54 protein-coding genes and 1 pseudogene (1 of these 55 running past the window's edge) are annotated in these 55,715 nt (G+C 66.3%); 15 read left to right on the plus strand and 40 right to left on the minus strand.

Annotated features, from left to right (window positions below; translation table 11 throughout):
• Both ACZ9BC_RS07725 and ACZ9BC_RS07730 read right to left on the minus strand, forming a co-directional pair.
• Positions 1 to 1,916, minus strand: a 1,916-nt coding sequence (locus ACZ9BC_RS07725; protein WP_476245417.1) for a S1 family peptidase, incomplete at its 3' end; no start/stop codon positions are given.
• On the minus strand, positions 1,913 to 2,632 hold the full coding sequence (locus tag ACZ9BC_RS07730) for a tyrosine-protein phosphatase (protein ID WP_476245418.1): 720 nt from the start codon (positions 2,630 to 2,632) through the stop codon (positions 1,913 to 1,915). The genes ACZ9BC_RS07725 and ACZ9BC_RS07730, both read right to left, overlap by 4 nt.
• Positions 2,633 to 2,792: 160 nt before the next feature.
• Here ACZ9BC_RS07730 and ACZ9BC_RS07735 point away from each other — a divergent pair, with 160 nt between their 5' ends.
• On the plus strand, positions 2,793 to 3,620 hold the full coding sequence (locus ACZ9BC_RS07735) for an SGNH/GDSL hydrolase family protein (RefSeq protein ID WP_476245419.1): 828 nt from the start codon (positions 2,793 to 2,795) through the stop codon (positions 3,618 to 3,620).
• Between the two features lie 25 nt (positions 3,621 to 3,645).
• On the opposite strand, the gene ACZ9BC_RS07740 is transcribed toward ACZ9BC_RS07735, so the two are convergent.
• Complete coding sequence (locus ACZ9BC_RS07740; RefSeq protein ID WP_476245420.1) at positions 3,646 to 4,254, minus strand: GNAT family N-acetyltransferase; 609 nt, start codon at positions 4,252 to 4,254, stop codon at positions 3,646 to 3,648.
• 75 nt (positions 4,255 to 4,329) lie between these two features.
• On the opposite strand from ACZ9BC_RS07740, the gene ACZ9BC_RS07745 reads away from it, so the two are divergent.
• The gene (locus ACZ9BC_RS07745; RefSeq protein WP_476245421.1) at positions 4,330 to 4,563 is read left to right on the plus strand and encodes a DUF6480 family protein; all 234 of its coding nucleotides are present in this window, start codon (positions 4,330 to 4,332) and stop codon (positions 4,561 to 4,563) included.
• Positions 4,564 to 4,570: 7 nt separating this feature from the next.
• On the opposite strand, the gene ACZ9BC_RS07750 is transcribed toward ACZ9BC_RS07745, so the two are convergent.
• The 6 genes from ACZ9BC_RS07750 to ACZ9BC_RS07775 all read right to left on the minus strand — a co-directional run bounded on the left by ACZ9BC_RS07750 (position 4,571) and on the right by ACZ9BC_RS07775 (position 10,284).
• Positions 4,571 to 6,055 carry an HNH endonuclease signature motif containing protein gene (locus ACZ9BC_RS07750; RefSeq protein WP_476245422.1) on the minus strand — a complete coding sequence of 495 codons (1,485 nt, stop codon included), beginning with the start codon at positions 6,053 to 6,055 and terminating at the stop codon, positions 4,571 to 4,573.
• Positions 6,056 to 6,120: 65 nt separating this feature from the next.
• Positions 6,121 to 6,993, minus strand: a complete 873-nt coding sequence (locus ACZ9BC_RS07755; protein WP_476245423.1) for a 3-hydroxyacyl-CoA dehydrogenase family protein — start codon at positions 6,991 to 6,993, stop codon at positions 6,121 to 6,123.
• Positions 6,993 to 7,781, minus strand: coding sequence for an enoyl-CoA hydratase/isomerase family protein (locus ACZ9BC_RS07760; protein ID WP_476245424.1), 789 nt, complete (start codon positions 7,779 to 7,781; stop codon positions 6,993 to 6,995). The genes ACZ9BC_RS07755 and ACZ9BC_RS07760 overlap by 1 nt, the downstream gene beginning before the upstream one ends.
• Positions 7,781 to 9,007, minus strand: a complete 1,227-nt coding sequence (locus ACZ9BC_RS07765; RefSeq protein ID WP_476245425.1) for a thiolase family protein — start codon at positions 9,005 to 9,007, stop codon at positions 7,781 to 7,783. The genes ACZ9BC_RS07760 and ACZ9BC_RS07765 overlap by 1 nt, the downstream gene beginning before the upstream one ends.
• 132 nt (positions 9,008 to 9,139) lie before the next feature.
• Positions 9,140 to 9,781, minus strand: coding sequence for a pentapeptide repeat-containing protein (locus ACZ9BC_RS07770; RefSeq protein ID WP_476245426.1), 642 nt, complete (start codon positions 9,779 to 9,781; stop codon positions 9,140 to 9,142).
• A 44-nt stretch (positions 9,782 to 9,825) separates the two neighbouring features.
• Positions 9,826 to 10,284 carry an SRPBCC family protein gene (locus tag ACZ9BC_RS07775; RefSeq protein ID WP_476245427.1) on the minus strand — a complete coding sequence of 153 codons (459 nt, stop codon included), beginning with the start codon at positions 10,282 to 10,284 and terminating at the stop codon, positions 9,826 to 9,828.
• Positions 10,285 to 10,442: 158 nt separating this feature from the next.
• Between ACZ9BC_RS07775 and ACZ9BC_RS07780 the strand changes: the two genes are divergently transcribed.
• A complete protein-coding gene (locus tag ACZ9BC_RS07780; protein ID WP_079597484.1) occupies positions 10,443 to 10,619 on the plus strand; it encodes a CsbD family protein in 177 nt (58 codons plus the stop codon).
• Positions 10,620 to 10,715: 96 nt separating this feature from the next.
• On the opposite strand, the gene ACZ9BC_RS07785 is transcribed toward ACZ9BC_RS07780, so the two are convergent.
• From ACZ9BC_RS07785 to ACZ9BC_RS07820, 8 genes are all read right to left on the minus strand, one after another.
• Entirely contained in the window at positions 10,716 to 11,786 is a 1,071-nt protein-coding gene (locus ACZ9BC_RS07785) for a DNA polymerase IV (protein ID WP_476245428.1), read from the minus strand.
• A gap of 170 nt (positions 11,787 to 11,956) precedes the next feature.
• Positions 11,957 to 13,420 (minus strand): amino acid permease, encoded by a 1,464-nt coding sequence (locus ACZ9BC_RS07790; RefSeq protein ID WP_476245429.1) that lies wholly within the window; start codon positions 13,418 to 13,420, stop codon positions 11,957 to 11,959.
• A 174-nt stretch (positions 13,421 to 13,594) separates the two neighbouring features.
• Positions 13,595 to 13,927 (minus strand): Rieske (2Fe-2S) protein, encoded by a 333-nt coding sequence (locus ACZ9BC_RS07795; protein ID WP_476245968.1) that lies wholly within the window; start codon positions 13,925 to 13,927, stop codon positions 13,595 to 13,597.
• Between the two features lie 8 nt (positions 13,928 to 13,935).
• Positions 13,936 to 16,452, minus strand: a complete 2,517-nt coding sequence (nirB, locus tag ACZ9BC_RS07800) for a nitrite reductase large subunit NirB (protein WP_476245430.1) — start codon at positions 16,450 to 16,452, stop codon at positions 13,936 to 13,938.
• On the minus strand, positions 16,452 to 16,799 hold the full coding sequence (locus ACZ9BC_RS07805; protein ID WP_476245431.1) for a molybdopterin oxidoreductase: 348 nt from the start codon (positions 16,797 to 16,799) through the stop codon (positions 16,452 to 16,454). Before ACZ9BC_RS07805 ends, nirB begins: the two co-directional genes overlap by 1 nt.
• A gap of 121 nt (positions 16,800 to 16,920) precedes the next feature.
• Positions 16,921 to 17,784 (minus strand): metal ABC transporter permease, encoded by an 864-nt coding sequence (locus ACZ9BC_RS07810; protein ID WP_476245432.1) that lies wholly within the window; start codon positions 17,782 to 17,784, stop codon positions 16,921 to 16,923.
• Positions 17,784 to 18,545, minus strand: coding sequence for a metal ABC transporter ATP-binding protein (locus tag ACZ9BC_RS07815; protein WP_476245433.1), 762 nt, complete (start codon positions 18,543 to 18,545; stop codon positions 17,784 to 17,786). The genes ACZ9BC_RS07810 and ACZ9BC_RS07815 overlap by 1 nt, the downstream gene beginning before the upstream one ends.
• Positions 18,542 to 19,516: a metal ABC transporter substrate-binding protein gene (locus ACZ9BC_RS07820; RefSeq protein WP_476245434.1), complete on the minus strand. Its 975-nt coding sequence runs from the start codon at positions 19,514 to 19,516 to the stop codon at positions 18,542 to 18,544. Before ACZ9BC_RS07820 ends, ACZ9BC_RS07815 begins: the two co-directional genes overlap by 4 nt.
• 163 nt (positions 19,517 to 19,679) lie before the next feature.
• Here ACZ9BC_RS07820 and ACZ9BC_RS07825 point away from each other — a divergent pair, with 163 nt between their 5' ends.
• From ACZ9BC_RS07825 to ACZ9BC_RS07845, 5 genes are all read left to right on the plus strand, one after another.
• Entirely contained in the window at positions 19,680 to 20,441 is a 762-nt protein-coding gene (locus ACZ9BC_RS07825; protein WP_476245435.1) for a lysostaphin resistance A-like protein, read from the plus strand.
• Between the two features lie 72 nt (positions 20,442 to 20,513).
• Entirely contained in the window at positions 20,514 to 20,954 is a 441-nt protein-coding gene (locus tag ACZ9BC_RS07830) for a VOC family protein (RefSeq protein WP_476245436.1), read from the plus strand.
• Positions 20,955 to 20,976: 22 nt separating this feature from the next.
• Positions 20,977 to 21,930: a 1,4-dihydroxy-2-naphthoyl-CoA synthase gene (locus ACZ9BC_RS07835; protein WP_476245437.1), complete on the plus strand. Its 954-nt coding sequence runs from the start codon at positions 20,977 to 20,979 to the stop codon at positions 21,928 to 21,930.
• Positions 21,931 to 21,943: 13 nt separating this feature from the next.
• Complete coding sequence (locus tag ACZ9BC_RS07840) at positions 21,944 to 23,125, plus strand: AMP-binding protein (RefSeq protein WP_476245438.1); 1,182 nt, start codon at positions 21,944 to 21,946, stop codon at positions 23,123 to 23,125.
• Positions 23,126 to 23,200: 75 nt separating this feature from the next.
• Positions 23,201 to 24,082, plus strand: coding sequence for a 1,4-dihydroxy-2-naphthoate polyprenyltransferase (locus tag ACZ9BC_RS07845; protein WP_079597494.1), 882 nt, complete (start codon positions 23,201 to 23,203; stop codon positions 24,080 to 24,082).
• Between the two features lie 22 nt (positions 24,083 to 24,104).
• Here ACZ9BC_RS07845 and ACZ9BC_RS07850 read toward each other — a convergent pair whose 3' ends face one another.
• Positions 24,105 to 24,419 carry a DUF4229 domain-containing protein gene (locus ACZ9BC_RS07850; protein ID WP_476245439.1) on the minus strand — a complete coding sequence of 105 codons (315 nt, stop codon included), beginning with the start codon at positions 24,417 to 24,419 and terminating at the stop codon, positions 24,105 to 24,107.
• Positions 24,420 to 24,481: 62 nt separating this feature from the next.
• On the opposite strand from ACZ9BC_RS07850, the gene ACZ9BC_RS07855 reads away from it, so the two are divergent.
• A complete protein-coding gene (locus ACZ9BC_RS07855) occupies positions 24,482 to 24,874 on the plus strand; it encodes a PLD nuclease N-terminal domain-containing protein (RefSeq protein ID WP_476245440.1) in 393 nt (130 codons plus the stop codon).
• A 5-nt stretch (positions 24,875 to 24,879) separates the two neighbouring features.
• Complete coding sequence (locus tag ACZ9BC_RS07860; protein WP_476245441.1) at positions 24,880 to 25,542, plus strand: hypothetical protein; 663 nt, start codon at positions 24,880 to 24,882, stop codon at positions 25,540 to 25,542.
• On the opposite strand, the gene ACZ9BC_RS07865 is transcribed toward ACZ9BC_RS07860, so the two are convergent.
• The 10 genes from ACZ9BC_RS07865 to ACZ9BC_RS07910 all read right to left on the minus strand — a co-directional run bounded on the left by ACZ9BC_RS07865 (position 25,539) and on the right by ACZ9BC_RS07910 (position 39,548).
• On the minus strand, positions 25,539 to 27,032 hold the full coding sequence (locus ACZ9BC_RS07865) for a dynamin family protein (protein ID WP_476245442.1): 1,494 nt from the start codon (positions 27,030 to 27,032) through the stop codon (positions 25,539 to 25,541). The genes ACZ9BC_RS07860 and ACZ9BC_RS07865 overlap by 4 nt on opposite strands.
• A complete protein-coding gene (locus ACZ9BC_RS07870) occupies positions 27,032 to 28,915 on the minus strand; it encodes a dynamin family protein (RefSeq protein ID WP_476245443.1) in 1,884 nt (627 codons plus the stop codon). The genes ACZ9BC_RS07865 and ACZ9BC_RS07870 overlap by 1 nt, the downstream gene beginning before the upstream one ends.
• Positions 28,916 to 29,021: 106 nt before the next feature.
• On the minus strand, positions 29,022 to 30,188 hold the full coding sequence (locus tag ACZ9BC_RS07875) for an IniB N-terminal domain-containing protein (RefSeq protein ID WP_476245444.1): 1,167 nt from the start codon (positions 30,186 to 30,188) through the stop codon (positions 29,022 to 29,024).
• A gap of 165 nt (positions 30,189 to 30,353) precedes the next feature.
• Entirely contained in the window at positions 30,354 to 32,411 is a 2,058-nt protein-coding gene (locus tag ACZ9BC_RS07880) for a LuxR C-terminal-related transcriptional regulator (protein ID WP_476245445.1), read from the minus strand.
• 16 nt (positions 32,412 to 32,427) lie between these two features.
• Positions 32,428 to 34,500, minus strand: a complete 2,073-nt coding sequence (locus ACZ9BC_RS07885) for an Hsp70 family protein (protein WP_476245446.1) — start codon at positions 34,498 to 34,500, stop codon at positions 32,428 to 32,430.
• 152 nt (positions 34,501 to 34,652) lie between these two features.
• A complete protein-coding gene (ccsB, locus tag ACZ9BC_RS07890; RefSeq protein WP_476245447.1) occupies positions 34,653 to 35,732 on the minus strand; it encodes a c-type cytochrome biogenesis protein CcsB in 1,080 nt (359 codons plus the stop codon).
• A complete protein-coding gene (gene resB / locus ACZ9BC_RS07895; protein ID WP_476245448.1) occupies positions 35,732 to 37,453 on the minus strand; it encodes a cytochrome c biogenesis protein ResB in 1,722 nt (573 codons plus the stop codon). The genes ccsB and resB overlap by 1 nt, the downstream gene beginning before the upstream one ends.
• Positions 37,453 to 38,208, minus strand: a complete 756-nt coding sequence (locus ACZ9BC_RS07900; RefSeq protein ID WP_079597504.1) for a cytochrome c biogenesis CcdA family protein — start codon at positions 38,206 to 38,208, stop codon at positions 37,453 to 37,455. The genes resB and ACZ9BC_RS07900 overlap by 1 nt, the downstream gene beginning before the upstream one ends.
• Before the next feature lie 15 nt (positions 38,209 to 38,223).
• Complete coding sequence (locus ACZ9BC_RS07905; RefSeq protein WP_079597606.1) at positions 38,224 to 38,763, minus strand: TlpA family protein disulfide reductase; 540 nt, start codon at positions 38,761 to 38,763, stop codon at positions 38,224 to 38,226.
• A gap of 104 nt (positions 38,764 to 38,867) precedes the next feature.
• Entirely contained in the window at positions 38,868 to 39,548 is a 681-nt protein-coding gene (locus ACZ9BC_RS07910; protein WP_476245449.1) for a histidine phosphatase family protein, read from the minus strand.
• A gap of 203 nt (positions 39,549 to 39,751) precedes the next feature.
• On the opposite strand from ACZ9BC_RS07910, the gene ACZ9BC_RS07915 reads away from it, so the two are divergent.
• From ACZ9BC_RS07915 to ACZ9BC_RS07925, 3 genes are all read left to right on the plus strand, one after another.
• Positions 39,752 to 40,300 (plus strand): YceI family protein, encoded by a 549-nt coding sequence (locus tag ACZ9BC_RS07915; RefSeq protein ID WP_091416957.1) that lies wholly within the window; start codon positions 39,752 to 39,754, stop codon positions 40,298 to 40,300.
• A gap of 191 nt (positions 40,301 to 40,491) precedes the next feature.
• Positions 40,492 to 40,956, plus strand: coding sequence for a hypothetical protein (locus tag ACZ9BC_RS07920; protein WP_476245450.1), 465 nt, complete (start codon positions 40,492 to 40,494; stop codon positions 40,954 to 40,956).
• 109 nt (positions 40,957 to 41,065) lie between these two features.
• Entirely contained in the window at positions 41,066 to 41,920 is an 855-nt protein-coding gene (locus ACZ9BC_RS07925) for a Yip1 family protein (protein ID WP_476245451.1), read from the plus strand.
• A 48-nt stretch (positions 41,921 to 41,968) separates the two neighbouring features.
• On the opposite strand, the gene ACZ9BC_RS07930 is transcribed toward ACZ9BC_RS07925, so the two are convergent.
• Together ACZ9BC_RS07930 and ACZ9BC_RS07935 are read right to left on the minus strand one after the other, a co-directional pair.
• On the minus strand, positions 41,969 to 42,673 hold the full coding sequence (locus ACZ9BC_RS07930; protein ID WP_079597509.1) for a redox-sensing transcriptional repressor Rex: 705 nt from the start codon (positions 42,671 to 42,673) through the stop codon (positions 41,969 to 41,971).
• 141 nt (positions 42,674 to 42,814) lie between these two features.
• Entirely contained in the window at positions 42,815 to 43,069 is a 255-nt protein-coding gene (locus ACZ9BC_RS07935) for a glutaredoxin family protein (RefSeq protein ID WP_079597510.1), read from the minus strand.
• Between the two features lie 76 nt (positions 43,070 to 43,145).
• On the opposite strand from ACZ9BC_RS07935, the gene ACZ9BC_RS07940 reads away from it, so the two are divergent.
• A complete protein-coding gene (locus ACZ9BC_RS07940; protein WP_079597511.1) occupies positions 43,146 to 43,964 on the plus strand; it encodes an HAD family hydrolase in 819 nt (272 codons plus the stop codon).
• A 143-nt stretch (positions 43,965 to 44,107) separates the two neighbouring features.
• On the opposite strand, the gene ACZ9BC_RS07945 is transcribed toward ACZ9BC_RS07940, so the two are convergent.
• From ACZ9BC_RS07945 to ACZ9BC_RS07985, 9 genes and pseudogenes are all read right to left on the minus strand, one after another.
• Positions 44,108 to 44,206: a 30S ribosomal protein bS22 gene (locus tag ACZ9BC_RS07945; protein ID WP_003792170.1), complete on the minus strand. Its 99-nt coding sequence runs from the start codon at positions 44,204 to 44,206 to the stop codon at positions 44,108 to 44,110.
• A gap of 194 nt (positions 44,207 to 44,400) precedes the next feature.
• Entirely contained in the window at positions 44,401 to 44,613 is a 213-nt protein-coding gene (locus tag ACZ9BC_RS07950; RefSeq protein WP_476245452.1) for a helix-turn-helix domain-containing protein, read from the minus strand.
• Between the two features lie 154 nt (positions 44,614 to 44,767).
• Entirely contained in the window at positions 44,768 to 45,892 is a 1,125-nt protein-coding gene (locus ACZ9BC_RS07955; RefSeq protein WP_476245453.1) for a 3-deoxy-7-phosphoheptulonate synthase, read from the minus strand.
• A 268-nt stretch (positions 45,893 to 46,160) separates the two neighbouring features.
• Entirely contained in the window at positions 46,161 to 47,486 is a 1,326-nt protein-coding gene (locus ACZ9BC_RS07960) for a glycoside-pentoside-hexuronide (GPH):cation symporter (protein ID WP_476245454.1), read from the minus strand.
• A gap of 56 nt (positions 47,487 to 47,542) precedes the next feature.
• Positions 47,543 to 48,562 (minus strand): annotated as a pseudogene (locus ACZ9BC_RS07965) (acetylxylan esterase).
• A 174-nt stretch (positions 48,563 to 48,736) separates the two neighbouring features.
• The gene (locus ACZ9BC_RS07970; protein ID WP_476245455.1) at positions 48,737 to 50,212 is read right to left on the minus strand and encodes a rhamnulokinase; all 1,476 of its coding nucleotides are present in this window, start codon (positions 50,210 to 50,212) and stop codon (positions 48,737 to 48,739) included.
• Entirely contained in the window at positions 50,209 to 52,245 is a 2,037-nt protein-coding gene (locus ACZ9BC_RS07975; RefSeq protein WP_476245456.1) for a bifunctional aldolase/short-chain dehydrogenase, read from the minus strand. Before ACZ9BC_RS07975 ends, ACZ9BC_RS07970 begins: the two co-directional genes overlap by 4 nt.
• Before the next feature lie 5 nt (positions 52,246 to 52,250).
• Positions 52,251 to 53,417, minus strand: coding sequence for an L-rhamnose isomerase (gene rhaI, locus ACZ9BC_RS07980; RefSeq protein WP_476245457.1), 1,167 nt, complete (start codon positions 53,415 to 53,417; stop codon positions 52,251 to 52,253).
• 80 nt (positions 53,418 to 53,497) lie between these two features.
• Positions 53,498 to 53,845 (minus strand): L-rhamnose mutarotase, encoded by a 348-nt coding sequence (locus tag ACZ9BC_RS07985; RefSeq protein WP_079597518.1) that lies wholly within the window; start codon positions 53,843 to 53,845, stop codon positions 53,498 to 53,500.
• 148 nt (positions 53,846 to 53,993) lie between these two features.
• Here ACZ9BC_RS07985 and ACZ9BC_RS07990 point away from each other — a divergent pair, with 148 nt between their 5' ends.
• Positions 53,994 to 55,025, plus strand: coding sequence for a LacI family DNA-binding transcriptional regulator (locus ACZ9BC_RS07990; protein WP_476245458.1), 1,032 nt, complete (start codon positions 53,994 to 53,996; stop codon positions 55,023 to 55,025).
• 15 nt (positions 55,026 to 55,040) lie between these two features.
• Here ACZ9BC_RS07990 and ACZ9BC_RS07995 read toward each other — a convergent pair whose 3' ends face one another.
• A protein-coding gene (locus ACZ9BC_RS07995) for an aldo/keto reductase (RefSeq protein ID WP_476245459.1) crosses the window boundary here: on the minus strand, positions 55,041 to 55,715 show its 3' portion. It continues 309 nt past the right edge of the window; the window shows 675 of its 984 coding nt (coding positions 310-984); its start codon lies off the right edge, out of view — the gene reads right to left on this strand; its stop codon occupies positions 55,041 to 55,043.

The raw sequence follows: 55,715 nt of genomic DNA on the forward strand, positions 1-55,715 counted from the left end.
ACGGGAGCCGGGTCAGCCGGAACGGGAGCCGGGTCAGCCGGAACGGGAGCCGGGTCAGCCGGAACGGGAGCCGGGTCAGCCGGAACGGGAGCCGGCTGGGGTTCGGGGCCAGCAGGCGCCGGGTCAGCGGGCGCAGGCGGTCCCGGGTCAACTGGCGCCGGGGGTTCCGGATCCGACGGTTCAGCCGGCGCAAACTCAAAGCTGTTCGTCCCGGAAACGCTGAACCCATTCACAGTTTCCGCAGTAAACCGAAGCACCTCCCTGCCGTCAGGCGCCGGGAAGCTCCAGTTTCCTGCGGTATCAACCGGGGCTTCGAAAGGAGCCTCTCCGTCCAGCGTAATCCGGACTTTCGATCCCGCGGCGACGGCAGAGGCGGGAGCCGCCGAAACCGTCCCGGCGAGGGGCTGCCCCGGCTCGTAGGTGGCGCCAGGCGCAGGCGTGGTGACGGTGGGCTTGTTGAGGAAGAGTTCCAGCGCATAGCCGGGAAGGACGGCCAGGCTGTCCCTGAGGGTTGCGGCGATAGCCATGTTCTGGATGACGTTGCCGTTTTCGTCAGGGGTATCCCCTGCCGCATGTGTCCCCACCGCGTAGTTGCCGCTGATGTAAGGGCCGCCGGAGTCACCACCGCTGGATTGCACAGCGTAGGAGAGGAAGCCGCGGAAGGCACGAAGGTCTGTGGGGTCGGCCGCGTAGCCGGGGCCTGGAACAACAAAGATGCCCACAGCGTCGATCGTCCCGCAGGACCAGAAGGACGACCGCCCGGACCGGCACACCGGCATTCCCGCCACTGGATCCGCGCTGCCGATGATCTTCACGTCGGGACCGGGCTCGGACGGGTTGCCCCAGGTACTGGCCGCCGGCAGCGGGTCAATGTCCGGTCGCAGGGACTCGATCACGGAGATGTCGGTGCCCACGTTCCCGGGGTTATCCGGGTTCAGTGGATTTTCAAGGATGCGGGAATTGCCCGGGCCGCCGTACTGGCTGAACCCAAACCTGCCCAGCAGCCCTACCTGGTTGAACTGGAATTCCAGGGTCGCCGTTTCGGCTGCACCATCCGACGCGCAGTGTCCCGCGGAGAGGACGGCGGGCAGGCCGGCGGGGTCGAAGGCAGAGAAGCCCGTGGAGCAGATCCAGCCGGTGTCGGCAATATAGCCCACTCCCCCGAGAACGTCCGCTTCAGGCGCAAGGGAGGCGCCGCCGTCGAGCTCCACGTTGGCGTACCGTGCGACGAACTCCGCGGGCGACACCTTTCCGGAACCGGTGGCAGGGGCATTGGCGCCGGCGTCCGACGTTGATTCCGGCGTGTTGACGCCGCCGGTCCGGATGACAAATCTGCCGCCGGAGGCCACCACGGACTGCAGGCCCTGGGGGCCCACTTCGCGCAGGTAGGCCTGAAACAGCTGGTCGGCGCTCACGGCGAGCTCTGCACCTTCGGTGGAGCGGGACTCCCGCGAAACGCCAGCACCGGACTGCTCACCCTCCGCTGCCGGCGCAGGTGACGCCGCAGGGGCCGGCGCTTCAAGGACCAGCCCAGGGATCGTGACGGCAAGGGCCGCCACCTTCTCCAGCAGCTCTGGTCCCGACCCCGAAATCACAATCTGCCCGGATTCCAGCCTGATGCCGGCGTATCCCGTCACGCTACGCAACTGGGTTGCCGCGTCGGCGGCTTTGGTGCCCAATTCTCCGGCGGCAGTGAACTCCTCCGGGGTAAGCCCGAGGTCGCGCTGCACCGCCTCCGCAAGCGCGCGCTCCGACAGGCCGGAGCCCGAGGCGTGCGGACTGTCGGTGGTGGCACCGGCAGGCTGGCCGGTTGCGGGTTCGCCCGTTCCCCACGCTGGGGCCACGTACACGGAGGACGCCAAAACCCCGGCGACGGCGCCCAGCGAGAGGAACCGCCTGAGGCTGCCTGCCCTCATCGGGCCACTCCTGCTCCGCACAATGACAGGACGGCCTCCAGCTCAAGGGAAGCCAGGCCGTTCCGCAGGAGGAAGTTCCGCGTATCAAGGGTGCGCACGAAGTCCACCACCGCAAGGCCACGCTGCTCCAGCAGGGGTTCAAGCTCGGCGTCCTCCACGTACCGTTCCCGATCGTGCGGCGGGCCGTGGGTGCGGTAGCGCTCGTTGATGCCGCGGGCCGCCCGGCGGTAGCCCTCCGCGATGTCCTGGTCGGAGTCCCCTGCCAGGTCCTGCACCATTGCGGCGACCATGCCGCTGCGGTCGCGGCCGGCCGCGCAGTGCAGCACTACGTCGCCACGGCTTGCGGCTGCGGCCAAGGCCTGGAAGACGCCGACGAGCTTTTCCGGGAAGATCCGGGCATTGTCGGCGTAGTAGGCGGGGTCGTTGAGGTAGGGGCCGGTTACGGCGGTCAGGCGCGGATCGCTGGGCTCTTCGGTGGGCGCTGCGACCACGGAGATGCCCTGCCAAGCTGCCCGGGAGACGACGGGGTCGGTGTCCCGGCGCCGCGCTTCCACTGCGTTCCGAAGGTCAACGACGGTGCGGATGCCGGCGTCGTACGCCTGTTGCCAGCCCGCTTCCGTCAGCCATTCCCGGCGTCCCATCCGAAAGACACCACCGGCCACGTGCCAAGCGTTGACAGCGCCATCCCAGTCCATGGACCTGCCCGGTTTGCTCATTCGGACAGCTAATCACATCAGTCACAGGAGCCGCACGTCACAAACAGGTACACGTTCGCAAAGATGAGTACGTGGGCCCGGTGACCGGCGCGGAGGGTAAGCGTACTCTGGCTCCTAGATGATGCCTGAGCCCACAGTTGATGTTCAAAGGAGAACCCCAATGGGAAACACAGCAGTACGACGGCGTCGCGCAGGTTTTGCAGCCGGCATCGCCAGCCTGGCCATGGCACTTGGGTTCACTGCAATCCCAGCGGACGCGGCACCCCCGCCCCAGCTGGACTACGTTGCGCTCGGGGACTCTTACGCGTCTGGCCACGGCGCGGTTCCGTACAGAGACCCGAACTGTTTTGTCAGCCAAAAGGGCTATCCTGCCATCGCGGACAAACTCCGGGACGTACAGCTGACAGCCAATGCCGCCTGCTCTGGATGGACCATGGACCTGGTCTTGGCCAATCTTCCCGTCGTTGCTCTGCAGGAAGCGGAAATTGTCACGCTCACCGTAGGGGCGAACGATATAGACTCGACCGGCCTCCTTTTCGCATGCCTTCCAGCTCCGACATCCAAAGAATGCATCGCCGAGCGTACGCGTGTGGAGACCATGCTGACGGACAATAGCTTTGCAACGGAGCTGGCGAATTTGGTGACTACAATCCATGCGATCGCACCTGACGCGAAGATTGTCCTCACGGGATACCCCTTACCCTTGGATCCAAGTCATCCCTTAGCTGCCGAAGTGAATTCCTTGGCTGGTGCACTTAATGCCGTGATTGCCGGCGTCGCTAATTTCACCAATGCCCAGTTCGACGATGTCCAGTACGTGGATGTCACGGGGGCCTTCGCCGGACATGGGGTGGGGTCAGCTGACCCATGGATCAACTTCAACCCGGAAAATCTGCGGGATCCTGCGAACTTCCATCCCACTGGAGAAGGCTACCGGCACGGTTACTTTGCCTCGTTGGTCAGCCAGGATGCATTCGTCCTGACGTAATGCATCACAGCCTTGCCAGACAGCCCTACCCCCGCTTAGCCAGCCGGTACTCCAGCCCGGCGCGAACCATTGGCCATTCGTGCTCGAGGATGGAGAACACGACGGTGTCCCGCAGGAGTCCGTCGCGGGTTCGGGAGTGGTTGCGCAGGACGCCGTCCTGCTTTGCCCCAAGCCGGGCGATCGCCTCCCGCGACTGGTGGTTGAGCCAGTGCGTACGGAACTCGACTGCCGGGCAGCCGATGGTTTCGAACGCGTGCCGCAGCAGCAGAAGCTTGGAATCCGGGTTGGTCCCGGTCCCCTGCACAGACGCCGCGTTCCAGGTGGAGCCGATCTCCACCCGTGGCGTGCCGGCGTCGATGTTCATGTAGGTGGTCATGCCGATGATCCTGCCCGGGCCGCCGGTTGCCGGGTCGATCAGCCTGGTGGTGAACGGCAGCATGGAGCCCTCCTCCTGCAGCGCGAGCCGCCGCCGGATTTCGGCAGCCATTTCTTCCGGGGCCGGAACGGACGTGTACCAGAGCTTCCACAGTTCGCCGTCCTTGGCGGCTTCCACCAGGCCGTCGTGGTGTCCGGCGGCCAGAGGCTCGAGGATTACATGCCGCCCGGTCAGGGTAAGGGGTTCAAGGAAAGTCACTGCACCAGCCTAGGCCCCGCAATCAGGGCCGGTTACGCTGGGGGCAGCACCAAGACGGCGAGCAAGGGAGTTGACGTGTCAGGAACCAACCCGGATCCGGAGGACGACAAGATCACAGGCCTGGAACCGGGCGGCGGAGTACCTCCCGGCGAAACGCCACCGGGTGAAGGTTCGGTGGCAGGCACCCAGGAGCCCAGGCAGCCGGGATCGGGAAAGGCCCAGCAGGTCTTCTGGATGGGTGCCATCGGAGCCGGCGTCCTGCTCTTCCTCCTGTACTTCATCGGTTACATCGTGGGCTTCTTCGACTAGGGACTGCTCAGCCACGGGAGTGCAAGAACCGTTCCAGGACGGCTTCTCCCGGCGACACCCCAAGCTGGACCAAGTCCGGGTAGCCGCCAACGGCATCACACAGCGTTTCCGGCCAGTGTGGTGGTTCCCAGTCCTGGTGTTCGCTTTTGTACCGTCTGCCTGAGGGTGAGATCCAGCCGGGTGGTTCGTTTTTTGTGGCCGGGGTGGGTGTCCAGCCGCTGGTGTGCCTGAGGCGGTGGTGCTTCGGGCAGGGCTGGCCCAGGTTGCTGACCCCGGTAGTTCCTCCGTGATGCCAGGCGAGAATGTGGTCTGCCTCGTTGTCCAGGGAGTTGTTGCTGCAGCCGGGAAAGGGGCATTTGCCGTCCCGCATCCGCAGCCAGCGGCGGATAGCCTTGGTGACCCGGTAGCTGGTGCGGCCGATTTCCAGCGGCGCCCCGTCCCGCGGGTCCACCAGCACCCGGTAGAACGAGCCGGCCCCGTCCGCCACCAACTTCCGGGCCATTGACGCCGGGATCGGGCCGTGCCCGTCGAGCATCGCCGGTTCATCCGTCAGACCCATGAGCGAGAACACGGGCACCGTAACCAGGACCTCCGCGTGCGGGGTGCGGACCTCCGCCACCATACCGCCGGGGCTCTGCCCGTTGCGCCCGTCCTGCCCGATCTGCCCGTTGCGCCCGTTCTGTCCGTTGCTGAGGACGGCGTCGGCGAAGATGTCGGCGCAGAGCTGGGTCAGGGTGCGGGACTCGTCCGGGCCCTGCAGTCCCCGGGCCAGGGCAATGGTGCGGTTCCACATCGCCGACGCGGTGTCCGCAGGGAGGTAGGCGTGGAACCAGGCCATCCCGTCCATGTCCGGACGGTGCTCCACCCGCCGCTCCGCAACACTCCTCGCGTGGCGTTTCTCAAGGGATTCGGGGTGGTGGCGTTCGCGCCAGGTCCGGGCCTTGTGCCGGAACCGGTGCGGCACCAACTCCCCCGGCCCCGCACACCCGCGGGCCGGGTTCGGTGCGTCCGGGCCCAGGAAATGCGCCTCCAACGCGGCGGCCCCGGCAGGATCCAGGGTGGCCGTTTCCTCGACCATCGCCTTCGCGTGCGCCCACGACAGGCTTCCGTCCTGCAACCCCGCCAGGGTCAACGGCAAAACATTGGCCAGCACCTGCGACTCGTTCAGCAGCACACCGGCAGCCCTCGCACCAATGGTCAACACACCGGCGACCTCGGCGACCATCGACGCTTCCTGCGCCATCGCCCCGGACGGCGCCATGGCCCGTGACGCCACAGCCTTGGCAGCTTCTGCATACCCTGCGGCCAGATGCACCTTCAACGCAGCAGTCCCGGCCTCAAGCCGGGCGACCCCGGCCAGCCCGTCCAGGCTCCGATCAGCCTGCGCCCGCAACGGATCAAAACCCTCACCGCTCCCACGAAGCACAGCACCCAGCTCAGCAAGGGACGCCTCAAGGACCTCCAACGCTTCCAATGCCGCCCTGCTCGCCATAGGAAAACTATGACAGTGGGGTCTGACATTGTGCGGCCGAGGGTCAGACCGCGGCGACGGAAAGCCTAGCTGGGCCAGTCAAAAAAGCCCTTGCCGGTCTTGCGGCCCAGCTCGCCCCGGGCCACCTTGTCCTTGAGGATCTGCGGCGGGGCAAAGCGCTCCCCCAGGGTGGAGTGCAGGTATTCCGCGATCCCCAGCCGCACATCCAGCCCCACGATGTCGGTGGTCTTGAGCGGCCCCGTGGGGTGCTTGTAGCCCAGGACCATGGCGGCGTCGATGTCCTCCGCAGAGGCCACACCCTCCTCCACCATGCGCATCGCCTCGAGGGCGATGGCCACACCTAGTCGTGAGGAGGCGAATCCGGGGGCGTCATTAACGACGACGGCGGTTTTGCCGAGTGCCTCAACCCACCCCTTTGCCGCGATGGCGAGCGCGGGGGACGTCCGTTCGCCGAGCACCACTTCGATAAGCGTGGACGCCGGCACCGGGTTGAAAAAATGCAGGCCCAGGAAGTTCTCCGGGCGTTTCAGCTCCCGGGCCAGGCCATTAACGGAGAGAGACGACGTGTTGGACGCAAGGTACGCGTCGTCGGCCAGCCGCTCCTCGATGCGGCGCAGGGCAGTGACTTTGAGGTCCCAGTCCTCCGGCACGGCCTCGACCACGAGCTGGCGCCCGGTAAAGGCGTCATAATCTACGCCCACGTTCAGCCGCGAGACCATTTCATCCAGATTGGCGTCCACCACGCCGCGCTCAATGCTCTTCACGGCCGCCGATTCAACCCGTTCACGCGCGGCTTCGGCGGACTGTTCGTCGCGCTCGATCACCAGGACGTCGGCGCCCTTGACCAGGAAGGCGTGGGCGATGCCGGCACCCATGCGGCCGCCGCCCAGGACACCCACCGCTGCGGGCAGGCCGGAAGGAGGGATGGAGTTGTTCATCAGTTCTTCTTTCCAGGCGTCTTGTCGGCTTTTTTGTCCAGGAATTTCTGCATCCGGTCGAACTTGGCCTGTGACTCAAAGAGGATGCCCTGGGCCAGCTGGTCGATCAGGGGATGGGCCTCCGACGGGGCATGGAACACGGACTTGGTGATCCGGACAGCCAGCGGGTCCTGCCGGCCAATCCGGTCCGCCAGGCTGTGTGCCGCATCCAGGAGGCCGGCGGCATCGTGAATTTCGGTAATCAGGTTGACCTCCAGCGCCTCGTCGGCGCCAAGTACCCGCCCAGCCAGGAGGATCTGCTTGGCGACGGGCTCCCCCACCAGTTCCTTGAGCCGCCAGCTGGCACCGGCGGCCGCGAGAATGCCGAGCCCGGTTTCCGGGTTGCCGATGCGGACATCGGGCGTGCCGATCCGGAAATCTGCAGCGTACGCGAGTTCGGCACCGCCGCCCAGGCAGTACCCGTCCAGGGCGGCGATCACCGGCATGGGCAGTTTGGCGATCCGCACGAAGATGGTGGAGTTGATGCCCTGGAGCGCGTCATCCCTGCGCCGCTCGCGCAACTGGGCGATGTCAGCACCGGAGGCAAAAACGCCGTTGACGCCTGCCAGGATCAGCACCTTGGGGTTCTGCTCCAGGGCGGCGCAGACGACATGCAGTTCATCCACCATCTGCTGGTCGATCGCGTTGCGCACCTCGGGCCGGTTGAGCAGCACCACCACGCGGTCGCCGCGTTCCTCCACCAGGAGGGCGTGGAACTTCTCCGCCGCCAGGTCCACGGCGCCGGGCATCAGACTTTCTCCAGCAGCATCGCAGTGCCCTGGCCCACGCCGATGCACATGGTGGCGAGGCCCACCTTGGCGTCCTCACGCTCCATCCTGCCCAGCAGGGTGATGGCAATCCTGGCCCCGCTGGAACCCAGCGGGTGCCCGAGGGCGATGGCGCCGCCGTCGAGGTTCACAATGTCCGGTTCCAGTCCCAGCCGGCGGATGCACGCCAGGGACTGCGTGGCAAAGGCTTCGTTAAGTTCGACGGCGGCAAGGTCGCCTACGCTGAGTCCGCTCCGCTTGAGGACTTTCTGAGTGGCGGGCACGGGGCCGATGCCCATGATTTCCGGTTCGCAACCGGCGGAGGCGCCGTCGATGATGCGTGCCCGGGGCGTCAGGCCGAGACGCTCAATGGCTGCTTCGGACGCGACGATGATGGCGGAGGCGCCGTCATTGAGGGACGAGGAATTCCCCGCGGTGACCACCGAACCGCCGTGCGCCACGGGCTTCAGCCCGGCGAGGACATCCATGGTGGTCCCGGGACGTGGGCCCTCATCGGTGTCGACTACGGTTTCCGACTTGCGGCCCTTAACGGTCACGGGCACGATCTCGTCCCTGAACCGGCCTGCTTCAATAGCCGCCAGGGAACGTTCATGGGAGCGGACGGCGAAAGCGTCGGCGTCCTCCCGGGAGATGTTGTCCACGCGGGCCACTTCTTCCGCGGTTTCCGGCATGGAGTACGTCATCTTGCCGTCGCGCGACAGCCCGCCGTGCTGGAACTGGGGATTGGTGAAGCGCCAGCCGATGGAGGTGTCGAAAATCTGGCCGGGCTTGGCGAAGGCGCTGGTGGGCTTTTCCTGCACCCACGGGGCACGGCTCATGGATTCCACGCCGCCGGCGATCACAATGTCCGCGGCCCCGGCCTTGATCATATGGCTGGCCTGGATGATGGCGCTGAGCCCAGAGGAACAGAGCCTGTTGACGGTGATGCCGGGGATGTGCAGCGGCAGCCCGGCCAGCAGGGTGGCCATGCGTGCCACATTGCGGTTCTCTTCGCCGGCACCGTTGGCGTTGCCCAGGATGACTTCATCGATGCTGTCCGGATCAAGGCCCGCACGGTGCACTGCCTCCCGGACCACCAGGGCCGCAAGGTCGTCGGGGCGGACCGACGACAGCGCGCCGCCGTATTTGCCCACCGGCGTTCGGACCCCGCCAACAAGGAAAGCCTGCGGACCTGCGGTTGCAGCCATGGAAACACCCTTCACGCGATAAACAGCACTGTCATCGGCGCCCGGCACAGCGAATTCCTCCACTTACCGACCGTTCGTTCTGTAAATAGTACACGGCAGGGCTGCCGTTGCGTACCTCCGGGTGAAGGCCGGCTACAGGACCGTCACGCCAAGGTGCGCCGCGAGCAGGGGCGCCAGGAGGCCCAGCTGGTAGTCGTCAACGACGATCCCGGCCATGCTGCCGAGTCCGCTGATGGTGCGGAAATCGGTGCCGCGGACGTCGAAATCCTTGAGCTTGGCTCCGTTCAGGTCCAGGGCGCCGATGGTGCAGTTCTTCAGTGCTACCCGCGTTCCGGCAGCCGAACCGAGGTCCAGTTCGTTGATGATGCAGTCGCTGATCAGGACATCCGTCAGTTTCGCGCCCCGAAGGTTGAGGAAATCGAGCTTGCCGCCGTCGATCCGGACAGACTGCCAGCCGCTCTCGTAAAGTTCGGCAGACCCCAGCCGGGGATTGCGGAATTCGACGTCCCGCCACGTGGTCCTGGCTGCCCGAAAAACCGGGGCATACAGCTCACCCAGGATGCAGTCGCGGAAACCTGCCCCGCGAAGTTGGGAGTCATTGAAGGACACGCCCGCGAACTCACACTCGGCGAAATCTGCGCCGCTCAACTCCAAACCGTCGGCGGCCGCACGGCTGTACCGCCCGCCGTCGTACTTTCCACCACGCTCGAAGTCCGGAGCCGGCCGCTCCGCCAGGTCCTCCAGCACCACCGGCGAAAGCCGGGGCGCGGCCACTTTCGGACCGCCACTTTTCCCCGTCCCCGCCCGCGCGCCCGCCACTACAGCGATTCCGCTTTGGCAGCGATTTCCGAAAGGTCCTTCGCGAGTGCTTTGCGCGTGGCCGCCATGCCCAGCTTTCCGAAAAGTGCCATCATGATGCGGCTCGCGGCGGTGGGTTTAATAACCTCAGCCCCGAACGTGAGGGTCAGATCGGTTCCGCCGTCGCGCGGGGCAAGGCTGAAGCGCGTGCTGTAATCCGCGCCGCCCTGGACTGCCTTCACGGTGGTGCTCTGCGGCGGGTCAGCCTGGGCCACCCACATCTCCACGGTCTCCGACCGGCCCAGCATTTTCCGGGTCTCCTTCCACCGCGTGCCCTCCCCGTACGGGCCGTCCGTAAGGAGCTGCACCGCCTGCACGCCGGACAACGTTGCGGGCGAACCGGGGATGTCAGTGATCACGGTCCAGACCTTTTCGGGTGGAGCCTGGACATGCTGGGTGAGGCTTGTGCTGTTCTCCATGAATTCGAGCCTAGCCGCGGCCACCGACATTCAACAGGCGCCCGCCCGCCCACCGCCAGCCCCGCCGGCAGGATCAGTGGGCTTGAAATAGTAAGCAAGCTTCGTGTTATGGTGAAAAAGCATTGTTTGATCAACGGAAACGAAAGGAGGCCACCACCATGGGCCTCGGAGACAAGATCAGTAACGCAGCAGAAGATATGGGCGGCAAGGCCAAGGAAGCTGCGGGCAACGCAACCGACAACGACCGCCTGAAGGCAGAAGGCCAGACCGACCAGGTCAAGGCAGATGCCAAGAAGGTCGGCGAAAGTGTCAAGGACGAATTCAAGCGCGACTAGTCCTTCCTGATGCAGCCGCAGCGAACGGCGTGCTGCAACAGTCAGAAATGGCGGTGGATCCCACGGGATCCGCCGCCATTCTGGTTTTCAGCCACTTCACCATCCACTGCGGGTGGGCGTATGCCCTTCCCGGGACTCTGCGGGCATGGTCATTTCTGCCCTCAGCCCAAGGAGCCGGATGGGACGGTCCGGCTCGATTTTCGCCACCAGGTCAAGGGCGCGGGCCAGCACCTCCGCCGGATCCGACGTTTCGGGGATCTTCCGGGCGTACGTTTTGGTGATGAAGGGGGCGTAGCGCACCTTGAGCGTCAGCCCGATGACCGGCCGGCCCTCTCCTGCGACATCCTCCAGGACGTGCGCTGCCAACTCCCGGACGGCGTCGTCAATCTGCCCGGGCTCCGTCAGATCGTGCTGGAAGGTGGTTTCCCGGCTGTGCCCGCGTGCCACCCAGGGCGTGTCATCCACTGTCCGTGAGCCGTCGCCCCGTCCGAGCTGCGCATACCAGGGCCCCATCTTCGGCCCGAATTCGGGGACCAGGTCTTCAGGATTGGCTGCTGCAAGCTGGGCAACGGTCTTGATGCCGAGCGTGGCCAGGCGCCGCGACACCTTGGTTCCCACACCCCACAGCTCGATGGTGGGCCTAGTCCCCATGACGTCCAGCCAGTTGTCTTCGGTAAGCCGGAAGACGCCGGCGGGCTTGCCGAACGTGGTGGCTACCTTGGCGCGGACCAGGGTGTCACCGATGCCGACGCTGCAGTGCAGCCGGGTTTCCTCGAGGACGTCCTGCTGCAGTTGCCGGGCGTAGGCCTCCGGATCCGCCGCCTGCACGCCAATGAACGCTTCATCCCAGCCGAGCACCTGGACCGTGGCTCCCGGCTGCGAGCGCAGCACCGCCATGACCTGTTCGGATGCAGCGAGGTAGGCGTCCTGGTCGACGGGCAGGATCACGGCGTCGGGCACTTTCCGCGCGGCGACGCGCAGCGGCATTCCCGAGCCGACACCGTACGCCCTGGCTTCATAGGACGCCGTGGAGACAACAGCCCGCTCGGTCGGGTCGCCGCGGCCGCCAACGATCACCGCCTTGCCCGCAAGCTCGGGCCGCCGGAGCACTTCGACGGCCGCAATGAACTGGTCAAGGTCCACGTGGAGCACCCAGGGTTCGGTCACATGCCCCAGTCTGCCTCCGTCGAACGCTTCGGCACCACCATTTCCGCGTGCCTCCTCTTCAACGGATTCCCCTAGCCAGGAAAACGACGACGGCGGGCCGCCCTCCCCAGGGGCGACCCGCCGTCGTCGTGGTTTCGACAGGCTCAACCAGCGGCCTGCCGCAGGAAGCTCTAGCTGTACAGCGCGTTCTTAGGCTCGTTGGTCTTGACCTTCTGCCAGCCCAGCCACAGGACGACGGCGAAGAACGGGATGGTGGCCAGGGTCCAGAGGCCCAGATAGAACACCTCGCCGCTCTTGCTGGTCATGGTGTCGAAGCCGATCAGCACGGTGATGGCCAGCAGTCCGATCAGGCCGGCCCAGCTGGTCCACGGCGAACCGGGCATGGGCAGGCTGGAGGTGACGCCCTTGCGGTGGCGCAGCGCGATCTGGCTGGCGAAGATGGCGCCCCAGGTGAAGATCACGCCGATGGAGGCCGTGTTCAGCGCCAGGTCGAATGCGTGGGAGCCGCCCAGCCAGATGTTGAGCAGGATGCCCACCAGGTAGAAGGCCGCGATGGCGAGGATGGCCGCGTACGGAACGTGCCGCTTGGACATCCGGGTCAGCCACTGGGGTGCGTGGCCGTTGTTGGCCATGGTGCGGAACACGCGGCCGATCGAGTACAGGCCGGAGTTGCAGGAGGACAGGGCCGCCGTGATAACGATCATGTTCATCACGTCGCCCACCCATGCCAGGCCCATCTGGCCGAAGACCGTAACGAACGGCGAGGTTCCCGCCACGTACTGGTCGGAGGGCAGCAGCATGGCCAGCAGGGTGACCGAACCAACGTAGAACACCACGATGCGGAGGACGACGGCGCGGATCGCCTTGGGCACTTCGCGTTCCGGGTTCTGCATCTCGCCAGCGGTGATGCCGACGAGTTCGATGCCGTTGTAGGCGAAGATCACGGCGTTGAGGACCAGGACCATCACCAGGGCACCCTTGGGGAACATGCCGCCTTCCGCGGCGAACAGGTTCGCCACGGATGCGTTGCCGTCGCCCACCTGGGCGTTTGTGATGACCATGAATGTGCCCACGGCCAGGAAGATGAGGATGGCGCCCACCTTGAGGCAGGAGGCCCAAAATTCAAACTCACCGAACGCCTTGACGCTCAGCAGGTTCACTGCCACCAGGAGGGCCAGCGCTGCGATGGCGGAGGCTTCCACGGGGACGTTGGGGAAGAAGAACTGGAAGTAGAGGCCGATCGCGATGAGTTCGGCAATGCCGGTCATGCCCCAGTTGATGAAGTACATCCAGCCGGACAGGAAGGCGCCCTTCTTGCCGAACATTTCGCCGGCGTAGCTGACGAAGGAGCCGGAGGTCTGGCGGTACATGATGAGCTCGCCCAGGGCCCGCATGAGGAGGTAGGCGATGACGCCGGCAATGGCGTAGGAGAAGATCAGGGCCGGGCCGGTGGAGGCAAGGCGGCCGCCGGCGCCCATGAAGAGGCCGACGCCGATGGCGCCGCCCATGGCGATCATGGTGACGTGGCGCCTGCCCAGCGTCTTGCTGTAGCCCTCGGCGCTGAGGGAGGAGTCGGCGACGGCGGTGGATGGTGCCGTGCTGTTCTGGAGATCTGTGGGGGTACTTTGAGGCACAACGGTTCCTTGTGGGTTGGGGGTTGGCCGCATCCGGGATACGAATGATCTAGCTCACAAAATTCGGCCTTTTGCCTCCGGGGCAACCGTTTGTGAGCGTAATTCTTCGTTCAGCCGAAGCTTCACGCGGCTCGTCCATCCTACAAGACGCCGAGGGGTGCTACGTGACGTGCACTACACGGCCCCCGTCTCCAGGACCAGATTCTGCTCGCCATCCAGGCTGACGCGATAGGTGGCGAGCGGTGCCGTCCCGGTGGTTGAGCACCCGCTGAGCAGGTCGAAGGCATGCTGGTGCAGCGGGCAGATCACCACCTGCTGGTCGATGGTGCCGTCCGCGAGTGGTCCTCCGCTGTGCGGACAGACCGCAGACACTGCCCGCAGGGACCCGTCACGCAGCCGGAAGACGGCCACCTGTTTCCCGTCGACGGCGAAGGCCCGCCCCTCCCCCGGCGGGATCTGGTCAGCCGGGCCCAGGTTGTGGGACTGGACGCTGCCCATCCCGCTCATCATCCCGCTCACCGGACCGGAACCTGCGGCAGGACCGTCAGCGGCAGCGAGGTGCGGAACTGGCCGGGCGTCAGCGGGTCATCGCGCTCCCGCCACGGATCCACGTAGCTGTCCACGGAGGCCTGCATTGCGGCGTCCAGTCCGGCTGCAAGGCCTTCCGCATCCTGCACGATCACGGCGCGAAGGTGCTCGATGCCCACCCGCGGCACAAACGCGTACGTCCGCTCCAGCCAGTTGGCGCGCTCGCGGTAGTACTGCATGAACCGTCCGGTAAGGACCTGGACCTCTTCCGGGCTGTCCACGGTGGCCAGCAGGTCCCCCTTGCGGATGTGGGCTCCGGCCGCTCCCCCTACGTAGATTTCCCAGCGGCCGCCCTCCACGGCCACCACGCCCACGTCCTTAACCAGGGATTCGGCGCAGTTCCGCGGGCAGCCGGACACCGCCAGCTTCAGTTTGGCCGGTGACTCCAGGCCCTGGAAGCGGGACTCGATCTCGATGCCGAGCTTTGTGGAATCCCCTGTGCCGTAACGGCAGAAGTCCTGGCCCACGCAGGTTTTGACGGTACGGAAGCTCTTGCCGTACGCGTAACCGGAGGGCATGTCCAGGTCCGCCCACACCTGCGGCAGGTCTTCCTTCCGGATTCCCAGCAGGTCGATCCGCTGCCCGCCGGTCAGCTTGATCAGCGGAACGTTGTGCTTCTCGGCCACGTCAGCAATCCGGCGGAGCTGCTGGACGCTCGTCACTCCGCCCTTCATCTGCGGCACCACGGAGAACGTGCCGTCACGCTGGATGTTCGCGTGCACCCGGTCGTTGATGAACCGGGCGTCGCGTTCGTCGATGTACTGGTCCGCCAGCATCATCTTCAGCAGGGACGCCAGGCCCATCTTGGATTTGGCGTCCTCGGCGCTGCCGGGAGCCAGTGCCTGGAACACCTGGGAGACCGACCGGAGCCCGCGTTTCCGGATCTCGGCCATCAGGGCCGGCTTGTCCAGCGCGATACCCGGGACGTAGTAGCTGGCGGCCGGGTCTTCCTCCACTGCTCCGCCGGCCGCCCATTCCACCACCTGCTGCACCAGCAGCTTGCAGGACCCGCAGCCCTTCCCGGCACGGGTGGCATCCATCGCTCCGGCCACGGTGGTGCACCCGCCCCGTACGGCTCCGGCGAGCGCCTTCTTGCTGACGCCGTTGCAGTTGCAGACCTGCGCGTCGTCGTCGAGCTCTGCCACTCCCACGTCTTCCCCGGGGGTGCCGAGATCGAACATCAGGCTCAGCCGTTCCTCCGGCAGCGGCAGCCCCCGGTCGAAGGCCTGGGTCAGGTAGGCCACCTTGCGGCTGTCGCCCAGGAGTGTGGCGCCCACCATTTTGTTGTCGCGGACCACGATGGATTTGAAGACCCCGCGGCTGGGCTCGGAGAAAACAATGTGTTCGTCGGTGTCCAGTTCGGGCCCGTGCAGGCCCATGGAGGCCACTTCCACGCCGGCCACCTTCAGCTTGGTGGCTGTCCGGGAGCCGAGGTACGCGGCACTGGTGTCGGCACCGGTGACGTGGTTCGCCAGAACCACGGCCTGTTCCCAGAGCGGTGCCACCAGGCCATACACCTCGCCCCGGTGCTGGACGCACTCCCCCACCGCGTAGATGTCGTCCTCGTCCTGGACCCGGAGCTGGTCGTCCACCACGATGGCGCGTTCCACCGGCAGCCCGCTGAGCACCGCCAGGTCCACGTTGGGCCGGATTCCGGCGGCCACCACCACCATGTCGCAGGCGATGTCGGGCTTATCCCGAAGCCTCACCCCGGTCACCCTGTCGGTTCCCAGCACAGCCGTGGTGCGGCTGCCCGTGTGCACCCCGATGCCAAGGGCCTCCACGCTCCTGCGGAGCACCGCGCCGCCGTCGGGCCCCATCTGCGCACTCATTAGGTGGCCGCCGGAATGGACCACCTCCACATCGATCCCGTGGCTGCGCAGGCCGTACGCGGCCTCAAGCCCCAGCAGTCCGCCGCCGATCACGACGGCCCGGCGGTGGTGGTCCTCCTTCGCGTGGGCCACCATTTTGCGGGTGTCGTCGATGGTGCGGAACCCGAACACCCCGGGTTTGACTGATCCGGCCGGCGTATGGAGCCCGCCCATCGGCGGCATGTGCGAACGGCTGCCCGTGGCGATGATGAGAGTGTCGTATGGCGTCACCCGGCCGTCGCTGGAAAAGATGTGCTTCGTAAAGCGGTCGATCCGCTCCACCCGCACCCCGGCGTGCAGGTCGATGCCATTGTCCCGGTACCAGGGAAGGGAGTTGAGGAAAATGTCGGCGTCGGACTCCTCGCCGGAGAGGACGTGGCTGAGCATGATCCGGTTGTAGTTTCCGTAGGGCTCGTCGCCGAACATGGTGATGCTGAACTGGTCCGCGCCGCCCCGGGCCAGTATCTCCTCCACCGCCCGGGCTCCTGCCATCCCGTTGCCAATGACCACGAGGCGCCGGCGGGGATCCCTGCCGGTTTTCCGTGCCCGGGGACTGTCCAGGACGCTGGTCATCAGTGTTCCACCATGCCCAAGTCGATCACCACGGAACCATGGACACCTTCCGGCGCCGCCACATACAGCTCGATGACGGACCCGCCCTCGATGTCCTCCACCACCCGGAGCGGAACGTGCACCTCGCTCTTGGCGCCGATGGGAAAGTACCGCATGGGAACGCCGTTGCGCAGGAGCACCACGGCAATCAGCTCCGCACTGGAGTTGCCGCCGCGGAAGTAGAGCGTCTGGTTGACGACGCCGTCGGGGACGTAATGCGAGAGCTCACTGTGGATGGGCACGGGCTTTTCCATCCCCACGCCCTGGAAATGGTAGATGCCCTGCAGGAAAAGGTTCTTGGTGAGCACGGGGCGGGATCCTTTCGGCCGGCAAACAACTGGCACAGCCCATCCTGCGCCGCCGATGTTTCCGCACGCCGGTTCCCCGGTAAAGATCCCTTAACGCAAACCTCACCGTCTGACTGGGCTGCTAAGCCGCTGCGACAGCGCGTCTCCGCCGGGCCTTGGCCATGCGGGTCCCGATCAGGCCCTGCCGGGGGCTGAACAGGTAGACGAGCGCGAACACCACACCCTGCGTCAGCACCACCATGGCGCCCGAGGCCGTGTCCAGGTAGTAGCTGATGTAGATGCCGGCGATGGAGCACACGGCCGACACCGTGGGTGCGATGACCAGCATCCGCGAGAACCGGTCCGTCAATAGGTAGGCCGTGGCACCGGGAATGATGAGCATGGCCACCACCAGCACCACTCCCACGGTCTGCAGCGCCACCACCGATGTAAGGGCGAGCAGGCCGAGCAGCAGCGCTCCGAGCCGTTTCGGGGAAAGCCCAATGGCGTGCGCATGTGTGGGGTCGAAGGCGTAGAGGGTGAGGTCCCGCCGCTTCAGGATCAGGATGGCGAACGCCACCACACCCAGGACCAGCACCTGGATGAGGTCCGGGACGCTGACGCCCAGCAGGTTGCCAAAAATGATGTGGTTGAGGTCCGTCTGGCTGGGCGTGACCGAGATCAGCACCAGCCCCAGCGCGAACAGCGAGGAAAACACGATGCCGATGGCGGCGTCCTCCTTCACCCTGCTGGTGTTCCGGACCACCCCGATCAGGGTCACCGCAATGAGGGCAAAGACCAGGGCCCCCAGTGCGAAGGGGGCGCCCACGATGTACGCCAGTACGACGCCGGGAAGCACCGCGTGTGAGACGGCGTCACCCATGAGGGACCAGCCGATCAGGACGAGCCAGCAGCTGAGCACGGCACAGACGACGGCGGCGAGCGCGGTGGTGACGATGGCCCGCACCATGAAGTCGTAGCTCAGCGGTTCAAGGAGCAGTTCCATCAGACGGCCCGCTTCCTGTCGGCAGGCACGTCACGGTTCAGCACGTCCAGGCCGAAGGCCATGGCCAGGTTTTCCGGCTGCAGGACCAGTTCCGGCGGCCCGTGCATGAGGACCCGGTGCATCAGCAGGACGGCTTCGTCGCACAGCTGGGGCAGGGCGTGCAGGTCGTGGGTGGACACCAGGATGGTGCAGCCGTCGGCGGCGAGCTCGCGCAGGAGCCGGGTGATGGTGGCTTCGGAACGCTTGTCCACGCCGGCGAAGGGTTCGTCCAGCAGCATGGTGGTGGCTCCCTGCGCGATCCCCCGGGCCACGAACGCACGTTTCTTCTGGCCGCCGGACAGCTGGCCGATCTGCCGCCCGGCATACTCCCCGAGCTCCACCCGGTCCAGTGCTTCGTCCACGGCTGCGCGGTCCGCCTTGGAGGCGCGGCGGGTGAAGCCCTGGTGGCCGTACCTGCCCATCATCACCACGTCCCGGACGGACAGCGGAAACTGCCAGTCCACGTCCTCGCTCTGCGGCACGTAGCCGATGCCGCCTTCCCGGCGCGTCCGCGAAGGCGACTGTCCGTTAATGCGGACGGTGCCGGCGTCGGGCCTGATCATTCCCATGATCACCTTGAACAGGGTGGATTTGCCGGAGCCGTTCATGCCCACCAGCCCGCAGATCCGCGCCGGGTCCAAGGACAGGGATGCGGCATCGAGGGCCAGTACCTCGCCGTAGTGCACAGTGACGTTGTCCACCAGGATGGCCGGGGTGGTCATGACCCCGCTCCGGTCAGCGCCTTGGTGATGACCTCCGCGTCGTGGCGGATCAGGTCCAGGTAGGTGGGCACGGGGCCGTCCGCTTCAGACAGCGAATCGACGTAGAGCGTGCCGCCGAATTTGGTGCCGGTGGCGCCGACCACCTGCTGCATGGGGGCGTCGGAGACGGTGGATTCGCAGAAGACGGCAGGCACGTTGTTCGCCTTGACGTATTCGATGGCGCGGGTGATCTGCTGCGGCGTGGCCTGCTGCTCGGCATTGACTGCCCAGATGTAGAGCTCGTTCAGGCCGGCGTCGCGGGCCAGGTAGGAGAAAGCCCCTTCGCAGGTGACCAGGGCGCGCTGGTTTTCCGGAACACCGGCAAGGCTGGACGTCATCTGGTCCTGCACAGCCTGCAGCTCGGCTTTGTAGGCCTCACCGTTGGCCTTGAAGGTTTCGGCATTGTCCGGATCCAGGTCGGAGAATGCCTTCACCATGTTGTCCACGTACACCTTGACGTTCAGCGGCGACATCCAGGCGTGCGGGTTGGGTTTGCCCTGGTAGGCGTCCTCGCTGATGGACATGGGCTCCACGCCCTCGCTGACCACGGCATGGGGCACGTCCAGGCCCTCCACGAACTGGCCAAACCAGGCTTCCAGGTTCAGGCCATTGTCCAGGATCAGGTCCGCCTTGGACGCCTTCCGGATGTCTCCCGGAGTCGGTTCGTAGCCGTGGATCTCGGCGCCGGCCTTGGTGATGGACTCCACGGTGAGCTTGTCCCCCGCAACGTTGCGGGCGACGTCGGCCAATACCGTGAAGGTGGTCAGGACTACCTTCTTGCCATCGTCGCCGTTGCCCTCAGCCCCGCCTCCGCAGGCAGTCAAAAGGAGGGAAAGCACGACGGCGGCAACGGCTGCGGCGCGGAAGCGCACCGTCCGCGCGGCGCTGGTCCGGGCGGCTACTTTGGCGCACCGAAACATAGATTTAGGCATACCGAATATTCTAGGCGAAGCACGTTTTCTTGACCAACGTCCCGCGCATCATTCGCGTCATCCCGTCACACGACCAACCCTGCCCAACTAGGTAGCACCAACTGTCGTTATGAGGCCCCATAACGACAGTTAGTGCTACCTGGTTGGGAGGCTAGGCTGAAGTATGGCCACCGTCCACCGCGTACCGCCCGCACCGCAGCCACACCTTTACCGCTTCTCGCCCCTGGATTTCGCCACGCTGGCGATGTACGTGGCAATCGCCGGGTTCTTCACCGTGGCCGGGAACCTCCTGGCACCCTTCCTGCGGCAGGTGGCCCCGAGTCCGGCGGCTGCGTCCTACGCCGTGAACCTGCTCTTCTACGGCTCGGTGGGCATCCTGGCGCTGCTCGCCGCGCGCCGGGTCATGGCCCGCGACCTGAAGGTCCTCGCCACCCGGCCGTGGTTCACGTTGATGATGGTGCCCGCAGCGGTGGTGGCCATGCTGATCCTGACGGCCATCGTGGTGGCGATCGGCGGCGAGGTGCAGACGTCGGAAAACCAGGCCGGACTGCAGGAACTGATGCAGCAGGTCCCGGCCTGGCTGATGGTGCCGGTGGTGGTGGTGGTTGGCCCATTCGTGGAGGAGTACATCTTCCGGCACCTGCTCATCGGCAAGCTCAGCCGGCGCATCAACATCTGGGTGTGCTGCGCCCTGTCCGTCGTCCTGTTCGCAAGTATCCATATTGCGGGACAGGAAGCTATCACGCTGAACGCACTGCTCCCATACCTTGCCATGGGTGCAACCCTGGTGTTCGTCTACGTTTGGACCGGCAGGAACCTGATGTTCTCCTACTTTGTCCACGCCGCCAAGAACCTGCTGGCCGTCGTCTTCATCTACGCCATCCCGCCGGAACTCTTCGAGCAGATCCAGCAAGTGCCCGCCTAAAGAAGGCAACGGCGGGACCCACATTGCTTCCGCACCCTATCGCCGGAGCACCTGCCGCCGTACCTTGGGTGGATGGGACTGAACATCCAGATTGTCATCGACTGCAAGAAGCCGCATGAGCTTGCCGACTGGTGGGCCGAAACCCTGCAGTGGGCGGTGGAGCCGCAGGACGCCACGTTTATCCGCTCCATGATCGACCAGGGCTTCGCCACCGAGGACCAGACCATGACGCACCGGGGAAACCTGGTGTGGCGGGACGGTGCCGCCATCCGGCCGCCCGAGGAAATCGAGGCGAAAGCCCCGGCCCGGCGCCTCCTGTTCCAGACCGGTGAGGACGAAAAGGTGGTCAAGAACCGGGTGCACTGGGACGTGAACCTGGCGGGCCGGGACAAGGACGAGGTCCGCAGCGAGCTGGAAGCGAGGGGCGCCTCCTTCCTCTGGACGGCCAACCAGGGCCCGCATTCCTGGCACACCATGGCCGACCCCGAGGGGAACGAGTTCTGCATCAGCTGAGCCCGATTACTAGACTTGGACGGTGAGCAACCAAATCCCCACCCCGGTGTCCGACGTCTTCGATCCCACCCGCTGGCGCGTGGTGTCCGGGTTCGAGGACTTCCAGGACATGACCTACCACCGCCAGGTGGAGCGCGACGCCGACGGCTCCTGGGTGCGTGACCTGCCCACCGTGCGGATCGCGTTCAACCGGCCGGAGGTCCGCAATGCGTTCCGGCCGGGCACGGTGGATGAGCTCTACCGGGCCATGGACCACGCCCGCATGACCCCGGACGTTGCCACTGTGCTGCTCACCGGCAACGGCCCCTCCCCCAAGGACGGCGGCCACTCGTTCTGCTCCGGCGGCGACCAGCGGATCCGCGGCCGGGACGGCTACCGCTATGCCGACGGCGAGACGCAGGAAACCATTGACCCCGCCCGCGCCGGCCGGCTTCACATCCTGGAAGTCCAGCGGCTCATGCGCACCATGCCCAAGGTGGTCATCGCCGTCGTCAACGGCTGGGCTGCCGGCGGCGGCCACTCCCTGCACGTGGTCTCCGACCTCACCATCGCCTCCCGTGAACACGGCAAGTTCAAGCAGACCGACGCCACCGTGGGCAGTTTCGACGCCGGCTACGGCTCGGCGCTGCTGGCCCGGCAGATCGGGCAGAAGGCTGCACGGGAGATCTTCTTCCTGGCCCGCGAATATTCCGCGGAGGACATGGTCCGGATGGGCGCAGTCAACGAGGCCGTGGACCATGAGCGCCTCGAGGAGGTGGCCCTGGAGTACGCCGCCGATATCGCCCGGCAGTCGCCCCAGGCCATCCGGATGCTGAAGTTTGCCTTCAACCTCGCCGACGACGGCCTGGCCGGCCAGCAGGTGTTCGCCGGCGAGGCCACCCGTTTGGCGTACATGACCGACGAGGCGGTGGAGGGCAAGGAGGCCTTCCTGCAAAAACGCGACCCCGACTGGTCCAGCTTCCCGCACTACTTCTAAGGCAGGAACGGCATTGAATAGCGGCCCCCTCAACATCGAACCGGCCCTGAAAGCCCTCGCGGCCGCCCTCCACGGCGAGGGCCCCGCCGTCGAACTCTCCATCGGCGCGGACGGCGCCCTGGTGGTGGGCCACATTGAAACGCCCGGCTGCGACGACGCCGTGGCCGTGGTCCGCACCTCCGGTTCCACCGGATCACCCAAGGCAACCGTCCTGACCGTGGAGTCGCTGGCCGCGTCCTCCATGGCCACGGCACTGGCGCTCAAGGGCGAAGGGCAGTGGCTGCTGGCGTTGCCCGTGCAATACGTCGCCGGGATCCAGGTCCTGGTCCGCTCCCTGTTCGCCGGCACCCGCCCCTGGGTCATGGACATGTCCGGCGGATTCACCCCCGAGGCCTTCACAGCCGCGGCACTGGAACTGACGGACAAGATCCGCTTCACCTCCCTGGTCCCCACCCAGCTGCAGCGGCTCCTCGACGATCCTTCCCCGGAGACGCTGGCTGTGCTCCGCCGCTTCAACGCCGTCCTGCTGGGCGGCGCCCCGGCACCGGACTCCCTGTTGGCAGCAGCCCGGGACGCCGGCGTGCGCGTGGTCACCACCTACGGTTCCGCCGAATCCTCCGGCGGCTGCGTCTACAACGGCTACCCGCTGGAGGGAGTCTCGGTCCGCGTGGACGGGGACGGCAGGATCCTGCTGGGCGGCGACACCATCGCCGCGGGCTACCTGGAAGCCCCGGACCAGGAAACCGGCACCTTCTTCGAGGAGGACGGCGTGCGCTGGTACCGCACCAGCGATCTGGGCAGCATCGACGACGACGGCCGCCTCAACGTGCTGGGCAGGCTGGACGACGTGATCATCACCGGCGGTGTGAAGGTTTCCGCCGCCCACATCCAGGAAGAGCTGGAAAAGTCCGACGCCGTCGCGGCGGCTTTTGTAGCCGGGGTGCCGTCAGCGGAGTGGGGCCAGGCCGTGGCGGCCTACGTGGCGCTGGCGGGCGAAGGCGCCGCGCAGTCCGGCGGCGGTCCGGGCGCAAGCGGGGACCACGCCGTCGTGCTTGAACAGGAGTGGCGCCGCGCGTTGGGGATGCTGGCCCCCAAAACCGTCCTGGCCGCGTCCTCGCTGCGGATGCTGCCCAACGGGAAACCCGACCGGCTGGCCATGACCGCCGAACTCAGCGCCCTGCACCAGGGAAAGTAGAGTGGACGTGCACCATTGCGGCGGGCGCGTGCTTTTCGCCCCGTCGAACTCCCGAACCAACATGAGGTACTGACCGTGGCCACAGCCGCACAATGGATCCAAGGCGCACGACTCCGAACACTGCCGGCTGCGATTGCGCCGGTGCTGATCGGCTCTGCCGCCGCCTACGAGATGGATTCGTTCCTTCTGTTCAACGCCATCCTGGCAGCGCTGGTGGCCCTCCTGCTCCAGGTGGGCGTGAACTTCGCCAACGACTACTCGGACGGCATCCGCGGGACGGACGACGACCGCGTGGGGCCGCTGCGCCTCGTCGGTTCGGGGGCGGCCAAACCGGAGCACGTCAAAAGGGCCGCGTTCGGCACGTTCGCCGCGGCCATGGTGTTCGGGCTGGTCCTGGTGGTCATCACCCAGAGCTGGTGGCTGATCCTGGTGGGACTGGGCTGCGTCATGGCGGCCTGGGGCTACACGGGCGGCAAGAACCCTTACGGCTACATGGGCCTGGGCGACGTTTTCGTGTTCGTGTTCTTCGGGCTGGTGGCCACCCTGGGCACCACCTACACCCAGGCGGGACAGATCAACCTGCCCGCCATCATCGGCGCCATCGGCACCGGGCTGATCGCCACCGCCCTGCTCATGGCCAACAACGTGCGGGATATCCCCACGGACATGCAGGTGGGCAAGAAGACGCTGGCGGTACGGCTGGGCGACAAGCACGCACGGGAAAGCTACGTGCTGATGCTGGCCCTGGCCATCCTGCTGGTGATCATCCTGGCTCCGGGCCGGCCGTGGATGCTGATCGTGCTGCTGCTGATTCCGGCCTGCCTGATGCCTTCGTGGCTGATGATCAACGGCCGCAAGCGCAAGAGCCTCATCCCGGTGCTCAAGCAGACCGGCCTGATCAACCTCGGCTACAGCGTGTTGTTCTCACTGGGCCTGGTGCTCGGCCACGGGTTCTAGGGCTTTGCGTTAGCCGCTTCGGTCAGCCGCGCGCCCTGGGGTCCTTGGCGTCGTTGCTGATGGCGACGTCGGGGTTAGCGTCCAGCAGGGAGTCCTCAGCGTGGGCGTCCTGTACTTCGCCGGCTGAGCGGAGCGGCTTGGCCTTGCCGGAGAACCGGTGGTGCAGGGCGGCGGCTGCCGCGTCCCGCTGCTTCTGGAAAAAGAGGTAGCTGACGGCAAAGGCAATGAGTGCTGCGCAGATGACGGACATCAGCACGCCCAGCTGCAGGAGGGTGAAAAGCACGAACAACGGCACGAAGAGTGCCAGGCGGATCAGGGAATATTTCAAAAAGGCCACATTCAAGTTTAGCGGCCTCCCGCCCGAGGTTCCGTGGGCCTCCTGACGATAGACTTAATGGCATGCTCCTCCGTGTGGCTTTGGCCGTGGCAGTCCTCGTCATCTTTGTGTATGGCCTCGTGGACGTGATCCGGACCGATGGCCGCCTCACGCGTGGGATCTCAAAGCCCGCGTGGATTGTGGTCATGATCGTCCTGCCCGTGCTGGGCGCCATCCTGTGGCTGCTCATCGGGCGGCCGCGCGGGACATCCCCGCAGCAGCAGAATTATCGCCATCCCGCGGCTCCGGATGATGATCCTGACTTCCTCCGCAACCTCGAGGTCCGGCGCCGCCAGGAGGCCGAGGCCGCCAGGCTGAAGAAACTCGAGGAAGATCTGGATGCCAAGGCCAAGGACGGCGACGGCGGGAAAGACAAGCACGAAACTGACGAGCACGATACCGACGGACTGAAGTAGGACGCATGGCTCACGAATCTGACGGACAAGAACGGCTGCGGACCGACCCCTCCGGGACCGCCTCCCCGCCAGACGGGCCAAGCCCTACCCAATCAGATTCCCCAGCCAGCCAGCCGGTACCGCCGCCGCCCACGCAGCACGCGCCGCCGCCCCGGCCCGGTTTCTCGTATTCCGCCCCGGCACCGATCGCCGTAATCCCCCCTGCGCCCGGAACCATCCGGCACGGCAGGACCCTGTGGCTTGTCAGCTTCGTAGCAGGGCTCGCCGTACTGGTGGGCTCCTTCCTCACCCGCGACGGCCATCTGGAGCGCCTTCGCAGTGTGGTGGAGGAGATGGCTCCCGGCGGTGACGCCGAGGCTGTCACGACGGCCACCGGCATCGTCTTCTGGGGAAGCGGCGGCGCACTCCTGCTGGTGATGCTCCTGGAGGCCGTCATGCTGGGCGTAGTGCTGGGCCGCCAGGGCTGGGCCCGGTGGGCCCTGGTCCCGCTGCTGGCCGGCCATGCCCTGGTCATGCTGGTGGCCACCGCGTTCCTGGTTCCCGACGGCGAGGGCGGCAGCTACGTCATGCTGCTCTGGGGCGCCGAGCTGCTCCTGGCCCTGATCGGGCTGGTGCTGTTCTTCCTGCCCTCATCCGGCGCCTGGCTAAAGTCGAGCCGGCCCGCTTAGGCCAGCTGGCGGTGGCGCTGACGGGCGGAGGATTCCGCCAGGATGCCCTCGCAGCTGCGGATGACCACGCGGCAGGCGTCAAGGGCTGACCTGTCCGTCAGCGGGTTTTCGGCCACGGCGCGCCACCGCAGCAGGAAGCGGCGCGCCTCATCGGACAGTTCGTCCGGCGTGGCGTCCGCATCCAGCCCCAGGCGCACGTGGGATGCGGCGCCCCACCCCCCAATCAGGCCCTCGGCCTCGTTCGCCAGCTCGGAGCTCAGCGGCACGCCGGTGGTCCGGAGCGTTGCAAGCAGCCGCAGTTCCCGGAACTCGTGGGCGTTTGCCTGCAGCCGTTCCAAGGCGGCAGCCAGATGCTCCGTTCCCGGGCGGGGTGAGGTGCGCAGCAGGGATTCCACGCCCACCAGCGCGGTCCGTGCCTTCAGCGCCTCGGCGCGGGCCTGGAACTGGCGGCCCAGCAGGTCCAGCAAGGGATCCAGGCCGCTGCGCCGGGCGAGCTCGTGCGCCAGCGGTGTTGGTTCGTCGAAGCCGTTCCGGATCAGGACCACGGCCAGCCGGATGCCGAACAGCCCGTACCTGGCCAGCAGGGAAGCCCTTGCTTCCGCCGTGAGCGTCTCCGGGCTCGTGGACCGGAGAAACCTGTCGGCCGAGAGCAGCATCTTTTCCCGGTCTGCGCGGTCCAGTCCGGCCAGCTGTTGAAGCGACACAAAATCCTGCTGGCGCATGGCCCGGGCGCTCTGGGCGAGGAGCCCTGCCACCGGGACAACCCCCAATGCCAGTTTCCGCAGGTTATGGTCCCGCCGGTACCTTTCGGCGATCTCGCCTGCGGACAACAGCGAATCAATCCGGCCGGCGCCCACCTCGTCGGCCCTGGACAGCACGGCGAGTGCGTTGACCGTGCCGGAGCGGCCCGCTTCCGTGTCCCGGAAGGATTCGAGGAAACGCAGGTCGGATGCGTGCATGTGGCGCATCAAGTAGATGACGGCATCCGCCTCCGATGGGGTGTCCTCGGGCGTGAGAAAGCTGGTGGACCGGGCGGATACATCCTCGGACAGTGAGGCGATGCCGGGGGTGTCGATCAGGGTCATGGTCTGCAGCATCGGTGACGGCCACTCCACATCCAGCCGGTCCACGTCCTCGGCCTGCACATCCCCCAGCACGAATACCAGCCGGCCGTCCACGCGTTTGAGCGGCAGGTTCCGTGGTTCGCCTGCCTTCGGATACAGCGTGATCCGGGGCGTGTGGCCGTGGCGGTACCAGGTGACAATGCGGGTGCATTCCCCGGTGTCCGTGGGGGCTATCTCCTCGCCGATGATCGCGTTCAGCAGCGTGGACTTTCCGGCTTTCACCATGCCTGCGATGGCAATCCGCAGCGGCTCTGCCAACCTCCTGGCATAACCCCGGAGCACGGCGGCTGCTGCGTCGTCATCCCCGTAGGCCTTCAATGCCTCCTGGACCAGGCCGGCGGCTCCGGAAACGGTTGCGGCAGTCATCAGACCGCCACCGACGACAGTTTCCTGCTGCCGGCCACTTCGGCCGCAACAACTTCCGCTGCCCGGTGGAGCGCGTCCACCTTCTTCAGCTCCGCCTTGATTTCCCGGATCCGGACGTCCTTCTTCAGGGCATAGGTGGTGGCTGCCTTTTGCGCCACTGTCACCGAGTCCGTCAGGGAACGGTGGTGTTCCTCCGCGATTTCGGTGAAGTGGTCGCGGATGGAACGCTGGACCAGCCGCAGCCGGTCCTTCAGCTGCTTGCCTACCTGGAAGGTGACGTCGTCGATCTGGCGCCTGACCAGGGCCTTGGCTTCGCCCTGCCGGCGCTTGAGACGGGCTTCCTTGTCCTCCCGGTATGCCTTGCGGCCCAACAGCAGGCCGGCGCCCACGGAGAGCGGGTTGATCAGCGCCATGCCGAAAATGCCGGTGAGGAGGCCGAACATCAGCACGCCGCCGTAGGATCCGCGCATGCCGATCAGTACCTTCTGCATCGGGTTGATGCGTCCATCCTCCATGCCCGGCATCGCGTCCACGGGGTCCAGCGCGTCACCGGAGTCGGACACCCGCATCACCGGCAGCGACACTTCGTCGGCTGCGAAGTGTTCAGCCACCTGGGCTGCCAGCCACTGGGCCCGCTCGTTGGTCCAGACGAAGGTGTCGGAGATTGCGGCGGCCGCGCATTCCTCCAGCCACTTTGAAAACTCGTTCCAGCTGGGGCCCGGGTCACCCTGGTCGATGGCGGTCTCGGCTTCCCGCTGGATGCGGCGGAGGCGGTCCCTGAGGTCGTACTCCATGTCCGCAATGAGGTCGCTGATGCCGTCGTTGAGGGTGATCTGCCAGCGTGCGGACCGTTTCCGGAGGTCGTCGGCTTCGGCGCGGGCCAATTCCAGCTGCGCGATCATCTGGGGCGTACCGGCGGGGTTTTCCAGCGCCTCCAGCTCGGTCTGCAGGGAGAGGCGCAGGTTCTCGGTGACGGACAGCAGATCCTGGCTGACGGAGCGCCGCTGAAGGCGCTGCGCGTTACCCACGATCTCGTTCCGGAGGTGGCTGATCAGCCCGGGAAAGCCGGATTCGTTATTCAGCTCGTTGTCCTGCAGGCGTGCGGCCTCAAGGCGGAGGTCCGACGAGACCGGGAACAGCGGAATATCGGGAGCTACCTTGCTCAGATGGACCCGGTCCGTCTCCTCCACCCGCCTCCAGTCCGGGTACAGGTCGATTTTGGACAGGACACCCACAACGCTGGGGGTGATGCGCATGGCCTGCCGGAGGAAGCGCAGTTCCGGTTCGGTGTACTCCTGGGAGGCGTCGGAAACCAGGAGCATGGCATCGGCGGTGGGCAACGCCGTAAGGGTGGTGAGGGTGTGGGAGGAGCCCATGCCCCCAACACCGGGCGAGTCGATGACGGTGAGCCCGCCGGTGAGGACCTTGCGGGGAAGGTAGACCTCGGCGGCGACGAGCTTTTTGCTGTTCCCGGGGTTGCCCTGCTCGGAAACGTAGGCCGGGAGGTCGGCCATTGGGATCTGCTGGCGTTCAACGGTGCCTTCGTCCCCGGCATCCCCATCGGCTTTCGGGACCAGGATGGCCGCCGAGGCCGGATCACCGTAGCGGACCACGGTGGGGACCGATGTGGCAATGTCGTCGTCTACGGGGCACGCCGGGGCGTTGACCAGGGCATTGATGAGCTTGCTTTTGCCTTGCTTGAATTCACCCACCACGATGACGCGGATGCTGGGATCCTTGAGCCGTCCCATGGTCTGGTCCAGGCGCTTGCGGAGGTCTGCCCTGTCGCCCGTGCCAACCAGTGTGAGTCCATGCTCCACCAGTCTGACCAGTTGCCCGGCGGTGGCCGGTGTTGTGGGTTTTGCCGGTCCTGCTTCTGCCACAGCGTTTCCTTTTGCGTTGAGCCCCGAATTGGAACGTGGGATGGGTTGGGAAGAGCCCGGCAGGAGGCGGGTGCCTCCTGCCGGGCTTTTCCTGTCCGGACTGCTGCTAGCCTGCCGTGGCCTCGGCGTCGTCCGCGGCGAGTGCGAGGTTGTTGTCCTCCACGTTCACATCGGTGTTGACCGAGTTGTCCTCAGTGAACTCGAGCTCGTTGTCGGCGACAACAACGTTGTCCTCGACGACGACCGGGTTGAAGGAGTCCTCGACAACGACATCGGTGGTCTCGGAGTTGTCGTTGAAGGAATCTTCCAGTTCCACGTCGACCTCGGTGGAGTTGTCCTGGAAGGAGTCCTCGATGTCGACTTCGGTCGTCTCGGAGTTGTCCGTGTTGAAGGAATCCTCGAGCTCGACGTCAACCTCGGTGTTCGTCGAGTTGTCGTTGAACGAATCCTCAACCTCGACCTCGGTGTTGGTGGAGTTGTCCGAGTTGTCGTTGAACGAATCCTCGACGTCGACCTCCAGGTCGTTGTTGGTGGAGTTGTCCGAGTTGTCGTTGAACGAGTCGTCGATGTCGGCATCGATGTCAACGTCGGTGTTGAAGGAGTCCTCGATGTCGGTCTCTTCGTTGCCGATGTTGACGTCGCCGCCGGCGCGGATGGAGTTGTCCGTGGAGTTATCCGTGGAGTTGTCCGTGTTGTAGGAATCCTCGATGTTGTTGGAGTCCTCGACGTCGGCGTCGTCGCCGGCTGCAATGGCACGGTCGCCGGAAGCAACCACGGAGTCGTTGTCGAACCACTGCTCAACGTCACCGTCGGCCCAGATGTTCTGGTTCACGGACTGGTCCGTGATGGTGTCGCGGTCATCCACCGTGGAGGTGTAGGAGTAGTTGTTCACAACGTGGTGCAGCTGCTGGACTGCGTGGGCGTGGTCGTCGCCGCCGTGGTTGTTGCCGCCGCCGTTGTTGCCCCCGCCGTGTCCGCCGCCATGGTGGCCTCCACCATGGTTGCCGCCACCGGTGCTGCCGCCGCCGCCGTTGTCGTCAGTGCGGGCGCTGTTGCCACCGGTGTTGTACTCCCGGTCGAAGCGGGAAGCGTTGACGGTGACCGGAGCGTAGTCCAGGACTACCGGCATTGCGGCGTCGACGTCTGCCGAGCAGACCTTGCCAAGTCCGTGGTCTTCAAGGACCTTCTCCGGGTCATCCAGGAAGTCCTGGGCGGCCTGGCGGTCTCCGAAGAGGTTCATAAGGAACTGGACGAGATCGTTTGCGAGTGTCATTTGAAGGTCCCCTGCTTTTCTATGAGTTGCGGTTCGCCCGGCGTCGCTGCTGGGCATGAATCAAACGTATGGGCCGGGGGTAGGACCGGGCATCGGGCCGGTTCCCCCTACCGGCAGTCCCCCCTGTGGGGAACCGCCGGGCCCCCGATTAGGGGCATTAGGGGCTTACTCCTGAGGGGGATTTTCTGAGTTCAGGGCAAGGCGCAGCCGGGCCAGCAGGTCCGAGCGGTTTTCCGCACCCAGGCGGCGGCGCATCCGGGCTATGTGGTGTTCCGCAGTCCTCGGGGAGATGTAGATGGCCTCGCCGATCTCCCGGTATGTCTTGCCCTCAAGCACCAGCCGGGCAACCTCTTTTTCCCGTTCGCTGAGCCCTGAACCGTCCGGTTGCATTCCGTTGCCGGTTTCAGCGGTGGGGGCATTGCGCGTCTCGCCGGAACCCGAGGTTCCGTTGCCCGTGGACGTTCCCTGTGGATGGAGGTCCCGGGCGCAGGACAGCAGGCGCACCATGTCCTTGCGCTCATCCGCCCGGGCAGCCGCGTGCCCCGCCAGCCTGGCACCTTCCCAGGGCATCCCCACCCTGCCGAGGCCGCGCGCGGCGGCCTCGACGTCGGCGGGCTGGAACCTGCCGGCCAGCACCGAAACCCATGCCTTGCCCGCGGTAGCCAGCACGGCTGCCAGGTGGCTGTGGTGCGCGGCACGGGCCAATGCTGCGGCATGAGGTGCAAGATCCGCGGGGCTTTCACTGAGCAGGGCGGCCTGGGCAGCTGCCCAGTGGAAAGGCACCGCCCACAGGGGCGGGTTGCCGAGGCGCTCCAGGAGCTGCTTTGCCTCGTCCAGGTAATGCGCCACCCGCCGGGTTTCCCGTAGCCGGGCTGCCGTGATCATCAGCTCACCCCACGGCAGCAGGCTGTAGAGGTCCACGGACGTGTGCAGCATCGCTTCGCGGGCGCGTTCCCACGCCACGATAAGTTCGGGAATTTCGCCGTTCCGCCGGGCGAGGCCCACTTCCAGCGCCGCCCGCAGGAACTCGTCCCGGGGAACCAGGGGCCAATGATTGGCCTTGGAAGCCTCGTTGATGGACAGCCGCGCGTCCTCGAGCTTGTCCTGCTGCATCGCGGACCATGCCTGGAGCAGGTGGAGCCGCGGCTTCGCAGCATTTCCGCCCTGGCCGGCGGCAGTGGCTGCCCGGCAGACAGTCTCGGCGAGATGCGGCTCTCCGCTGTGCAGCGCCGCAAGGGCAGCCAGGGCTGCCGGGGTATCGGGAAGCGGAAGGGCTGCACCTGCCGCGTTCAGCATGTCCGACGCGTGGATCAGGACGGGCAGCGCCTGGTGCGGATCGCCGGCCAGTGACTCGAGGATTCCCTTGCCGGTTTCCGTCATTGCGGCGGCCAGGAGGGTGGGCGATGCCGGGGGTGCGTCAGCTGTGAACACCGCATCGGCTCCCGGCCGGTTGCCGCAGCCCACCATGGCTACGGCGGCCAACGGCGCCGACGGGCCCAGCCGGGAGGCGCCCAGCCAGCTGAAGGCGTCCGCACCGCGTGCCAGCATGCCGCGCTGCGCCCAGACGGCGGCGGCTACATTCACGCCGCGGCGCACGTCCGGCGGATCGTCCTGCACCAGGAGGGTGTCGATGATCCGGGTGGCTGCGTCCAGGTCCCCGTCCCCGGCGGCGGCCTGGGCGCGCCGCGCGGCCGTGGCTATTTCGTCGGCTCCTGCCAGCAGGGCTTCGTCGTAGAGCTGGCAGGCCAGGCCGGGATCGTGCTCCAGGGCCTTGTCCGCCGCATGCTCCAGCTCCGCCGCCACGCGCTGGTCCGCCAAGCCCCCGCGGGCCAGTTCGCGGGCGAAGTCGCCCAGCGGCTGGCGGTCCGTGACGTACACCGTGACGAGTTCCCGCTGGAGCGCATGGACTTTCGTGGTGGGTGCCACGGTGAGCAGGGCGTGCTGGGCCGGTCCCACCACGGTGCCGTCGGGTGTCAGCAGGCCTGCCTTTTCGGCCCGTTCGACCAGCGCAGCGAGGCTTTCCACCACGCCGCCGTCAATCTTTCGCTGCAGGTCCGCGGGCAGCGGTCCCGGCAGGGCAAAGCCCACTGACAACGCCAGCAGCAGCTCGCGGACTGCGGCGTTCTCACCCTTGAGCTGCCGGGCCATGAGCTCTGCAGCGTGGGGTGACTGCCCCGGATGGTTCAGTTCCGCATGAAGGAAGGCCGGCTCTTGCGCGCGCATCTGGTGACCCACCATGCTAAACCGCCGGTTCAGTCGCAGTAGTCGGCGCCGGCTCCACAGCAGTTACTGTCGGCGCCGGTTCGGCGGGTGGTGGTGGAGCAACCGTTTCTGATGGCGCCGGCTCCACGGGAACCGGATCACTCGGCGGGGGGTCCGACGGCAAGGGATCGACCGGAGTGGGGTCGACGGGTGTCGGATCCACTGGAGTGGGATCGACCGGCACCGGATCCACTGGCGTGGGGTCAACCGGAGCCGGGTCAACCGGAGCGGGGTCTACAGGGGTTGGGTCCACGGTGGGATCCGGAACCGGCGCGCTGGTGCCGGGAACAGCAGGATCAGTGGTTCCAGTACCCAGCGTGGGGGTGCCGTTGGGCTCGGTGGTGCCGCCCGGCGTCGTACTTCCGGTCCCTGGTGCAGTGCCCGCGGCACCCGAATCCGCTGCTGCACTGCCCGTGGATCCTCCGCCGGCTGCGGCCTTGTCCGCAGGTGTGCCCGCCGACGGCCGGCTGGTGGGCGAGGCTGCCACGTCAAGGCCGGCCTTTTGGGCGGGGGCAGCCTTGTTCACGCCGGCTTCGATGCCTGCCAGCGGTGCTGAGCCATCCCCTGGAGCACCCGCGGCCGGTCCCCCGGCACCGTTCCCGCCACCTCCGGAACCTCCTGCTCCGGGTTCCGGGGCGGCACCGGCTTCGGGGACGAACATGGACGTGAGGCTGGTGAAGCCTTCCGGGCTTTGGGCTGCGGTGGCGGTAAGGACAGTAAAGAGGGCAGCGGCGGCCGCAATGGCGGTGAGCCGCACCGTGGGCTTCGGAGCATGTGCTCCGCCATGGTGCCCGTGTCCCGGACCGTGGCCCGCTGCCGGGGCGGCGGCCGCCTTGCGGGACCAGCTGGCCAACCGTACGGGCGCGTGCCCATCTTCCGTTGCGTCTTCACCGGAGGAAGGCGCGACGGCAGCTCCGTCGGCTTCCGCGGCGGCCTCACCGGCAGCAGCGGCTGCGGGAGCAGCTTCGGGCTGTGCCAGCACCGCGGACACGGCAGCGCCCAGGCAGATGGAGGACTTGGGATCGGCGTCCACGGCGATGGGCCGGTCAAGCTGCTCCGAGATCAGCTGCGCCACCAGGGGAATGCGCGAGGATCCGCCGATGAGCAGCACGGCGGTCAGGTCCGACGGCTCGAGCTCAAGCTGTGCCAGGGATTGTTCCAGGGCGTCAACGGTGTCCCGGATGGGTTCTTCGATGAGCTCTTCGAATTCGGAACGGACCAGGCGGATCTGCTGCTGGATGCCGGGGAGGAGCACGGAAATGCTGGCTTCGCTGTCCGAGGAGAGGGCTTCCTTGGCTTCCACGCACTCCCGCCGCAGCCGGGTCAGCGCTGCGAGAACGCCCGGCTCGGCGGTGTCGAGGCCGGCCAGGGCGCCGCCGGTGTTTTCAGCGACGTAACGGAACACGGCAGCGTCGAAGTCGGCGCCGCCCAGGTTTTCAATCCCTTCCGGGCGCCCCAGGAGTTCAAAGTGGTTGGTGCCGGCTTTGCGCAGCACAGCGGTATCGAAGGTTCCGCCGCCCAGGTCGTAGACGGCGATGGTGCTGCCGTCCTCCACCCGCACCTGGGATGCGTAATGCAGGGCGGCGGCTTCCGGCTCGGTCAGCAGGGTGACATTCCCAAGGCCTTTCGCGGCCAGGGCGTCGCTGATGACGGAGGTCCGGTGGCTGCCCCATGCGGCGGGGTGGGTCAGGATGATTTCCGACGGCGGTGCGCCCTCGCGCTCGGCCGCCCGGTCAGCCACCCAGCGGGCCATGGTGGCGAAGACGTCCTCGGGAGGAAGGGACAGCGTGCCAACGGAGATGGGCACGGCATCGCCAACCCGGCGTTTGAACTCCCGGACGACGCGCCCGGGGGAATCGAGCCCGCGGCGTTCCGCGGCCTCCCCCACCAGGATGGGGCCCTCTTCCGGGTAGTACACCACGGAAGGCACAGCTGACCCGCGAAGGCCCAGCGGCAGGCTCTCCGGGACTGGTGTAACTCCTTGGTGAAAGCGGACAACGGCAGCAGCCGTAAAACTTGTCCCGACATCGATGGCGAGAACGTAACTCATGGAAACCCCAGGAAAAACTTGCGTTTCGCCAGCAACTTCATTACGGGCGAACCTCACCAACGTAGCACCACCCGGGGACCGGGAACACCCCCATTGCTACATCGATTTGTTATTTACCTTAGGTCCATCAGGCTTTCACATGAAAGCCCTGCTCAGAGGCCTGAGTAGGAGTGAAGACCGTTGAAGAACTGGTTCACGATGGTGAAGTTGAAGATGACACACAGGTAGCCGACGATCGAAAGCCAGGCCGCGCGGGTGCCCGTCCAGCCGCGGGTTGCCCGGGCGTGCAGATAGCCGGCGTAAACCACCCAGATCACGAACGTCCAGACTTCCTTGGTATCCCAGCCCCAGAACCGGCCCCAGGCCTTCTCAGCCCAGATGGCGCCGAACATCAGCGTGAAGGTCCAGCCGATGAAGGCAATCGCATTAATGCGGTAGGAGAGGTTCTCCAGGCTGAGCGCGGACGGCACCAGGCGCATGAAGCCGAGCATGTCCGCGCCTCCGGCCGCCACGGTCTTCTGGCGGTGGGACTGGACCAGCTGCAGGGCGGACATGGCGAAGGTCAGCGTGAACAGTGCCGATGAGAGCACGGCGATGGAGACGTGGATGATCAGCCAGTAGCTCTGCAGGGCGGGAACCAGGTGTCCCACCGGCGTCCAGTACGCCACGGAGGCGGCTACCAGCATGATGATGGCCAGGCCCACCACGAAAGTGCCCAGGAAGCGGAGGTCGCGGCGGATCAGCACCAGGAGGAATACTGCAATGGCAACGAAGGCGCCGGTGGTGAGGAACTCGTACATGTTGCCCCAGGGCACGCGTCCGGCGCCGAGGGCGCGGGTCACGACGCCGGCGCCATGGATGAGCGCACCCAGGACGGTCAGGGCCACCGCCACCCGTGCGGGAGCGCGGCGTTCCGCGGCGTACTTCATGTCGGCGTCGGCGGTGGCAGCTCCCCCGGCCGCTGCGGACTTCGCCGTGGACGACGACGGCCGTTCAGCCCGGTCCGCGGGCCCGGCAACGTAGGACTCGCTGCGCGCCCCCGTCCCCGCGGCTACGGGAACCTTGGTGGCCTCTTCGGCCTGCGCGGCTTTGAGGTCGATGACCCGCAGCGCTTTGCTGCTCTTGGCAAGGTCCCAGGCGAACGCGATGAAGGCGACGGTATATGTGCCTGCGGCCAGCAGCATAAAGAGCTCGCTGTACTGGCCCATGGTTTCGTTGATTCCAAACGGCATTACTGGTCCTTTTCGGGCCCTTGCGGGCCTGCTGGGGTTGGGGTGGGGGAAGATTTTGCAGCCTGGTCATCCGCCAGCTGCCACTCTTCGGAGAACAGCTTCCGCAGGGCGGCTGCCTCCGCGGCCAGGCGGTGGTCCTCACCACGGGCGAGGAGCCCGTATTCCACCATGGTGCGGCCGTCGTCGTGCGTGCCGGTGCGTACCCAGGCCCGGCGGCGGTTGACGTAGAGGGAGAGGATGAGACCGGCAACGGCGAGGAGCGCGAAGACCAGGGCGTAGAGCTGTCCGGGGTTGTGGTGGATGTCAACGCCGATGTAGCGCTTCACGCCGTCGAAGCTGATGGTGCCCTTGCCGTCCGGCAGGGTGTAGGAGGTGCCGGGGGCAAGGGTGATGCCGCCGGCGTCCAGGTTCCGGGCATTGAGCGGCGTCAGGTCCTGCACATCCAGTTCGAACACGTTCTGCGGGGCGCCGTCATTCAGGCCCAGGTCCCCGTAGTAGGAGTTGAGGGTCAGCTGCGGGTTGAACAGTTCGGGGTCCCCGCTGAAGGACACGCCGTCGTTGGACACGAAGGCCGTGGGCAGGAAGAAGCCGGCGAAGCCCAGCTGGTCCGGCTTGGCATCGGGAACCTTGATCACCACGGAGGAGTAGTAATTGTCCCCCTGCAGCTTGGCCACCACCGGGCCCTGCATGGCCACGTTTCCGTCGCCGTCGCGGATGGTCACCACGGGGGCGTAGCCGTTGCCGGTGAGGTAGATGCTGGTGCCGCCCAGGGTGATGGGATCGTTGACCTTCAGCGTTTCCTGCTTGGCCGGCGCGTCCGGGTTTTCCTTGGTGGTCACGGCAGCGGAGAAGTCGATGGGCTGGCCGAACTTGCCCTGGGACTCACGGTCGAACGTGATGTCGAACTTGTCCAGCTGGACCGAGTACGGCTGCAGCTGGCCCGACTGGAAATTGGTGCCGGGGTTGAACTGGTCGTAGCCCACCAGGGTGTTCACGAAGGTGTCGCCCTCCACCAGGATGCGCTGGCCGCTGTAGCCGAACAGTCCGCCGACGGCCACCGACACCAGCACGCCGATCAGCGACGTGTGGAAGACGAGGTTGCCCACTTCCTTCAGGAAGCCGCGTTCGGCGCCCAAAGACGGCCGCGCGCCGTCGTCGTCCCGTACTTCAACGCGGTAGCCGCGCTTCTTCAGCAGCCCGGCGGCGCTGTGGATGGCATCCGACGCCGGGATGCCGGCGCCGGCGGGAATCACCAGCGTGCCGTACTCGGGAAGGCGGGAGAGCCGCTTGGGAGTCCGCGGCGGCTGGGAGCGCATTGCCTTGTAGTGGGCGATGGCGCGGGGCACCACGCAGCCGATCAGGGAGATGAACAGCAGGAGGTAGATCGCTGAGAACCAGGCCGAGGAGTAGACGTCGTACAGCTGCAGGGAGTCCAGCAGCTTGCCGTAATCCGGGTTGTCCTTGATGTATTGCGTGACCACGGACGGGTTGGCCGGGCGCTGCGGGAACAGTGACCCCGGGACGGCAGCCACCGCGAGGAGCAGCAGCAGGAACAGGGCCGTCCGCATGCTGGTCAGCTGGGTCCACGCCCAGCGCAGCATTTCCTTCGGTCCCAGGGCCGGCAGCGCGGCGTCCGCCTTTGCCTCGGCCACTGTGGCGCCGGGCTCGTTTCCGCCGGCCGGTGCGGAAGACTTTTTCTTTACGTTCACACGCTCGCTCATCAGATTGGCAATTTCACGTCGGTTTGAAACCAGTACTGCAGCCCTGTCACCCAGGTTCCCCAGACGCCGCTGGCCATCAGCAGTCCTAGGACCACCAAGATGCCGCCGCCGGTGCGCTGGATGGCGAGGCGGTGCTTGCGGAAGAACGCCATCACGCCCATGCCCCGGCGCAGTGCCAGGGCGATCAGGAGGAACGGGATGCCCAGGCCCAGGCTGTAGACGAACGCCAGGAAGGCGCCCTTGGCGGCCGACGATCCGCCGGAGAGACTCAGCAGCTGGACAGCGGAGTAGGTGGGACCGATGCACGGAGCCCAGCCCAACCCGAAGGTCAGGCCCAGCAACGGCGCACCCCACAGGCCCGCCGGCGGCTTGGCATGGATTTTGGCGTCGCGCTGGAGCCAGCTGAAGCCGCCCATGAACACCACGCCCATGATGATCACCAGGATGCCCAGGAGCTGGGTGATCCAGGCGTTCTGCGAGCCGGTGATCAGGGTGCCGAGTTGTCCGAAGGCACCGCCCAGCAGCACGAAGATCACGGAGAAGCCCAGGACGAACAGTCCGATGCCCACCAGCATGCGGCCGCGTTTCTGCTTCTGCAGGTCCACGCCGCTCAGCCCGGTCACGTATCCCAGGTAGCCGGGAACGAGTGGCAGGACGCAGGGCGAGAGGAAGGAGACCAGTCCGGCGAGCAGGGCCACCGGGATGGCAAGCAGGAGCGAGCCGTTCAGGATGGCTTCGGCGAAGGGGCTGTTCACGGTCCGGGCCCGCCGCTACTCTGCCACGGCGGCAGCGATAAGGGCTTTTAGGGTGCCCTTCTGGATTTCACCGAGGACGCGGGAAGCCACGCGTCCCTGCTTGTCCAGGACCAGGGTGGTGGGAACTGCCCCGGGCGGCACCAGCCCGGACACGGACAGCAGGACGCCGCCGTCCTTGTCATCGAAGCTGGGGTAGGTCAGGTTGAAGGTCTTGTCGAAGGCCTCGGCGGTGGCTTTCTCGTCGCGGAGGTTGACGCCGAAGAACTGCACGCCCTGGTCCTTGAACTCCTGGTGGAGCTCCTCGAGGATGGGTGCCTCAACGCGGCAGGGCGCGCAGGCGGCGAACCAGAAGTTCAGCACGGTTACCTTGCCCTGGAAATCGGCAGGGGCCACCGTGGTGCCGTTGAACAGCGTGCCGCTGACCTGGACGGGGGACTTGCGGTCCGCCGCTGCGAACTCGGTGACCGATCCGTCGCCGGCCACATAGTTCTTGTTGTCCCCGGCTTTGGCCTGCTGCGCCAGGGCATCCTCCTGGGCGCAGCCCGAGAGTCCCATGGTGAGCGCGGTGAGGGCCACTCCGCCTGCAGCCAGGAGGCTGCGGCGGGAGCTGACGGGCCCCTGGCCGGCACGGGTATTCCTGAAATTACTGTCGGTCACTACTAGGCTCCAGGGGTGCTGGCGGCACCGGGAAGAAGGGACGCCGCGGGCTCGCTGTACTGGACGCGCAGGAGGGTGCCGTCGTCGTCGAACACCAGGGACGTGATGGAGGTAAGGGTGCATTCCCGCTTCCGCGGGTCATGCCACAGGGGCTTGCCTTCGGCGCTGAGGCGGGTGGCCCAGATGGGAAGCTGGTGGCTGACCATGATCGCCTCAGGGCCGGCCGTCCCGAAGTCGCCGTTTGCCAGTTCGATGGCGCGTACCCGCGCTTCCTGCACCGCGTCCATCACCCGGGACGCCTGCTTCTTGTAGGGCTCGCCCCAGGAGGGCCGCAGGGGGTTGACCAGCATGGGCCAGTGCTTGGGCCGGCGGAGTTCCGCCTTGGTGACCTTCATGCCCTCGAAGTAGTTTTCAGCCTCGATGATCCGCGCATCCGTGTGGATCTCCAGGCGCAGGGCCTCGGCAGTGGGTGCGGCGGTTTCCTGCGCACGGTCCAGCGGCGATGCTGCCAGGTACGTGATCCTGGCACCGCTGGCAACGCGCTCGCGGAAGTGCTCCGCGAGCATACGGGCCATCTCCCGCCCCAGTTCGGAGAGGTGGAATTCGGGCAGCCTGCCATACAGGACGCCGTCGGGATTGTGTACCTCGCCATGGCGGAGCAGATGGACAGTGGCTTGGGGCATGTTTACCAGTTTCTCAAAGATGGCGTGCGATCCGAAATCTTCTACACCCAGTAGAACTGAACTTTATGAAGAAATGTTCCGGGATCGGGAACAAAAGATGCAAATGCATGTTTATAGTAGATGCAGCAGTTAGTTGATACTTCAACATATGAAGCTTCAACAGCAGGACCATCAACAGGCACGCACAAACAAGGAGCATCATCATGGCACTTCCCGCAGACGTCACCACCGGCACCTGGACCCTCGACAACTCCCACAGCGAGATCGGCTTCACCGTCCGCCACGCGGGCATCAGCAAGGTCCGCGGCCAGTTCACCGAAGCCGCCGCCACCTTGGACCTCCCCGGAGACGTTGCCGACGCCAAGATCAGCGCCACCATCAACACCGCCAGCTTCGACTCCGGCGACGCCAACCGCGATGGCCACGTCAAGGGCGAGGACTTCTTCGACGTGGAGAAGTTCCCCGAAATCTCCTTCGTCTCCAACGGCCTCGTCGCCAAGGGCAACAGCTACGAACTGACCGGCGACCTCACCATCAAGGGCGTCACCCGCCCGGTCACGCTCGAAACCGAGTTCAACGGTGTAGCCGTTGACCCGTTCGGCAACACCCGGGCCGGCGTTTCCGCTGAAACCACCATCAGCCGCAAGGACTTCGGCCTCACCTGGAACGCAGTCCTCGAGACCGGCGGCGTCCTGGTCAGCGACAAGGTTGCCATCAACCTGGAACTGGCCTTCATCGCCCCCGCTGCATAGTCATTACTTCCGCCGGAACCCCGGCACCGGCTTTCACGCCGGTGCCGGGGTTCTGTCTTTAAAGGCGTCAGGCTTTCGTGGCGTCCGTCGTCCCGGCCTGCGCGCTGAAGCCGCAGCCCGGTGCGCAGGGGGCAGTTCCTGCAGACCGAGCCTCGCCATGGCGCCGCCCGGGCGGGACTACAGTGAACGCCATGAGCAACTCCCCCAGCGCCCGGCCCGGCGGTTTAGCCGCGCTGTTTTCAGTGGCCGGCCGCCCCACGGAAATCAAGGTCTCGTTCTGGATCTGGTTCGCCGGCGGCATCCTGAGCGCCATGGGCGGACTGCTGGGGATGCTTGCGTCCCTGGTGCTCTTTGCTGCGGCACCTGCAGCAGCCGCGGCCGTGGTCACCCTGATGCTGCTGGCCTCCGCGGTGGGCGTTGCGCAGATGGTTTTCGCGGTGAAGATGAAGGCGGGACGGACGTGGGCACGGATGGCCCTGACCGCCCTCGCCGCCGTCACGTTGGCCCTTGCCGTGATGAACATGCTGACCGGCATGGGCCAGGGCGGAAACTGGGCAGCCTTCCTGGTCAGCCTGGCGGCAACGGTCCTGATGTGGCTGCCGAATTCCGAGGCATGGTTCGCCGCCGGCCCGTCCCGGAATACCTCCCCGGAATGACCCACAACGCGGCGGCCCGGGGGTACGGTGGACTTAAGCCATGCTGGGGGCAGGCTACAGGACCGCTCCCGGCAGCCTCCCTGGAAACCGACATGCAGAAGGACCGCTCATGAGTACTCCTCCCGTCCCGCCTCCCGTACCCAATGACCCGCACTCCAATGGCTCGCAGGGCGGCACCAATCAGCCCGGCAATAACCAGCCCGGTGACCAGCCCGGTGACCAGCCCCGCTACGGCGAGAACGCGCCGCAGTACGGACAAAACGCTCCGCAGTATGGCCAGAACGCACCCCAGTACGGACAGAACCCGCCGCAGTACGGTTCGCAGCCGCCGTCGGCTCCGCAGTACGGACAAAACGCGCCCCAGTACGGCCAGCAGTTTGGCCAGAACCCGCCGCAGGCTCCCGGCTACGGGCAGCCGCCGTTCGGCCAGTCCTCATATGGCCAGTCGCCGTATGCCCAGTACCCCTCGGAACAGCCGCAGCCTTCGGGAAGCGCCGGCGTCCCACAGCTGGTGAACATCTCCTTCTGGCTGCTGATCGCGTCAGCAGCGATCTTCGTGATTTCCCTGTTGACGGGCCTCACGCAGCTGGATGACCCGCTGTTCCGCCAGACGTTTGAGGACCAGATGGAGGCCGGTGGCGCCACCGGCGTCACCTACGAGGACATCAAGGGCGTCATTGCCGGCACCCTGGTGGTGTTCGCCATCCTGGGCGCCGGGCTGTACCTGCTGGTGGCCTTCTTTATCCGCAAGGGCAAGAACTGGGCCCGCATCCTGGGCACGGTGTTCGCCGCCCTGTCCATCTTCGGCCTCTTCGGACCGCCCTCGATCGGAACCCTCGGAACCCTGCTGGGGATCGCCGCCATCGTGCTGCTGTATCTTCCCGCCGCGGCCCCCTACTTCCGGAAGCAGCAGCCCTTTGCCAACCCGTACGGCGGCGGCATGGGCAACCCCTACGGCCGGTAGGCACACATTTCCACACCTGCGGGCGTGGGTTCCGGGAACTGCCGAAATCTAGGCGGTCTGCCCCGGGGCCTGCGCCCGCTGTGCGTGGTAGGCCAGGATCTGCAGTTCGGTGGCCATGTCCACCTTGCGGAGGTTGACGCCCTCCGGGACCTGGAGCATGACGGGGGCGAAACTCAGGACGCTATGGACACCGGCCGCCACCACGCGGTCGCACACGTCCTGCGCCACGGCCGCCGGCAGTGCCAGCACCACCATGTTGGCTCCGGTGCGGTGCAGCACGGTTTCCAGGTCCGCGACGTCGCTGACCCGCAGCCAGCCCACCTCGTTGCCCACCACCATCTGGTCGGCGTCAAAGATCGCCACGACGTCGAAGCCCCGGGACTCGAAGCCGCCGTACCGGGCCAGGGCCTTGCCCAGGTTGCCGGCACCGACAATGGCGACTTTCCAGTCGTGCGTCAGGCCCAGGGCGGCGGCGATGTGGCGGCTGAGGTACTGCACCTCGTATCCGACGCCGCGCGTGCCGTAGGAGCCCACGTGGGAGAGGTCCTTGCGCAGCGTGGACGAGCTCACTCCGGACGCTTCCGCGAGGGACTCGGAGGAGACACGCTCCACGCCGTCTGCAAGCAGTGTGTTGAGGGCACGGAGATAGAGCGTCAGCCGGGCCACCGCTGCGGGCGGGATCTGCTTGGCTGGCGTGCCCGTGGCGCCCGGAAGATCCGGAACAGCCTGGGGGGTTGAGTCCAGCGAAGTCACCAGCCCCTCCCTTGAGTCGCGTTGTGACTCCACTCTAGAGCCCCATTGCCGGTGCCAACAAAGCAGGCGTCATCACCGGAAACCACTCCCCTTGTTTGCGCCCATCCTTGCTGAACCACTGCGCTTACTGGAACACTGCGCTTATTGGGCCATGGCGCGCTGGAGTACGCGTTCCAGCCGGGTTTCGTCGATTTTCCAGAAATCGCGCTGGACGCCGTCCACCAGCACCACCGGGATTTCCTCGGCATAGCGTTCCCGCAGCTCCGGCTGGTGGTCCACCCGTTCTTCGGTCCACTCCAGCCCCAACGCAGCGGTAACCCGCCCGACGGCGAGGCGGGCCTCCTCGCAGAGGTGGCAGTCAGCTTTGGTGATGAGGACGACGCGCGGTGTTGCCATGACTTAACCGTAGCCCCGTCCGCGGTGCCCGGCACGCCGACGGTTTCCAGGCAGGGCATTGACTAGACTCAAGTCCATGCCCCAGGAGAAGTACGTCGCCGTAGTCACCAAGCCGGTTGCTGCGCCGCAGCCCGGCGAGGCGGCGTTCTTCGATGTGGACAATACCCTGATGCGCGGTGCCAGCCTCTTCCACGTGGCACGGAAGATGTACCAGCGGGGCGCCTTCACCATGGCCCAGGCCGCCGGCTTCGCCTGGAAGCAGTTCAAGTTCATGGCGCGGGGCGAGAACATCGACGACGTCCATGCAGTCCGGGACTCTGCCCTGACCCTGGCTGCCGGGATCACCGTTGACGACATCAAGGCTTTGGGCGAAGAAGTCTATGACGAGATGATCGCCTCCCGGATCTGGCCGGGTGCCAAGGCCCTCGCCGAACAGCACCTGAGGGTGGGCAGGCGCGTCTGGCTGGTGACGGCCACCCCCATCGAGGTGGCCACGGTGATCTCCACGCGGCTCGGACTGACCGGAGCGCTGGGCACTGTGGGGGAAATTTCGGAAGGCATGTACACCGGACGGCTGGTGGGCGACATCCTGCACGGTTCCGCGAAGGCCGTGGCCGTCCAGGGCATTGCCGACGCCGAGGACCTGGACCTCAAGCGCTGCTGGGCCTACAGCGATTCATACAACGACATCCCGCTGCTCAGCCTGGTGGGCCACCCGGTGGCCATCAACCCGGATGCCCGCCTCCGCCGGCACGCCCGCGACAACAACTGGCCCGTGTACGATTTCCGCGCCGGCCGCCGCGCAGCAACTTTCGGTCTCAAGGCAGCCACCGCCGGCGGCGCCGTTTACGGCCTCTGGAAGGGCTTTGCAAGGATCCGCGGCCCGCGGGCATAGGAATCCGTCGGATCCTAAGCTTGTCCGCGAATCCGAACCGTGACGGTAAGGATCTGCGAACAAGGCCAGGAAGCTGCACCAGCAAAAATGAAATGCCCGCCGCCTGCAAGGCGACGGGCATTTCTACGCTGTTCGAAGTATCTCTACTTCTTATTGCGGCGCTGGTGACGGGTCTTGCGAAGCAGCTTGCGGTGCTTCTTCTTGGCCATACGCTTGCGACGCTTCTTGATAACTGAACCCACGAAAGTTCCTTACAAACTAGATGCAGTACCTGTCTGATGGAAAAGGTTCGTGGACAGAGCTACGAACTGAACAACTGACAGATTCTTACAATGACGTAAAACGTTCCTTAACAGGGTACCGCTTATCGGGAGGGGCTACTGACCGCGGGGCTCCCCCCGGCTCAAATACAGGGCATTGCGACGGAATGAGTGCGTCAGGCGGACTCGGTGTGGCCGTCCACCACAGCACCTTTGAGGTACTGCTCCACGGCATTCTCCGGAACCCGGTACGAGCGGCCGAAGCGCACAGCGGGCATTTCGCCGGAGTGGACCAGCCGGTAAACGGTCATTTTGGAGACGCGCATGACCTGGGCTACTTCAGCCACGGTCAGGAACTTCGCGTTGGAGAAGTTCTGTTCTGACGACATTTCCCTATTCCTTTGCTGACGGATGGACAACAGTGACCCCAGGTACATGCCAATGCGGTGTTCCGATGCTGAGCCATCCACCAACCACCTACCTAGATACTCTAGATGTTCCTGTTGCAGATGTGAAAGTAGTCCGCTCCCCTATTTGGCTCCCCTACTTCACTGCGCGGCGCTTGCGTGCGGACGCTGCCAGCTGGTCCAGCACGGAGACGGAAACGTCCCATTCCATGCATGCGTCCGTGACGCTTTGGCCGTAGACGAGTTCCGCGCGGCCGGCTGCGTTCTCGGCGACGTCCAGGTTCTGGGCGCCGCCCACCAGGAAGCTTTCCAGCATGACGCCGGCAATCGCCTGGGCGGAGGTGCCGCCATCCTCGAGCTGGGCGCCAATTTCCAGTGCCACCTCTGCCTGCCGGTGGTGGCTCTTACCGCTGTTGGCGTGGCTGGCGTCCACGATCACCCGCGGGTTGAGGTGCTTGCCGGCCAGCTTGGTCGAAGCAGCCTCGACGTCGGCCGCGGAGTAGTTGGGCCCCTTGCGTCCGCCGCGGAGGATCACGTGCGTGTCCGGGTTTCCGGCGGTGGCCACCAGCGCCGCCCTGCCGTCGCCGTCGATGCCGAGGAAGGCCTGGGCTGCCCCGGCGGCACCGCAGGCATCGATGGCAACCTGCAGGTCGCCGTCGGTCCCGTTCTTGAATCCGATGGGCATGGACAGGCCCGAGGCGAGCTGCCGGTGGATCTGGCTTTCCGTGGTGCGGGCCCCGATGGCGCCCCAGGAGATCAGGTCCGCCATGTACTGCGGACTGATCGGCTCCAGGAATTCGGTGGCGGTGGGCAGTCCCAGGGCCGTGACCTGCTGCAGGAAGTGCCGGGCGGTCCGGAGGCCGGTGACCATGTCGTGGCTACCGTCCAGGCGGGGGTCGTTGATCAGGCCCTTCCAGCCGACCGTGGTGCGGGGCTTTTCGAAGTAGGTCCGCATCACGATGAGCAGGTCTTCCTTGTGCTTTTCGGCCTGGCTGACCAGCCTGCGGGCGTATTCCAGCCCGGCCTTGGGGTCGTGGATGGAGCACGGCCCCACGATGACCAGCAGGCGGTCGTCCACCCCGTCCATGATGGCGCGGACTTCATCGCGTCCGCGTTCGACGACGTCCGTCACCCGGGCGTCCAGCGGCAGTTCGGCGATGAGTTCAGAGGGCGTGGGCAGCGCTGTGAATTCGCTGACGCGCAGGTTCGAGGTGGTTTTGGCGGCGGCGGTGCTGGCTGCTGATGCTGTTGCGGTGCTCATGGTGGGTCCTGTTCCAGATGGGAAGCGGGCCCAGTTCAGAACCCGCCGGAGAAACGGCGAAGGGCAGAGAATGATCTCTGCCCTGTTGGCTCTGAAGGAAAGTTGGATGCGTGTCAGTTAGACGCGGGCCCCTCCAGAGCCAACGAAAAATACGCATACCAACGGTTAGTCATGCCTCAGACCATAGCCGCGGTATGTCCCCGGGCGCAAACCATGTCCGTCACATGACTTTTTGGACGCCGCCGGCTCCCCGCTACCCGGCTGCCAGCTATCGGCTCGACTGCAGGCCGGCCACCAGCTCGGCGTGCCTCTTGTCCGTCAGGCGGTACCAGTACATGATTCCGGCGGCGGCCAGCACCAGGGCTGCGGGCAGCAGCCCGGCAGCGGCGCGAATGGCCAGGATGGCGGACTCGGCCTGCGCCGGGGCCGCGGACGAGTATCCGCCCCAAGCCAGCGAGAAAGCCACCACCCCGCCGCCGAACCCCATTCCCAGCTTCCGGGTGGCGGCCAGGAGGGCGTAGTTGATGCCCTGGACCCGGACACCGGTTTTCCACTCGCCGTATTCAACGGTGTCCGCGATGAGCGCCCAGGTGAGGATGCTGACCGAAGCAGACGAAAGCATTGCCAGTACAAGGCCCGTTACCGCAAGCCAAGGCAGCCCCGCCGGAGCGAGGAACACAATCATTCCGCCTGCCGCACCGGCGCAACCGCCGGCCGTGTAGGCAGCACGTTTGCCCCAGCGCGCCACGAGGCGCGGCATAACGACGGCGAGTGTCAGGGTGATTGCCACCTGCGCGGCGGCCATGACGGGAAACAGGTCCACCCGGGAGAGGACATCCCGCAGGTAGAAGAACTGTGCGGCGCCCGTGGCTGACGTGCCGGTGACGAAGAGGACGGAGCTGATGCAGAGGACCACGAGCGGCGAGTTGGCCTTCAGCGCATCCGTGCTTTGGCGCAGGGTGATTTTGGGGATGCTGCCGCCGATCTGTTCCCGGCAGGCAACAGCCGTGAACAGATAGAGGGCGGACCCCACGGCGGCAAAAACCAGTGTCATCACGGTGAAGATCTGCTGCATGTCCCCTCCGGCGCCCAACAGGGGGGCGATGAAGAAACCCAGGGTTGCCCCCACTGACAGTCCGCCGATGGTCCGGGCGCCGCCGAGCCGGGCGCGCTCCCGGGGGTCCTGGGTCATGGCCCCCACCAGGCAGCCGTAGGGCACATTGACCAGGCTGTAGGCCAGGCAGACCAGCCCGTAGGTGCAGTAGGCGTACAGCAGCTTGGAGGACGGGTCCACGTCCGGAACGTGGAACACCGCAGCGCCCAGCAGGAGCGGAACGAAGCCGAACATCAGGAAGGGGCGGAACTTGCCCCACCGCTTGCTCTGCACCCGGTCCACGATGCGGCCGGCGGCAATGTCGGTAAACGCATTGAACACCCGCGCCACCACCAGCAGCGTTCCTGCCGCCGCTGCCGCGATGCCGGCCACATCCGTGTAGTAGACGAGCAGGAACATGTTCGCTGTACTGATGATCATGCTGTTGGCTGCGTCGCCGGCACCGTAGGCCACAACGCTGAGCCTGCTGAGTTTCTTCATTGGTTCCTTGTTTGCCTGGACCCGGAAACCGTTTTCTCAAGCCCGCAACAAGGAACTTACCCCAAAATTTTGCGGAGAAACAGCAGCTGCCGGATCCAGTGGTGTTCCTGGCCGCCCTCGTGGTTGTTGAACCGGTACACCTCGATGTCCTTCGCGGCGCCGGTGGGAGCGGTACCGGCCGCCCCGGAGCCGTAGGCGTTGAAGCTGGCAAAAACGGTGGACGGCGGGCAGATATCGTCCATCTGGGCTGCCGAATACAACGCTGGTGCCGTCGCCAGGCGCGCCAGGTTGACGCCGTCGAAGTAGCGAAGGACGTCAAGCACGGGCTCGTAGCGGTCCCGGTGGCGCGCCAGGAACTGGGCGATCTCCGGGTACGGGCCGCGCGGGGTGATGTCGATGGCGCGGGGGAAGTCCTGCAGGAACGGAACATCCGGCAGCGCGGCGATGACGCCGTCGAGCCGTCCTGCCGTCAGCCCTGCAGTGGCAACCACGATGCCGCCGCCCTGGCTGACACCTGCCAGCACCACCTTCTCAGGATCGACGCCGGGGTGCGCCTGTGCAGCCTCCACCGCGCGGAAAGCGTCCACGTACACCCGGCGGTAGTAGTAGTCTTCCCGGCTTGCGATGCCCCTGGTCATCAGGCCTGCGTGGGCCACGCCGCCGGCGGAGGGGTGCGGGTCGGGCGTCTCACCCAGGGTTCCGCCGTAGCCCTAGCCGCGGGTGTCCATGGTGAAGTGCGCGTACCCGGCCTGGGCCCACCGGGTGTCCTGGTTGACCAGGCCGCGGCCGCCCTAGTATCCGACATAGTGGACCACCACGGGCAGCCTGGCCCCGGCTTCCCGGTGCGCGGGGAGGTGCAGCCAGCCCTTGACGGGGGCGCCGCCGTAGCCGGAGAACGTCACGTCGAAGGTGTCGATGACGGAGAGGTAGTTCTCTGCCGGCTCAAAGGACGCATTCAACGGAAAGGCCCGGGCTTCGGCAATGGTGGCGTCCCAGAAGGCAGTGAAGTCGGCGGGCGACGTCACGTCCGAGGTATAGCTGCGCAGCTGGGCCAGGGGAAGGTCGAAGAGTGGCATGGGCTATCCGGTCCTGTCAGGTAGTTGGCTTGTCTACGGCCCTGCTTCCAGGCCGGCGAGACGCTTCTCGAAGATCTTAGGGGCCGCCGCACCGTCCCGGCATGGACGCATGACGCCACGTTCAGGAACGTGGCGTCATGCGTCCGCACGTTGCGGATCCTTGCTGCGCAGGACCTACAGGCGCGACAGCTCCGGCGTGAACGCCTGCAGCTGGTGTGACCGCACCACCAGGCTCCGCAGCTCGGTCAGTCCGCCGGACACCGCACCGGCCGCCCGGGCCTGCACCAGGACGTTGCCCAGGGCAGTGGCTTCCACCGGTCCTGCAATCACCTTCTTGCCGGTCACGTCCGCGGTGAGCTGGCAGAGCAGCCGGTTCTGGGAGCCGCCGCCCACCACATGCACCACGTCCACGGAGCGGTCGGCCAGGCGTTCGGCGTCACGGATGGTGCGTGCGTAGCCGGTGGCGAGGCTGTCCATGATGCAGCGGGTGATGGCTGCCGGATCGTTCGGCAGCACCTCGCCCGTGCGGCGGACGGCTGCCCGGATCCGGTCCGGCATGTTGTCCGGCGCAATGAAGTAGGGATCGTCGGGGTTGATCTGAGGTCCGCCCGGCGGCAGCGCGGCGGCCGCTTCCAGCAGCGCCGGAAGCTCCGGCTGGAATCCTTCGGCCGCCCAGGTGCGCTGACACTCGGACAGGAGCCACAGTCCGCCCATGTTGCGCAGGTAGCGGATGGTGCCGTCCACGCCGCGTTCGTTGGTGAAGTTGGCTTCCCGGCTGGCCTCGGTGAGGACGGGATGCTTCAGTTCCAGCCCCACCAGGGACCAGGTGCCGGAGGAGATGTACGCGAAGTCCTCTTCCTGCGCCGGGACGGCGGCGACGGCGGAGGCGGTGTCGTGCGAGCCGACGGCCACCACTGTCGTGTCCTGCGGGAGCCCCAGCTGGGACGCAATGACCGGCAGGAGGGTCCCGAAGGATTCGCCGGGCTGGATCAGCGGCGGGAACAGGTCCTTCCGCAGGCCCAGGGCGGTGAGGAACTCGGTGGCCCACTCCCCCGCGACGGCGTCGAACAGGCCGGTGGTGGAGGCGTTGGTGGCCTCGGTCCGGCGCTGTCCGGTCAGGAGGAACGCGATCAGGTCCGGGATGAGGAGGGCCTGGAGGCCCTCCAGGTCCTGCTCGGTGGCGAGCTGGTAGATGGTGTTGAACTGCAGAAACTGCAGTCCGGTGGTGCCGTAGAGCCGTGCCGGGTCCAGTTTCCGGTGCACAGGCTCGACGGCGGCGCGGCTGCGGTCGTCCCGGTAGCTGAACGGCTGGGCCGTCAGCTTCCCGTCGGCGTCCACCAGGCCGTAGTCCACGGCCCAGGTGTCGATGCCGATGCTGGCTACCTGCTCGCCCTGGGCGGCGGCGACGGTTGCCGCGGCCCGGAGCCCCTCAAGCACCTCCGCGAAGAGCGCATCGAAGTTCCAGCGGAGACCGCCGTCGATCTCCACAACACCGTTGGGAAAGCGGTGGACCACCTCGAGCTGCACAGCCGCTTCCGTCGCGGCGCCACCGCCGGCCAACCGGCCCAGGATGACCCGGCCGGAGGAGGCGCCGATGTCGACGGCGGCGAACACCTTGCCGCCGTCGACACCCTGAACCTGCCCGCTCATCGCAGAAAGGCTGCGGCCACTCCGGCGTCCACGGGGATGTGCAGGCCGGTGGTGTGGGACAGTTCGTTGCTGGTGAGCACGGCGGCGGCGTTGGCCACGTGCTCGGGCAGGACTTCGCGCTTGAGCAGGGTGCGCTGGGCGTAGTACTCGCCCAGTTTCTCCTCGTCCACGCCGTACACGGCGGCGCGCTTGGCGCCCCAGCCGCCGGCGAAGATGCCGGAGCCGCGGACCACGCCGTCGGGGTTGATGCCGTTGACGCGGATGCCGTACTCGCCCAGTTCGGCCGCGAGCAGGCGCACCTGGTGGGCCTGGTCTGCCTTGGTGGCCGAGTAGGCAATGTTGTTGGGGCCGGCGAACACGGAGTTCTTGGAGGAGATGTAGATGATGTCCCCGCCCAGGCCCTGCGCGATCATCACCTTGGCGGCGGCCTTGGCCACCAGGAAGGAGCCCTTGGCCATGACGTTGTGCTGCAGGTCCCAGTCCTTCTCGGTGGTTTCCAGCAGCGGCTTGGAGATGGACAGGCCGGCGTTGTTGACCACCAGGTCCACACCGCCGAATGCCAGGACGGCGGCGTCGATGGCGGCCGCCACCTGGGCTTCGTCCGTGACGTCGGCCTGGACACCGATGGCGACGTCCGGGCCGCCGAGCTCTTCGGCCACCTTTTCGGCGTTCTCGAGGTTCAGGTCGGCGATGACCACGCACGCGCCTTCCGCGGCGAGGCGGGTGGCGATGGCCTTGCCGATGCCGGAGGCGGCGCCGGTGACCAGGGCGATGCGGGTGGCGTGGGACTTCGGCTTGGGCATCCGGGCCAGCTTGGCTTCCTCCAGCGCCCAATACTCGATCCGGAACTTCTCGGATTCCTCGATCGGGGCGTAGGTGGAGATGGCCTCGGCACCGCGCATCACGTTGATGGCGTTGATGTAGAACTCGCCGGCAACGCGTGCGGTTTGCTTGTTGGCGCCAAAGGAGAACATGCCCACGCCTGGCACCAGCACAATGGCCGGGTCAGCGCCGCGCAGGGCCGGGCTGTCCTGGTCTGCGTGGCGGTCGTAGTAGGCCTGGTAGTCCTCCCGGTAGTCCGCGTGGAGCTCGTGCAGCCGGGCGATGGAGTCCTCGATGGATGCGTCGGCGGGCAGATCCAGGATCAGCGGCTTGACCTTGGTGCGCAGGAAGTGGTCCGGGCAGGAAGTGCCCAAGGCACCCAGGCGCGGGTGCTCGGCGGCTTCGAGGAAGTCCAGGACGACGGCGTCATCGCTGAAGTGCCCCAGCTGCGGCTTGTCCGTGGAGGCCAGGCCGCGGATCACGGGGGCCAGCGCTGCGGCCTTGGCGCGGCGCTCCGCCTCCGGCAGGGCAGCGTAGCCGGGCAGCTTGGGGCCGAAGGGTTCGGCCTTGCCGTTGTCCCGGATGTACTTCTCGGCCTGTTCGATGATCCACAGCGAGTTCTGCTCGGCTTCCTCGCTGGTGGCGCCCCAGGCGGTGATGCCGTGCCCGCCCAGGATGGTGCCGATGGCCTGCGGGTTGGCTTCCTTGATCGCGGCGATGTCCAGCCCCAGCTGGAAGCCGGGGCGGCGCCAGGGCACCCAGACCACCTTGTTGCCGAAGATCTTGGTGGTCAGCGCCTCGCCGTCCACCGCGGTGGCGATGGCGATGCCGGAGTCCGGGTGCAGGTGGTCCACGTGCGCGGCGTCCACCAGGCCGTGCATGGCGGTGTCGATCGAGGGAGCGGCGCCGCCCTTGCCGTGCAGGCAGTAATCGAACGCTGCCACCATCTCGTCTTCACGCTCCACGCCCGGGTAGACGTTCTTCAGCGCGTTCAGGCGGTCCAGCCGAAGAACGGCAAGGTTTTCGGCTTTCAGGGTGCCAAGGTCCCCGCCGGAGCCCTTGACCCACAGCAGCTGGACATCCTCGCCAGTGACCGGGTCTTTTTCGGTGCCCTTGGCGGAGGTGTTGCCGCCGGCAAAGTTGGTGTTCCGCTTGTCCGCGCCCAAGCGGTTGGAACGGGAAATCAGGTCTTCAACAGTCTTGTTGCTCATGCTGGTTATGCGCCCCATCCGGCTTGCTGGCCGCCCACGCGGTCCTCGTTGATCTTCTTCTGGTAGCCGCTGGCCTTGAAGGCAGCCAGCGGGTCCGCGGGCAGCCCGCGGGATTCACGCCACTCGGCCAGGACCGGCCGGACGTCCGTGTAAAACGCGTCGTTGAAAACTGCGTTCGCTGCCAGGACATCCCCTGCGCGCTGTGCTTCATTGAGTGCGGCAGTGTCCACCAGCAGGGCGCGGGCAGTCATTTCCTGCACGTTCAGCACCGAGCGGATCTGGCCCGGGATCTTTTCTTCCAGGTTGTGGCACTGGTCCAGCATGAGGGCCACACCGGAGTCCTTGCCGTAGCCGCCGCCCCGGATGACCTCGTGCATGATGCGGAAGAGCTGGAACGGATCCGCGGCACCCACGATGAGGTCGTCGTCGGCATAGAATCGCGAGTTGAAGTCGAAGGAACCCAGCTTGCCCAGTCGCAGCAGCTGCATCACGATGAACTCGATGTTGGTGCCCGGCGCGTGGTGGCCGGTGTCCAGGCAGACAAACGCCTTCTCTCCCAGGGCCAGGGTCTGGGCGTAGGATGTGCCCCAGTCCGGAACATCGGTGTGGTAGAAAGCCGGCTCGAAGAACTTGTACTCCAGCACCAGGCGCTGCTCGTCGCCCAGGGCTGCGTAAATTTCCTGGAGCGATTCGGCCAGGCGGTCCTGGCGGCCGCGCATGTCATCCTGGCCCGGGTAGTTGGTGCCGTCAGCCAGCCAGATCTTCAGGTCCTTCGAACCCGTGGCGTGCATGATCTCGATGCAGTCCAGGTGGTGGTCAATCGCGCGGCGGCGCACCGTCTCGTTGGACGAGGTCAGGGAGCCGAACTTGTATTCATCGTCCTGGAAGGTGTTGGAGTTGATGGTTCCCAGGCCAACGCCGAGGCCTGCCGCGTACTCCTTGAGCGCCGCGTAGTCATCCACCTTGTCCCACGGAATGTGCAGGGCCACGGTGGGGGCCAGGCCGGTCAGTTCGTGGACCTTGGCGGCATCCGCCAGCTTCTCCTGCACGGTGCGCGGAGTGCCGGGGGTACCGAACACCTTGAACCGCGTGCCTGAATTTCCATAGGCCCACGAGGGGACCTCGATGGCAAGCTCCTCGAGCCTGCCCAGCGCCGTTGCTACGTCATTCATGATGGTTCTTTCCGGTGTCTGTGATGGGTCTGTTGTTGGTCGCCCCGCTGCTGGAGCCTGTTTGGGTCAGCCCGCGTGCTTCAGGAGGAAGAAGTTCCTGCGGCCGCGAGCTGGCTGTCGAGATTGAAGACTTCCTCCATGACCTGGAACCCTTCGTCGGGCGCCTGGCCGGAGTCTTCGAAAAGTGTTGCCATTTCGGCCTGCCACCGGGCGTTCACGTCCGTGAGGGCCATGCGTGCCCTGGCCGCTTCGAAGTCGTCGCACTCCAGGTAGCCCACCAGGAGTCCGTCCTCCCCCAGGAACAGCGAGTAGTTGTTCCAGCCGGCGTCCTTGAGGGCGCGGAGCATCTCCGGCCAGACGGCAGCGTGGCGGCGCTTGTATTCCTCCAGCAGCGCCGGCTGGACGGAGGAGCGGAAGCACACCCTCATCTGGAACTCTCCTGAACTCGCGAATCTTTGAATCGTTTCATTGTTACGATTCAAAGTACTCTTGAACGTGAGTAGGTGTCAAGCATTCCGGCGCGCAGTTTCGCAAGCTGCCGGAAGCACGGCACGCAGCCCACCAGCACGGAGAATCATGAACCGCTCAGCCAGCATCAAGGACGTCGCCACCCATGCCAGCGTGGCCGTAGGCACCGTCTCGAATGTGCTGAACTACCCGGACCGGGTATCGCAGCGCACCAAGGAGCGGGTGCTGAAGGCCATTGATGAACTGGGGTTCGTCCGCAACGATGCTGCCCGCCAGCTGCGCGCCGGCCACAGCCGCACCGTAGGGCTGATTGTCCTGGACGTGGGCAACCCCTTCTTCACGTCGGTGGTGCGTGCCGCGGAGGATGCCGCGGCACTGAACGGCAGCGCCGTCCTGCTGGGCGACAGCGGCCACGACGCCGCGCGCGAAGCCAACTACATCGACCTCTTCCAGGAGCAGCGGGTCCAGGGCCTGCTGATTTCCCCCGTGGGCGATGTCACCGAGCGGCTTGACCTGCTGCGGGAGCGCGGCGTGCCGACGGTCCTGGTGGATCGGCTGGCCGATGAGTCCAAGTTCAGTTCCGTGGCGGTGGACGACGACGCTGGCGGGTACCTCGCCGCCCGGCACTTGCTGGACACGGGCCGCCGTCGGCTGGCTTTTGTGGGCGGGCCCACCTCCATCCGGCAGGTGGCCGACCGCCTCCAGGGAGCGCAGCGCGCCGTGAAGGAGGAACCGGACGCCACGCTGGAGGTCCTGAACTCCGACGGGCAGAGCGTCCTGGCCGGCCGCAGCGTGGGCAACATGCTGGTGGAACGCGGCCGGGAGAATTTGCCAGATGGCATTTTCTGCGCCAACGACCTTCTGGCCCTGGGCGTCATGCAGTCCCTCACCATGACGCACACCTTCCGCATTCCGGAGGACGTGGCGCTGATCGGCTACGACGACATCGATTTTGCCGTCTCGGCGGTGGTTCCGCTGTCCTCCATCCGGCAGCCCACCGAAGCGCTGGGACGCACGGCCATCGAGCTGCTCACGGAAGAAGTTGAGTCGCAGAATCCGACGCACCGTTCGGTGGTGTTCACGCCCGAGCTCGTGGTCCGGCAGAGCACCGCTGCCGCCGGGGCGTCAGTGGATAGCTGAGCTTCCCCAGGCCGGTCAGGCCGGAATCAGTCCCCGCTCCTGAAGATCCTGCCACAGCTCACGGGGAACCTCTGCGGACATGCGCTCCGCGCTGTTGCTGATTTGCTCCGGCCTGCTGGCGCCCACCGTGACGTTGACGACGGCGGGGTGGCGGAAGGGAAACTGGATGGCTGCGGTGGGAAGCTCAACGCCGTGTTCGCTGCAGACGCCTGCCAGCAGCCGGGCGCGCTCCAGGATCTCCTCGCTGGCCTGGGAGTAGTTGTAGTGGACATCCGACGGCAGGTCGGGCTTGGCCAGGATGCCGGAGTTGTAGACGCCCACGCTCACCACTCCGGTTCCCAGCTCCAGGCAGCGGTCCAGCAGCCCTGCGCCCGGGCGGCCATCAGATCCCGGCTGCTCCAGCATGAACCTGCCGGCCAGCATCAGGAAATCCAGGTCCGCCGCTTCCACACACTCGATGGCGGCGCCCGCAGTATTGGTCCCGACGCCGATGGCCCGCACCAGGCCTTCGGCCCGGAGCTTCTCCAGGGCCGGCAGCGCCGTCTTCACCGCATCTTCCATGCTGTACACATCGGGATCGTGCAGATAGGCGATATCGATGTACTCAAGGCCCAGCCGTTCCAGCGATTGCTCAATGCTGCGCCGTGCCCCGGCTTCCGACGGATCCCATTCACGCCGGAACTCGGCGGG

It is taken from the genome of Pseudarthrobacter sp. TE3704 (assembly GCF_056279405.1).

Coding starts and splice junctions, on each gene's coding strand:
- ACZ9BC_RS07730 (WP_476245418.1), bottom strand. CDS start 2,632: ATGAGCAAACCGGGCAGGTCCATGGACTGGGATGGCGCTGTCAACGCT.
- ACZ9BC_RS07735 (WP_476245419.1), top strand. CDS start 2,793: ATGGGAAACACAGCAGTACGACGGCGTCGCGCAGGTTTTGCAGCCGGC.
- ACZ9BC_RS07750 (WP_476245422.1), bottom strand. CDS start 6,055: ATGGCGAGCAGGGCGGCATTGGAAGCGTTGGAGGTCCTTGAGGCGTCC.
- ACZ9BC_RS07755 (WP_476245423.1), bottom strand. CDS start 6,993: ATGAACAACTCCATCCCTCCTTCCGGCCTGCCCGCAGCGGTGGGTGTC.
- ACZ9BC_RS07760 (WP_476245424.1), bottom strand. CDS start 7,781: ATGCCCGGCGCCGTGGACCTGGCGGCGGAGAAGTTCCACGCCCTCCTG.
- ACZ9BC_RS07765 (WP_476245425.1), bottom strand. CDS start 9,007: ATGGCTGCAACCGCAGGTCCGCAGGCTTTCCTTGTTGGCGGGGTCCGA.
- ACZ9BC_RS07775 (WP_476245427.1), bottom strand. CDS start 10,284: ATGGAGAACAGCACAAGCCTCACCCAGCATGTCCAGGCTCCACCCGAA.
- ACZ9BC_RS07780 (WP_079597484.1), top strand. CDS start 10,443: ATGGGCCTCGGAGACAAGATCAGTAACGCAGCAGAAGATATGGGCGGC.
- ACZ9BC_RS07795 (WP_476245968.1), bottom strand. CDS start 13,927: ATGAGCGGGATGGGCAGCGTCCAGTCCCACAACCTGGGCCCGGCTGAC.
- nirB (WP_476245430.1), bottom strand. CDS start 16,452: ATGACCAGCGTCCTGGACAGTCCCCGGGCACGGAAAACCGGCAGGGAT.
- ACZ9BC_RS07810 (WP_476245432.1), bottom strand. CDS start 17,784: ATGGAACTGCTCCTTGAACCGCTGAGCTACGACTTCATGGTGCGGGCC.
- ACZ9BC_RS07815 (WP_476245433.1), bottom strand. CDS start 18,545: ATGACCACCCCGGCCATCCTGGTGGACAACGTCACTGTGCACTACGGC.
- ACZ9BC_RS07820 (WP_476245434.1), bottom strand. CDS start 19,516: ATGCCTAAATCTATGTTTCGGTGCGCCAAAGTAGCCGCCCGGACCAGC.
- ACZ9BC_RS07825 (WP_476245435.1), top strand. CDS start 19,680: ATGGCCACCGTCCACCGCGTACCGCCCGCACCGCAGCCACACCTTTAC.
- ACZ9BC_RS07830 (WP_476245436.1), top strand. CDS start 20,514: ATGGGACTGAACATCCAGATTGTCATCGACTGCAAGAAGCCGCATGAG.
- ACZ9BC_RS07855 (WP_476245440.1), top strand. CDS start 24,482: ATGCTCCTCCGTGTGGCTTTGGCCGTGGCAGTCCTCGTCATCTTTGTG.
- ACZ9BC_RS07860 (WP_476245441.1), top strand. CDS start 24,880: ATGGCTCACGAATCTGACGGACAAGAACGGCTGCGGACCGACCCCTCC.
- ACZ9BC_RS07865 (WP_476245442.1), bottom strand. CDS start 27,032: ATGACTGCCGCAACCGTTTCCGGAGCCGCCGGCCTGGTCCAGGAGGCA.
- ACZ9BC_RS07875 (WP_476245444.1), bottom strand. CDS start 30,188: ATGACACTCGCAAACGATCTCGTCCAGTTCCTTATGAACCTCTTCGGA.
- ACZ9BC_RS07880 (WP_476245445.1), bottom strand. CDS start 32,411: ATGCGCGCGCAAGAGCCGGCCTTCCTTCATGCGGAACTGAACCATCCG.
- ACZ9BC_RS07885 (WP_476245446.1), bottom strand. CDS start 34,500: ATGAGTTACGTTCTCGCCATCGATGTCGGGACAAGTTTTACGGCTGCT.
- ccsB (WP_476245447.1), bottom strand. CDS start 35,732: ATGCCGTTTGGAATCAACGAAACCATGGGCCAGTACAGCGAGCTCTTT.
- resB (WP_476245448.1), bottom strand. CDS start 37,453: ATGAGCGAGCGTGTGAACGTAAAGAAAAAGTCTTCCGCACCGGCCGGC.
- ACZ9BC_RS07905 (WP_079597606.1), bottom strand. CDS start 38,763: ATGGGACTCTCGGGCTGCGCCCAGGAGGATGCCCTGGCGCAGCAGGCC.
- ACZ9BC_RS07910 (WP_476245449.1), bottom strand. CDS start 39,548: ATGCCCCAAGCCACTGTCCATCTGCTCCGCCATGGCGAGGTACACAAT.
- ACZ9BC_RS07915 (WP_091416957.1), top strand. CDS start 39,752: ATGGCACTTCCCGCAGACGTCACCACCGGCACCTGGACCCTCGACAAC.
- ACZ9BC_RS07920 (WP_476245450.1), top strand. CDS start 40,492: ATGAGCAACTCCCCCAGCGCCCGGCCCGGCGGTTTAGCCGCGCTGTTT.
- ACZ9BC_RS07925 (WP_476245451.1), top strand. CDS start 41,066: ATGAGTACTCCTCCCGTCCCGCCTCCCGTACCCAATGACCCGCACTCC.
- ACZ9BC_RS07935 (WP_079597510.1), bottom strand. CDS start 43,069: ATGGCAACACCGCGCGTCGTCCTCATCACCAAAGCTGACTGCCACCTC.
- ACZ9BC_RS07940 (WP_079597511.1), top strand. CDS start 43,146: ATGCCCCAGGAGAAGTACGTCGCCGTAGTCACCAAGCCGGTTGCTGCG.
- ACZ9BC_RS07950 (WP_476245452.1), bottom strand. CDS start 44,613: ATGTCGTCAGAACAGAACTTCTCCAACGCGAAGTTCCTGACCGTGGCT.
- ACZ9BC_RS07955 (WP_476245453.1), bottom strand. CDS start 45,892: ATGAGCACCGCAACAGCATCAGCAGCCAGCACCGCCGCCGCCAAAACC.
- ACZ9BC_RS07960 (WP_476245454.1), bottom strand. CDS start 47,486: ATGAAGAAACTCAGCAGGCTCAGCGTTGTGGCCTACGGTGCCGGCGAC.
- ACZ9BC_RS07970 (WP_476245455.1), bottom strand. CDS start 50,212: ATGAGCGGGCAGGTTCAGGGTGTCGACGGCGGCAAGGTGTTCGCCGCC.
- ACZ9BC_RS07975 (WP_476245456.1), bottom strand. CDS start 52,245: ATGAGCAACAAGACTGTTGAAGACCTGATTTCCCGTTCCAACCGCTTG.
- rhaI (WP_476245457.1), bottom strand. CDS start 53,417: ATGAATGACGTAGCAACGGCGCTGGGCAGGCTCGAGGAGCTTGCCATC.
- ACZ9BC_RS07985 (WP_079597518.1), bottom strand. CDS start 53,845: ATGAGGGTGTGCTTCCGCTCCTCCGTCCAGCCGGCGCTGCTGGAGGAA.
- ACZ9BC_RS07990 (WP_476245458.1), top strand. CDS start 53,994: ATGAACCGCTCAGCCAGCATCAAGGACGTCGCCACCCATGCCAGCGTG.